The sequence below is a fragment of the Microbacterium sp. DT81.1 genome (assembly GCF_049844955.1).
GTDB lineage: Bacteria > Actinomycetota > Actinomycetes > Actinomycetales > Microbacteriaceae > Microbacterium.
In genome coordinates this window covers 4,932-61,673 of record NZ_JBNCMA010000006.1, presented here as the reverse complement: position 1 = coordinate 61,673, position 56,742 = coordinate 4,932, and the positions used below count along the sequence as shown (strand labels likewise).

The window sequence follows — 56,742 nt, the reverse complement described above, 5'->3', positions numbered from 1 at the left end:
CCGCCGGATTCGGCATCGTCAACACGCTGCTCATGAGCGTGCAGGAACGCACCCGCGAGATCGGGCTGATGAAGGCGATGGGGATGCGAGGCGGAAGCATCTACGCCCTGTTCAGCACAGAGGCCGTCTTCATCGGATTCCTCGGCAGTGTCCTCGGCGCGGCCGCTGCTATCGGGATAGGCAGCGCCGCCAACGGCCTCATCGTCGACAGGTTCCTCACCGACCTCGAGGGGCTGCAAGTGCTGCGCTTCGAGCTCGTGCCGGTCGCGTCCATCCTGCTCACCGTGATGCTCATCGCCTTCCTCGCCGGCACCCTGCCGGCTCGGCGGGCAGCCCGCCAGAACCCGATCGACGCCCTCCGGTACGAGTGATCACCATGAGGATCACCAGAAGTGCTGATGCCCCATCACCACATCGCTGCGTAGCTTGCAGTCATCGCCCCCCAGATGCTGCGGGCCATACCGATCAGGAGCACCGATGAGCCTCAAGACCTCCCAGTCCGCGCCCGGTGTCCGGCCCGCGCGCCGACGCGGTGCCGGCTGGCTGCTCCCCGCCGGGCTGATCACATTCGGGCTGGTCCCCATCCTCGCCAACGCGCTCCGACGAGTCGCCATGGCCGTCGCCCCAGCTACCCCTTCCTCCGGCGAGGGCGGCGGGATGTCGCTCCCGGTCATTCTGCACGTCGTCGGGGCGACCGTCTTCGTCGTCCTCGGCGCTCTCCAGTTCTCGGCAGGCTTTCGGCGACGCCGGCCGTCGTGGCACCGGATCGCCGGGCGACTGGCGACACTGGCAGCTCTGCTCGCCGCCGGCTCGGGCATATGGCTGGCATTCGCCACCCTGGCGGACTACTCTCCGCTGCTGTTCGTCTTCCGGCTTCTGGCCGCGGCCGGGCTGGCGCTGTGCATCATCCTCGGATTCCGTGCCATTCGACAGCGTCGACTCCCACGGCACCGCGCATGGATGATCCGCGCCTTCGCCATCGGGCTCGGCGCCGCCACCCAGGTGTTCACCCTTGGTTTCGGCGAGGGCATCTTCGGCGAGAGCGAGCTGAGCATCGCTCTGCTGAACGGCGCGGGCTGGGCGATCAATCTCGCTGTCGCCGAGTGGATCATCCGTCGGACACCCAGACGTGTCGTTCGCCCCGCCGCTGACCAGACCGGGGTCCCAGCATGAGCTCCGGGACGAGACGGGACGAACCCGGCGGGTATGAAGTGCGCGTCGGCCAGCACCTCGACGCTCGCTGGGGCGAGTGGTTCGGCGACCTGACGATGACCCGAGAGCCGGACGGGACGACGACGCTGCGGGGTCCCGTCGCCGACCAGGCCGCCTTGCACGGCATCCTGATCAAGATCCGCGATCTCGGAATGGTCCTCCTCGCGGTGCGTACGATCGACGACTGACCGTGGCCACTCAAGAGGGCGGTGTCCCCCCGCCCCGCCCGAGCTCACCCAGTTCCCGGGCGCGGACAACGGCCGCTCGTCGGCTGTTCACACCGAGCTTGGTGTAGATCCGCTGCGTGTGAGTGCGCACCGTGTTCAGTGACACGACGAGCAGACGGGCGATCTCAGGCCCGTTCATCTCGGTGGCGAGGAGCCGGAGGACCTCCCGCTCCCGTTCGCTCAGCGGCTCCGCGAGACCGGCCACTCGATCGCCACCCGGCATGGCAGCCTCTGGAGCGCCCAACAGCGTCAGCAGCCGTCGGGCATACGCCCGGACAGGATCGCGCGCCGCGATCGTCCCGAGGAGTTCGGCCATCGGGGCGCCCTCGTCCACGAACAGCCGGGCGTAACCCTCGGGCTCGGCGAGCAGCAGAGCCCGCTCCAGCGCGGCAGCGGCATCCGGAACGTTGCCGTGCTGGCGGTATGCGAGAGCCTGCAGCACGAGGATCTCCATGACGCTTCCGGTTCTTCCCCCGGCATCGGCTGCCTGGAGAAGACGCGCCAGGAGCGCCGAGGCGTCCCGAAGCGGTTGCTCTTCACGCTGTCGGCGATGCTGCGCGAGCAGTGTCCTCGCGAGTGTAATGTGCTCGTATTCCCGCAGATAGTTGAGGTCGTCTTCCGCGGACACTCCCGCCCCGCGGGCCCACGCCAGGGCTTCGGCGACCCTTCCCTGCTGCAGCCAGACGCGGGCCCTCGTCGCGGGAACGGGGCGGACCACAGGCCCCATGTCTGCAACGAAGAAGTGCTCTGCCTGATCCAGGAGTTCGACCGCGCCGGACAGGTCTCCCTGGGCTTCTCGCAGCTGGGCCATGGCCAGTCTCAAGCGATACCGGTACTTCGGCAATCCGGCGGCGTCGCCCAGTGCGGCGCCGAGCTCCAGGTGCTCGGTTGCTCCCTCGAGATCACCGCGCTCGTACAGGATCGTGCTCATCCCGATATGCATGTCCGGGATGCCGCGGCGGACCCGCGGCGTCTGACCGAGCGCCAATTGCAGTGCGGTTTCGTAGCTCGTCATCGCGTCGCCCAGGCGACCCTGTGTCAAGCGGATGTCGGCCAGGGTGACCGTGCAGCCAAGCACGTCAGCGACATGCCCCGAGCGTAGGAAGCTCGAGATGGACTCCGCGTAGCCGTTGTACGCGCCCTCTAAGTCGCCGCTTCCCCACAGCGCCAGGCCCTCAAGCGCCGCGGCCGCCCCCCGGAAATACGGGTCGTCTTCGTCGAGCAGGTCGAGCGCCCGCCGGGCATACGCCACGGTGGCTGTCGTATCTCCGCGGGCCAGCGCCTGCCCCGAACGGTAGATCGCTATGGTGCCGGGCAGGCGCCGGAACGCATCCGCATCGACCACCACGAGCTGATCCGGATCGGGTCCTCCGCCGTCCGACGCATCCGTCCATCGCTCTGCGTCGCGCAGTCGAGCCTCCACACCCGCCAGTTCACCAGTGGACAGCAGGGCGCCGGCAAAGCCCAGACTGAGGACGGGTCGTGTGCGGAAGATTTCGTCTGGGAGCGCCTCCATCCAGCCGCGCAGCGTCGCTTCCCGTCGATCCCGCGCCATCGCCGGCATGGCAGCCTCGATGAGCCGCGCAGCCAGCCCGTGGTCCGACGCAGCCACGGCGTGCTGGATCGCCGAGTCGAGTTCGCCGTGCTGCTCAAGCCACGCACTCGCCCGGCGGTGCAGCTCTGGCACGTCGTCCGGCTGCTCTTCAATCAGCCGCGCCCGCAGCACCTCTGCGAACAGGTGGTGGTAGCGATACCACCGACGGTGGTCGTCGAGAGGCACCAGGAACAGATTGGCCCGATCAAGCACATCGAGCATGGTTCTGCTGTCCCCGCGTCCCGTGACCCCATCGCCGAGTGGCGCATTCATGCGGCCGAGAATCGAGGTGTGCAGCAGGAAGGAGCGCACTTCCGGCGGCTGGTTCTGCAGCACCTCCTCGACCAGGTAGTCGACGATGTAACGGTCGTCCCCGGCGAAACCCGCGACGAAATCTCCGAGGTCGTCTCGACCACGCATCGACAGCGCCGCAAGCTGAAGTGCGGCGATCCACCCCTCCGTGCGATCGTCGAGGGTGCTGATCTGCTGCGACGTCAGCGGCAGGTCCATCACGCGGGTGAGATAGTCAGACGCCTCCTCCGCGGTGAACCGCAGGTCGGCAGCGCGAACCTCGACCAGATCACCGCGCGCCCGGAGCCGTGCGATGGGAAGCGGCGGGTCGGCCCGGCTCGCCAGCACCAGGTGGACGTTCGGCGGCATGTTGGCGATCAGGAACCCGAGACCCTCGTGCACCACCCGTGTCTCGATGACGTGGTAGTCGTCGATGACGAGAACGAGCTCACGCCCGACGCCGGCGAGGTCGTTGAGGAGGCCGGTGAGCAGTGCCTGCGGAGAGACAGGGCCGGGCGTCTGGACCATCGCAAGCGCCTCCGCCCCCACGTCCGGCGCGATCGACCGCAGTGATGCGATGACATACGTCCAGAACAGCGCCGGATCATTGTCACCTGAATCGAGCGACAGCCAGGACGCGGCGGGCTCACCCTCTCCATCTGCGGAAGCCTGCGCAAGCCAGACGGCAAGCAGGGTCGACTTGCCGAAACCCGCCGGCGCGGAGACGATCGTCAGGCTGGATGCAAGTCCCCGATCAAGCAGCTCCAGCAGTCGCGGGCGCGACACCGCCCCTTGCCGCGGCTTCGGTCGGTAGAGTTTCGTGTTCAGCAACGGACGCGATGACGCTGTGAGGGCCGGCTCACCCGCAGAGGAAACCGCCTCCGCGCGCGGTTCACCTCCGGATTTCGTCGCCAATGCGACCCGGAGCTGCTCTGCCGAGCGTGCGAGGTCGGCGGCCGAGCGCGGCCGCCCGCCAGGGTCCTTCGCCATGCACGAAAGAACTAGGTCGCGCACCCGGTCCGGCAGGTCGGGAGGCATCGTCGGCGGCGCGTCATTCACCTGCGCCAGAGCGATGGCCACTGGCGAGTCGCCGGTGAACGGACGCCGTCCCACCAATGCTTCGTAGGCGACCACGCCCAGCGAGTAGATGTCACTGGCCGCAGTGACCGGTCTGCCAGTTACCTGTTCCGGAGAGATGTACTGAACGGTCCCCATGACTTGGCCGGCGACGGTGAACGGGACCTGATCGGCGAGGCGTGCAATCCCGAAATCAGTGACCTTCAGCCGTCCGTCCGCAGTGAGCATGAGGTTCTCCGGCTTGATGTCCCGGTGCACGAGGCCCGCTGAGTGAGCGGCGTAGAGTGCGTGCGCCGTCTGCGCGACGATGTCCAGTACGCGATCCGGCGGCAGCCGTGCCTCCCGCCGTAGGACGGCCGAGAGCGGTTCACCCTTGACCAGCTCCATCACCAGGAATGCCGTCCCGCCCGCTTCGCCGTAGTCGTACACGCGTGCGATGCCCTCATGGTCCACCCGCGCCGCGTGCCGGCCTTCCGCGCGGAAACGCTCCAGGAAACCGGGCGCGTCGACGAGCTCGGCCTTGAGGATCTTGACCGCGACGGTGCGGCCGATCACGCGGTCCGATGCCTTCCACACCTCACCCATGCCGCCGACCGCGATCCGACTCGACAGCTCGTAGCGGTCAGCCAACGCCATCCCCGGTGCGACCGTCATCGATTGAGCCCCGTTGCGTCGATCGATGCATTCATGATGACCGATCCCTCCCGAAGGCCCGCTTCCGACTATCTCCGAACGCTCGTGCGCATCCGACAGTTGCGAACACCTGATCATCACGGGGGCGGGTTACCTGCCCTCAGCTTCCCATCTGTGCACCGACTGAGGTAGAGGGCGCCGCCGCCGTACAGCGACGATGGGATGCGAAGCCGAGGCGGCGACGGGACGGGCCGCGGATCGTGGGGAGCACGCTGAGCGTCACCATGCCAGTGGATCCGGGCGCGTGGACCGGCCGGCGTTGGGCAGGCGGAATGCGCTCTGCTCCAGCGCTCGGCGGGTTGCTCCGTAGGCGATGATTCGAGCGATCACCTCTTTGTGGCGAAGGTGCCGGGCGACGATGGCGTATACAGTGAGCCCGGCGAGCAGGGCGACGGAGAGCACCAAGCGGGAGACCATCGCCCCACCTAATCGATCTCGCCGAGGACGCGCAGGACGGCGTCTGCAGCGATCTGCGGTTGGTCGAGATGCACGTAGTGGCCGGCGCCCTGCACTTCGGACACGATTCCCGCGGGAGCCAGCCGGGCGAAGTCGGCTTGCCCCGCGATCCAGGCGTCCTCGACTTCGGCGTCCCACATCTGCTGGTCGCGATAGACGGCAGGGTCGTGCCGGAGGATCTCGAAGGGAATGTCGGGCCAGGCGGTGATCTTATCGACCTCGCGCGAGCTGACGGCGCCGTCCCAGCTGGGATAGAACTGGCTGAAGTGGTACCGCCAGGCGAAGGATGAGACGGTCGGATCGAACAGCACCACTCCTGCGACGTCGTCCGGATGCTGGCCGACGAAGAGGCGCGCGGTGAGGCCAGCAATGCTGTGCCCGACCAGGACGACCGGCTCGTCGATTCCGGCGGCGGCGAGGGTCGCGTTCAGCGACGCTGCCGCTACGCCCGCTGTCATGGGGGCGGTCCCGGTCGATTCGCCGACTCCGGGGTAATCCCAGGCGCAGGTTCTCACGTCGGGTCCGAGGGTGTTTCTGAACGGCTGCCAGGTGGTGAAGTCGTCGCCCATGCCTGCCATGAGGACGACAGTGGTGCTCCCGTCGCCTTGGCATTCGAGGTGTGCCTGGCCTCCCATGACCGCGTAGTTGTTGCCGGTTGCACATCCGGAGAGTGCGAGCATCGCGGCGAGGGCCGGGATCACGATCAGCCGGTTCATTTGCTTGCCTGTCTGGTGCTCGCGCGCAGGATGACGGCTGCAACGGCGAGGACGACTGTCACCAGGACGGTGGCTGCTTCGGCCGGCAGCAGCGCTACGTACACCTGTCGTTCCGGCCAGGCGAGGAATGCGATCAGACCGCCGATGGCGAGTGCAGTGATTATGCCGCGGACAGCAAACTGCCGGGAGGTGGTCCGTCCTGTCTGCCAGAGCCAGCGGCGGTTACCGCCCCGCGCCTGGACGGCGGTGACGATGATGAGGACCAGGACGCCGATGAAGACGACGGCCGCGCCACCGAGCAGGATCGTGCGGGACTCGTCGAGGTCACCGTCGGCGGCCTGCGTGGTGAATGTTTCCGATACACCCAGCCACTGCGTCCAGGCTCGAAGCGTCAGGCCGGTGCTTTCCGTGTCGCTGTTGGTGAGAATCACGATCCCTTCTCCCAGTTCGGGAATCATGACCATGTTCGCGATCCAGCCCTCCGTGTGACCGTTGTTGCCCGTCCCGGCGAGCCCGCCGTCGAGGTGCTCGGGCAGGTGGCCGAAGCTGACGACGCTGCCGTCGGGCATGTCTCGGCTCGCCATCATGGTCTGCACCGATTCGCTCGTCAGTACACCCCGTCCGGCGAGGCCGCCATCGGAGCTGGGCATGCTGGCGGCCAGGAGGAGGGCGAGGTCGTTGGCTGTCGTGTAGAGGCCACCGGCTGCCTGCTCGGTCAACCGGTAGTGCGGCAGAGGTACACCGTTGGGGTAATACCCCGTTGCCTGGGTGGACACCTGTTCGGGGTCGAACGTGCTGTCGGTCATCCCGAGCGGGTCGAGGACGACCTCCTGCATGTAGTCGGAGAATCGCTGTCCGGTCACCTCTTCGATCATCAGTTGGAGGAGGGTGTAGCCGGCGTTGGCGTAGTTGAACTGCTGGCCGGGTTCCATTTCGATTCGGAGGCTCTGCCCTCCGCCGTTGTTTCCGTCGAGGTGCTCCTCGAGTGAAGGCAGCGGCTGGTCACCGGGCAGGGGGTAACCGTCGACCCGGTTGAGTCCGGCGGTGTGGCTGAGCACTCGGGAGACCGTCACGCCGCTCGAATGGAACGCGGACGGCGGGAACGCCCACCTCGTGAGATACGACTCGATCGGGGCATCCAGTGAGACCTGCCCCGTCTCGACCAGGTGCATCACACCCCACGCCGTGAGGGTCTTGGAGATGGAACCCACCTGGAAGACGGTGTCCGCGCTCACTTTCGTCCCCTCTCGCACCGAGGCGAGCCCATAGCCGGTGGACCAAACGGTCTCTCCGTCGCGCACCACTGCAACCGCTGCACCGGGCACGTTCAAGGCGGCCATGATCAGCGGCTCCTCCCGATCGAGCCGATCAGACAGAGCGGCCAGGTCCGGGCGCCCGTCTGATTGAGCGTCGAACCGCACGAAGTCGGCGAGAGCAGGCGTCGACAGTGCGCCGAGAGCGACCACCGCCAGGAGCCGTGCGGCTGCGGAAATCTTGGTGGACATGAGGTCTCGTCTCTCTGGAGGGCTTATCCTCACGGTAGGGTTCGACCTCCGCACCCCCTAGGACACGTCGTTGACGATCTCGGCCACCCGCGCCCCAGCAGCCTTGCCAAGGGAGCGCCGTGACCGAACCACACATCGTCATCGTCGCCTTCCCGCTGGGCCAGATCCTCGACGTCAGCGGCCCGATGGAGGTCTTCTCCACCGCGTCCCGATTTCTCCCCATCCCCCCATACCGCACACAACTCGTCAGCACCCAGGGCGGAGCAGTGCTCTCCACCAGCGGCATGGAGTTTTCGACTACCGCGATCGCCGATGTGGCCGGCCCGATCGACACCCTCGTGGTCGCTGGCGGGCGCGACATCCACGAGGCCAGCGAAGACGAACACCTCGTGCACCAAATAGCTCGGCTCGCCGCCGACTCCCGCAGGGTGACCTCGGTGTGCTCCGGAGCGTTCCTCCTCGCCGCTGCCGGGCTGCTGGACGGCAGGCGCGCGACAACGCACTGGGCTGACTGCGCGTTGCTTGCCGGCGACTATCCGCTCGTGAGCGTCGAACCCGACGCCATCTACGTTCACGACGATGACGTCTGGACCTCGGCTGGCGTCACGGCCGGGATCGACCTCGCGCTCGCCCTGGTCGCAGACGACCACGGCCCACGAGCAGCAGGGGAGGTAGCGCGCCAACTGGTCGTCTACCTCCGGCGATCCGGTGGGCAGGCGCAATTCTCCGCGGTGCTCGCCGCCCAATCCAGCGACCACGAGCCGGTGCGCGACGTGCTCACCTGGCTCAACGACAATCTCACCGCGGACCTTTCGATCCCGGCACTCGCGTTGCACGCCCATCTCTCCGACCGTCAGTTCAGCCGAGTGTTCAAAGCCGAGGTGGGCATCACGCCGGCGGAGCACGTCGAAGCGGTACGGATGGAGTCCGCCTGCCGGCTCCTGGAGACCACCTCCAAGTCGATGGAACAGATCGCCGCAGATTGCGGATTCGGTGTCCCGGAAACGATGAACCGGACATTCAGAAGACGACTCAACACCACCCCCGGCGAGCACCGCCACCACTTCGGCACTGCCTAGAGACAGCCGCCGCCCGGCCGCGTGCGGTGCGCTTGGTCAGATAAACCGCAGGTGCGAAGCCACGTTGTCGACCGCGCGAAGAGAGATCCGACGACCACGTTGCCTGGGTCGCCGATCGGCGTCGTCGTGGCCGAGATCGTCAACGACCTGTCCTAGGTGGGTCGGCGAGCGAAACCTACCGTGAAGTCAACCCACAAACACGACTCCAGCCTGGGCTATCCCATCCATCACACCAACGGGAAAGAGCACATCATGACCACCGCCACCCCCATCGACACCCCCGCCACGGCTGCGACCGCCGCCCCCGCGCCCCGCCGGCGCCGGTGGCGGCGCATCGGGCGAGCAGCCGGAATCGGCCTGGGCGTCGTTGTGACCCTGACCCTCGTATCGACCATCGCGAACGCCGCCGCGACCGCAGCCGAGAAGGCCGAGCTCACACCGTACGGCGAGACAGTCACGCTCAGCGCGGGGGACATCAACGTCTCCCGCAACGGCGGATCCGGCCCGACCATGGTGCTGCTCAGCGGGTACGGTACCCCCGCCCCTGCGGTCGACTTCGCGCCGCTCATCCGCGAACTCGACGCATTCGACGTGATCGTCGTCGAAGGCTTCGGATACGGATACAGCGACCTAGACATCGCCAATCGCACCATCGAGAACATCACCTCCGAGTTGCACGAAGTACTGGCCAAGCTGCGCGTCGACGAGCCCGTCATCCTCGTCGGGCACTCGGTCGGCGGGCTCTACGCCCGGTACTACGCCAACACCTACCCTGACGAGGTCTCCGCAGTCATTGGCATCGACCCCATGGCAGCCACGACCTCCTCACTCGAGGTCGGCACCCCGTCGGTCACCGACTCTGTGGTCGCCGCACTCGGCCTGGTCCGCGTGATCAGCACGATCGCCCCCGACCTCATTCAGCCTCCGGGAACCGCGTATACGGCTGAGGAACGTCGCCGTGCAGCCGCGATGACGAACTGGAACTACGGCAACCCCTCCATCTCGGATGAGTGGAGCCAGATCGGTGCCAACTCGACGAAGGCCGCCGCTTTGCCGTTCGCCGCGGATCTTCCAGTGCTCGAGCTGCTCGCCACCGAAAGCGTTGACACCATGCCTGAGTGGCTGCCGAACCACGAGGCCGAACTCGAGGGCGTCACGACCCACCAGCTCCAGGTGCTCGACGGCGCCCACTACCTTCACTGGACGCAATCGCCCGCGATGGCGCGCATCATCACCGAGTTCGTGGCGGTGCACGTCAACCCGTAGCCTCGCCCACGCGTCGGACTTCACGGCCAAGAAAGCACTTGGCGGTGAAGTCCTCACGACGGCACGCAGATGAAGCCAATGTACGATCGCCCGGGTCACAGCAGCAGCGCGACGCCGGTGCCAACGAGCCAGAGTGACCAGACGATGTAGACGAATGGGGTGGCTACGGCGGCGGGCCTCCATCCTTTGGTCTCGAAGTGGCCGACGAACTCGAGGGAACAGAGCGCGAGGGCAATGCCGATGATGATCCCGGCCACGCCGACCCACCCGTTCACGTTGGAACTCTGCAGGATGGCGACACCGACCAGCGCCGTCCAGGTCCCGGTGAACAGGAAGCCTAGGTGCTCACCCACCGCCACGCCGAGGTAGCGGTTGAAGGACTGGAAGACGATGTCGATCGCTTCTCGACTCGCCGGGGTGGTGTCGGACTTCGCAGACTCACGTGCCAGGTACGGCACCAGGAACGGCCATCGGATCAGACCGAGGAACTGCACCACGCTGGCGACCACTCCGACCGCACCTGCGGCGAACAAGATCGCCGGTGCTGCGCCCTGCAGGGAGGCGGAGACCAGAATCGCGAGTGGCGTCAGTAGCGCCGCCGTCATCGCGAATCCCCACCAGAGCAGCACCAGGGCCGAACCGCCGGCACTGAATTTCGCCAGCACCTCCGCGGTGGGCTTGCGCAGGATGTTCGGGTAATCGAACTTCGCCGCAAGCGCGGCGAAGGCGGCGTTGAAGGCGATCGGCACCGCGATCAGCAGGATGCCGGCGATCACGGTCGAGGTGGTGTCGGTCCAGAAATTCATCGGTTCCGGCTCTCTGTCATGTACGTTGTACGCTATTTATAACGTACAACGTACACAAATGGAAGAGGACGCCCGAACGGAGGCGCGGTACTCCGGCGGGTCGCCGTGGCCATGGCCGTCGTGGATCCCGCGATGGCGGTGTCGCTGAGCGGCCGACGCGCGCGAGGCTGACCAGCGCCCCTGCAGGCAGCTGCGCACGAATGAGTGAGGGGAGTCCTCAGATCCGAGGGCTCCCCGACCCGCTACTTCGTGGCGGTCACGCCCACGCCTGCGATCAGCTGGCCGAGGGCGCCACTGTAGTGCCCGTCGCTTCCGTAGTTGCTGAGCTCGTCCGCGACGGAGAGAGTGAGCGGGAACCGGTCGGCGGGCAGCCTCGACAGGGAAGCGGCCAGTGCTGCCTCCGGATCCACGGACGTCCTGGTCGCGTCTCGGGTGGTGCTGAAGGCGAACCAGCCGTAGTTGAGCGCGAGGATGCCGCAGAAGGTGGCCACTGCGTCGGCGCCGCTGATACCCCCACGCGCCAGGATTTCCAGAGCTGTCTCACCGATCACGGTCGCGTTGGTGCCGGGGTTGGAGTGCGTGAACAGCGGGACGATCGCCCAGGGGTGATCGGAGAGCACCGCGCGATGAGCGGCGGCGAACGCGGTCAAGTCCGCCAGCCAGTCATCCGTCGCCGGCGCGAGGCTGATCCGACCCAGCACGCGATCCAGCATCGCGTCGATGAGCTCGTCCTTCGTCGCGAAGTACCGGTACAGCGCCATCGGCGACGCCCCCATTTGCGTCGCAACCGCGCGCATGGTCAGCGCGTCGAACCCGTCACGGGCGACGTGCTCCGCGGCCAGCAGGATCTCATCGGAGGTGACAGAGCTGCGCACCCGGCGCGGCCGGTCCTGGCTGGAAGGTCTGTTTTGTGACATCGCTTGACTCTCAGTTCGTTTACGGCGTACGTTATCCATCACGTACACAGTACACTAGCCGCTTGGAGCACCAGAAGATGTATACGACACCCGTCGCCCTGAAGACCACGTCCCGGACCAACACCGTCACCCGCGCTCCGTTCCTCCGCAACCTCCTGATATGGATGCTGAGCTTCCTGACAATCCCGATCGCCGGTTTCCTCGGCACAGCAATCGTGGGCCGGGTCGATAACCTCGTCTCCGCACTGGTGGGCGGAGCAGTCGTGGGTCTGATCGTCGGAGCGGTCCAAGCGCTGGTCTCCCGCCGACGCCTCCCGCTGCTCCGCTGGGTGACCGCGAGCACGATCGGAACCAGCCTTGGGCTCGCCGCCGGCACACTCGCCGTCGGCTACCAGACATCGTTGGGCTCGCTCGCCCTCGCCGGACTGATCACCGGCGTGATCGTCGGTCTGGCCCAGACCTTAGCGCTGCCTGCGACCATCCGGTTCCGTTGGCTCTGGCTGCCGGCCACCGCCGCGCTGTGGCCGCTGGGATGGACGGTCACCACCCTGGCCGGGATCAAAGTAGAGGAGCAGATCATCGTCTTCGGGGCCAGTGGCGCGTTCGTCTACACCCTGCTCGCCGGCCTCATGCTGCAGGTGCTGCTCCCGCAGCCGGTCGCAAAGACTTCCAAGCCGAGCCTTTCGGCGCGGCGGTGAGAGCGACCGAGCACGTCATCTTCGGCTCCGGCTCGATCGCCCCGGCCACTTACGACGCCCTGCGCGCTTGCGGCATAAACCCGCGGACCATCAGCCGATCCGGCACCGCGCGGGTCCCCGCCAACATCGAGCGCCTCCTCGGGGAGGAGTCGATGGTAATCCCGAGGTCGACGTCTCGAACCGGCTGCGATGGGTGCCTACCGATCATCGGCAGAGGCGGGCTTCCACGCCGCGATCAGGCGGTGGATCCGGCAGGGTGTCGTCCGAGCCACCCTTCGAGTCCGTCGAGGATGAGATCGAGGCCCAGCGGGAATTCGTCGCCATAGGAGTAGCCCGGTTGCAGCACGTGGTCCGCCGTCAGCTCGGCGAGGTAGGGGTATTCGCTGGCTGGCAGCTGGGCGAGCATGATGTGAGCCATCGCAGCCGTTTCCTCTTCCGTGTGAAACGGCAGACTCTTCTCCTGCATGGCGAAGCCGTAGATGTAGCTGTCCACGGCCGAGAATGCATGGGCCGCCATGGCGACGGAGAATCCCGCGTTGCGGAGCGTGCCGATCACGCGGTCGTGATGTCGCAGCGTGGCCGGCCCAGGATTGGTGCCGGAGTCCTTCAAACCCGTGGCCCAGGGGTGGCGTGAGAGGGCGGCGCGGAATGACACCGATCGCTTCCGCATCGCCGTCTTCCAGTCGTCACTGTGCGAGGGCAACTCGATCTCGTTGAACACGGCGTCGACCATCGCGGTGAGCAGGTCTTCTTTGTTGGCGACATGGGTGTACAGCGACATCGCTTCCACCCCGAGTTCTTCGCCGAGCCGGCGCATCGTAAGCATTTCGATGCCGGCGTCGTCGGCAAGTGCAATGGCCGTGCTCAGCACCTGGTCCCGATTCAAGCGGCGGCGTGCCGCAACACCGGTCTTATTCGATGCCCTTGCCATGGCGTCACCCTTCGGTCCATTGACAACCTTACCACGTAGGCGTACGGTGCTTACAACATAAGCATACAACGTAAGGAAATCCAATGACTCCTACAGCACTGGACACCGCTAAGCCGGATGTCTCGCAACGTTCGATCAACTTCACAACCTGGTCGCCCCGCACTGCGGCGATCGTCGCCGGAGTATCGCTCGCCGTGATGGCCGTGCTGGGCGGCTTCGGTAACTTCGGCGCGTTCGTGCCCCTGATCACTCCGGGCGACGCTGTGCAGACTGCCCACGACATCTCCGGCGCGCCGTTCTTGCTCTTCGCCGGTATCGTCAGCTTCTTCATTGTTGCCATCCTGGATGTCGTCGTGGCGGGAGCGCTGTACACACTGTTCCGGCCCGTGAGCCGTCGGATCTCCGCGGCAGCCGCCTGGACAAGGACCGTGTACGCGGTGCTGTTGGTGGTTGCGACCAGCCAGCTGGTGATCGGGTTCTCGCTGCTCGGCGATCCCGAGGCCGCACTACCCGTGCTGGAGTCGTTCAACAAAATCTGGGTCATCAGCCTGGGCCTCTTCGGTTTCTCGCTGCTACTCGTCGGGTACCTCGCCTTCCGGTCTGGTTTCGTCCCGAAGGTCTTCGGCATCCTGCTCGCCATCGCCGGCATCGGATACCTGGCGGATGCCGGCGGCATGCTCTTCATCCCCGACTTCAGCGCCCTTTTCGCTCAGTTCATGTTCGTTGGCGAAGTCGCGATCATCTTCTGGCTGCTCATCAAGGGCCGCCGTCTCCCCGCCAACTGAACAGCCGAGACAAGGGCAGACCAATGATCGATCACGTGCTCAACACCCCCAGCGTCCGCGGCCACGACACCATGCGGGCCCTCGTGTCCCGCCGCTATGGCGGACCCGACAAAGTGGAGGTCGAGGACATGGCCAAGCCCGCGCCGGAAGCAGGTGACCTGCTGATCCGAAACCACGCGTCAGTGGTCACCGCCGCAATCTGCGCCGCCCGCGCAGGTCTGGGTGCGGGCGAGTGCTGCCTTGGTGAGCGCCTCGGCGGAGTCGGACTGGACGTCGAGATCAATGCGCACAATCGCTTTTCCGGGGGAGTCAGCCACGACCAGAGAGTAGGTCCTGTGCGGGATGGGATGGCAGATCGGGGTAACGATCCGTGCGTACTCAGTGCGTACCGAGCCCTCGGATGATGCTGTGTTCTGTGTGTGGCACGAGTGCGAGGAGTGCATGGATTCGCGCCTGTAAGGCAAAGCGGGGCCCTGCTAAGGTGGAGACCCCGTAAGGGGTCCGAGGGTTCAAATCCCTCCGTCTCCGCACTTTCAGCCACATTCAGCGACGTTCGCGTACGTTGAGCGAGGGTGAGCTGCATTTGCGGGGTGACCTGGGCTATCCCGTCGACCTGCTCACTGACCGATCTGCTCTCGGCTGCCGGTCTTGACTGCGCACAGTGCTCAGCTGCGTCCCGTTTGCGTCCGTAAGACGGAGGGGCGTCGTCCCTCCGTACTTCTGGCGACTGCCGATGCCTCAAGCACTGCCCGGCGCGTCGCTGTGGTCGAGGCCCGTGGACAGATCGAGGTGGGCGTTTGCTTGGTCGATGAGCGTTTGACCCTTTCGTGTGATGCCCTGCACGGCGTCGGCACCGGCCACCCATCGTGCTGGCGCATCGTCCAGCTCGACGACCTTGAGGAGGTTCGCTGCCACTTTCTCGGGATCCCCGCTCTGATTGCCATTCATCGACTTCCAGGACTCGATGGTTGTCGCCGTGTCTGCGTAGTCGTCGATCGACAGATCCGACCACAGCGTGGACGAACCCTCCACGAGCAGTTCGGTCCGGAAGAACCCGGGTTCGACCGCCGTAACGCGGATACCGAACTGCTCCACTTCTTCGCGCAGGGACTCCGTCCATCCCTCGAGGGCGAACTTCGAGGCGCCGTACGCGCTGCCGAACCCGCCCGAGACGATGCCGGCGGTCGAGGTGATCGTGATGATGTGGGCCGAGCGCTGTCGACGCATGATGGGCAGCACCGCGCGAGTGACGTTGAGCGGCCCGAAGAAGTTCGTCTCGATCTGCGCTCGGAACCGGTCCGGGCTAATCTCCTCGAAGTATCCGGCCTGGAAGTTGCCCGCGTTGTTCACGAGCACGTCGATGCGGCCGAACCGCTCTATCGCCGCCTTCACCGCCGCGTCGATCGAGTCCGCGTCGGTGATGTCGAGCGAGGCGGCGAGCAGATCGGCATGGTCGCCGACTGCCGCAGCAACGTTCGCAGCGTCACGTGCTGTGGCCACGACTCGATCCCCGGTGGCCAGCGCGGCTCGTGCGATGTCGACACCCATACCGCGCCCCGCGCCGGTGATGAGCCAGACCTTGGTCTCCGTCATGTACGTCTCCAGTCTTCGCGATGCCTGCCCTGCGGTGCGGAGTCCTCGTCCGCGCAGTGCTCGGGCGACGACGACGTTACGCCGCGCCGCGATAGTCAGGGAGGCCCTGTCGGTACACCTCTCGATAGGACCTGGCTTCGGCACGAACCCGGGTACGGCATGGCGCAAGAGGAGGGACAGCGGCTTGGGGAGTGCCGTCGAAACCTTGATCCTCCTCTACGGGGAGTTGGAGAGCTCCACGGAACCGTCCCGTTGATGCGTCGCGAGCCACTCGTCGGTCTCACGGCGGACGTCTTCGATGGGGCGTGCCGTCCACCGTGCGATGGCGGAGTCGACGTGTCGCCGGACCATGGCCTCGAGGTCGAGCTCGTCCGTCTGCATCCACTGAATCTCGAGGCCATCGAAGGTCGCGATCATCAAGCGAGCCTCGGCATCCATGGTTTCGGGGCTCATCGGCTCGATCTGGCGCTGCTCCACGGCGAAGCGAAGATTCTCGACCATCACGGAGATGCCGGCGAGCTGTCGCTCGAGGATGAACGGGCGAGCGGGGTGATCATGCTGCGCGGCCTCGATGGACATGGTCAGGAAGAGCTCGATGAGTCCACGCCGCTTCGCGTGGTACCGCATCAAGAACGCGAAAGATCTGAAGTAATCCAGCCCGTGGAAGATGTCCGTCTCCGGGGCGGTCTCTTCTCGCCAATGCTCGAGCACCGCGACAAGGAGGCCCTCCTTGCTGCCGAAGTACGCGATCAATGTCGCGTTCGTGGTGCCGACCTGGTCCGCGATCTGGCGCAAGGACGCGCCGTGGTAGCCGTATTGCCCAAAGGCGAGGGCGGCGGCCATCACGATCTGGCGTCGACGGACTACGCCGTTGCGGTACGGGCCGCGCACCCCGCGCCCGCCCTGTGTCTCTGAACCCATCAGTCCTCCAGGTGACACTTTACGCCCCACTTGCCCGAAAGATGATCGATCGGTTATAGTCGGCTGAAACATGATCAATCGGTCATGATTGAATCTCGAAGGGGAGACCGGATGACCCAGTCCAGTGACCGCCATACCGCCCCCCGGCTGCGGGTGGGAATTCTTGGCGCGGGTCCGGTCACCCAGGCCATTCACCTGCCGACGCTTGCTCGGCTGAGCGACGACTTCGAGGTCCGCGTCGTCATGGATGTCGATGGTGCCACCGCCGAAGCGGTGGCAGGGAGGACTGGCGCGGCGTCTACGACGCGAGCGGAAGACGTCTTCGGTGACCCGAGCGTTGACGTCGTCGTCATCTGCAGTCCGTCGCAGTTCCACGCCGCTCAGGTCATCGCCGCGTGCCGAGCCGGCGCCAAGGCGATCCTTTGTGAGAAGCCCTTCGCGATGACGGCAGACGAGGCGAACGAGATCGCGAAGGTCTCGGAGCAGACGGGCGTGCCGATCATTGTCGGCGCGATGCACACGTTCGATCCGGCGTGGCTGGCCGCGGAGGCGGAATGGGGCTCGCTGATCGAAACGTCCCACACCATTCGCTCGACCGTCGTCATCCCGCCCAACTCCCAGTTCGAGGATCTCGCCACCGACATCGTCGCCCGGCCGTTATCGCCGGCATCGAACCAGACCGACCCGGAGGCCGCCGTCCGTGCCGTCACCGACGGCATCATGGGGCTGGCGATCCACGATCTGCCCCTGATCCGTCAGTTCCTGCCCACGTTCGCAGACCTGGATGTGCTGCGCGCCGAACTCGCGTCGCCGTGGGGTTACGTCATCTCGGGTACCGCGTCCGGCAAAGTCGTCCACCTGCAGGCCGGCAGCACAGATACGTCGGCGCCGAACTGGACGCTCGAGGTCATCGGCGACGAACTGTCGCTGCGAGCGGTCTTCACCCCTTCCTATGTACAGGGTGGCTCCGCCGTCGCGACGCTCTATTCGAGCGCCGCGAGCAAAACGTTCGGGCCGTACGCGTTCAGCGGGTACGAGGCGGAGTGGATGGCACTCGCCCGAGTCGCGCGAGGTCAGGAGGCGCCGCCGCCGCCCGTCGAGCTGATCGACGACCTTCGGTTCGCGATCGCACTCGCCGACCAATCATCCAGCCACGTCCGCAACAACCGGAAGTCCGTCGCGTGAACGCCATCAGAATCGCTGCAGATGCGGAGACCCGGGCGGGTGGGGCTCTCACATGGGTGGCCGCATCACTGCCCGCCACCCTCGAACTGGTTGCGGACAACGCCGACGTGCGCGCAGTCAGCGGCGCGGCAGGCTGGACTGACCGAGCGAATCAGGCACTGCTCGAGGGCGCACTCGGGGTCGTTGTCGTCGCACCGGAGGCGGAGCCGACCGATGAGCTCCGCAACACCGCCGCTGAACAGAACGCGTTCGTCATCCTCGACCAACGCTGGCGATCCAACCCCGCCCTGACCGATGCCCGCGAGGCGGTCAGCAGCATCGATGCTCCCATCTCCTTCATCGAGATCTCCGCGAACGTGTCGTCGCTCCAGGACGTCGACGGGGCCGTGCACGAATCCGTCCAGATCGCGCACCGTGTCGTCGGCGCCGTGCAGGATCTTCGAGTGCTTCACCGCCAGTCGCGCACTGTGCTGCTGAGCGGGAGCGTTGCAGGTGGTGCACCGCTGACCATCAGCATCGCCGTCGGGCCCGCCATCGAGCGTCCTTTCCACCTCCGCGTGTTCGCTCCATCCGGCGCCGTGCACCTGTCCGTACCGGATCCCGGAACGGCGGCACCCGCCATCGTCACTGTCCTGAGTGCCGACGGGTCGACCACGCTGCCCAACAACTGGGAGTCCGCCCACCGTGCGTCGTGGCGGCGCGTGATCGCCGCCTTCCAACGCGGCGATCGCCCAGAGGACCTGCACGAGTTTAACGCGGCGAGCCAGCTGCTCCTGAGCCAAGCCTCCATGTCATAGCCAACACCGATCCCCGCCGATCCGCACCTCGAGCCCATTCCCTCACCTCACAACCCGCACCCAAACACACCACAGAGAGCCGACCGCAAGGTCGGGTAGGAGTCCAATGATGAACACCTCAACACCATCCACCTTCACCCGTCGCGGCTTCCTCGGAATCGCCGCCGCGGCGGCCGCCGTTCCGCTGCTCGCAGCATGCACACCCGGAGGCGGCGGCGGCGCCACCGGAGGCGGCGACGGCACCCTGAAATTCTGGGACATGCCCTGGGGTCCGCAGACTTACGCTGACCAGGCGAAGGCCGTCGTCACCGGCTACTCGCCCGCCAGTGGCCTTCCGAAGGCGAGCTACCAGCAGATCCAGTGGAACAACTTCTACCAGACCTTCTCTTCGGCGATCGCGTCGAAGACCGGACCGGCGGTCAGCAGCGGTGCGGGCTTCCAGGCGTTCCAGTTCGCCGAACAGGGTGCGATCGCTTACGCCGACGACCTCATCGAGTCGCTCCGCAAGAGCGGCAAGCTGGACGACTTCCTTCCCGGCACGGTCGAGTCGATGAAGACCCCGGACGGCTACGCCGCTGTGCCGTGGCAGGCGGATTACCGTGTGCTCTGGTACCGGAAGTCGCTGCTCGAGCAGGCGGGCGTGGAGGTGCCCACCGACTGGGCGTCGTACATCGAGGCTTCGAAGGCTCTCGCGCAGAACGGGGTCTACGGATTTGGCATCGGCGCCGGGGCGGGTAACAGTGTCGGATCGCAGACCTTGATCTCCCTGATGATCAACAACGGTGGTGGCCTGTTCGACGAGGAACAGAAACCAGACGTCGTCATCGACGCGAACATCGAAGCGATGGACTTTGTGCGAGAGCTGATCGCGTTGGGCGCCGTGGCCCCGGGCGCAGCGAGCTACACCGCCGACAACGTCTTCGAGCAGTGGAGGAGCAAAGAGGTCGGGATGGGCTGGCACACCGCCGGCCTGCAGCACGTCATCGCTGATGAGGACATCGTGGTGGCCTCGCCGGTGACCGCTTACAGCGGCGACACGGGGACGCTCGGGTATGTGAACAACCTGATGATGTACACCAACACGCCTAGCCAGGAGGGCTCGCAGGCGTTCCTGACTGCCTACCTCGACGACATGAAGGTGTACTGGGACGACAAGCTGATCGAGTCGCTGCCGGTGCTGAAGTCGATCGTCGAATCCGACGCGTTCCAGTCCGACACCGAGTGGGTCAAGATCATCGGCGAGTGGCAGCCCGTCGGCAAGCCGCTGTCCTGGCGGTCACCCACCCTCTTCGCCGATCTCGCAGCGGTCGATGGCGGCCAGGGACTCCAGCAGTTCACGCAGACGATCCTTGGCGGGCAGACCGATTCGAAGTCCGCGCTGGAGACGCTCCAGGCCTCGCTGGAGTCCGAAACGTCGTAGTAGCGACGCCACTCAGGGAGCAACAGCATGACCACCTCACAGAATGCCGCCACAAGCTTGCAAAGGGCGAGATCCGGCGTCGGCGTCGGCGGTTCGGGTCGCCCGCGCCGCGGTCGCAACCCCGTCGCCACGCAGACCAGACGGACCTATTCCGTCCTGATCATCCCGTCCGTCGTCCTTCTCGTACTGATCAACGCGTATCCGCTGGTCATCGCCGCGTCCCAGTCGGTTCACGATGGGTCGCTGATCTCCGAGGGCGCGTACGTCGGCCTCGAGAACTACGTCACCGTCCTCACATCGGAGGCGTTCTGGAAGGCAACCCGCTTCACGCTCATCTTTACGATTGTCGGTGTCTTCGGGTCGTGGGCGCTGGGTCTCGTGTTCGCGCTGCTGCTGCGCACCCGAATCCCCGGCAACGGTGCGTTCAAGGTGCTGTTGTTGCTGCCCTGGGTGGTTCCCGTTGTGGTGTCGGCAACGGCCTGGAACTGGTTGGTCGCAACGCCACAGAGTCCCATCCCGAGCTTGTTGCGACTGTTCGGCATCGAGAACGTGCTGTTCCTGGCCGACCCGACACTCGCGGCGATCATGGTCTGCGTCTTCAAGGTATGGATCAGCTTCCCCTTCATGATGATGATGACCGGGGCCGCGCTGGCGGCGGTCGATCCCACCGTCTATGAGGCGTCCCAGATGGACGGCGCGAGCAAGTGGCAGCAGTTCCGGATGATCACCCTTCCGCTGATCGCCCGATCCACCTACATCAGCTGGATCCTCATGACGATCTTCTGCGTGAACGACTTCCCGACCATCTATCTCCTCACCGGGGGCGGTCCGGTCGACGCCACCACGACGCTGACCGTTCTGGCCTACCGGACCGTATTCCAGAACTTCCAACTCGGGCCCGGCGTGGCAATCGCCTTCCTCATGACCCTGGCTCTTGTCGTGGTCTCCGTCGTGCTGTACCGCCAGATCCGAAAGTCGAGCATCGAATGAGCACTGTCCTGCACACCCACGCCGAGGGTGACGAACCTCAGTCGGAGACCCGCGCGATCACGACCCGTCCCGGGCGCAAGCAATCCAAGCCACCGGTGACCGAGCAGGAGAAGCGCGGGCAGTGGGGACGGTTCTCCCTCATTACCGTACTGACCGTCGTCGTGTTGGTCCCGGTGGCCTCCGTGGTGCTGCTCGCGCTGACGCCGAGCGCGGCCAGCGGAAAGTCCGGGCTGACGCTGGACAACATCGTCTACGTGCTGACGAGCACCCTCACCCCGACGTGGCTGCTGAACAGCCTGCTGGTCGCCCTCGCGACAGTCGTGGTGTCTGTGATCGTCGCTGCGCCCGCGGGATACGTACTCTCACGTGGCCGCAGCCGGATGGTCTCCGGCTACGCGCTCCTGCTGTTCGTCATCCAGTCGCTGCCGGTGATCACCGCTGTCATTCCCCTGTTCATCCTGTTCGCGAACTTCGGACTGGTCGACACGCTGACCGGCCTGATCATCGTGTACGTCGGCGCCAGCATGTCCGTTGCCACCTGGATGATGGCCGCCTACATGGACAGCATTCCGGTCACGCTCGAGGAAGCCGCGTGGATCGACGGCGCATCCGTCTTCGGAAGCTTCATGCGAATCGTGTTGCGCAACAGCCTGCCCGGAATCCTCTCCACGGCGATCTTCACGTTCCTGCTGTCCTGGAACGACTACCTGGTCGCCGTGGTATTCCTGCGGACCGAAACAAGCTACACCATGCCCGTCGGTCTGCAGTCCTTCTTCCAGCAGAACATCACGGATTGGGGATCCGTCATGGCAGTCGCCGTGATCATGCTCCTCCCACCCGTACTCGTCTTCGCCGTCCTCAACCGCTACTTCAGCGTCGGCGGCATCGGCGGCTCCCTCGCCGGTCGCTGACCCCCGCGCCTCCACCACCCATAACAAAGGGGTTATCCATGTTCGCCAATATGTCTGGCTGGCACCTGCTCATCATCCTCGCCGTCGTCCTGCTGCTCTTCGGCGCCACCCGACTGCCCGCCCTCTCGCGCAGCGTCGGCCAGTCCGTCCGCATCTTCCGCTCCGAGACCAAGCACCTGAATGAGGAGAGCGACAGCACACCGACCGCAACCGAAGCCGGCGCATCCACAGCAGGGCGCGTGGACGGCGCGAGCACTCCAGTCGCGCCGCACGCTTCGCCCACCGGGGTGTAAGCCCGCATGTCGCGACAGGCGCGAGCCGGTCGAGACCCACACGGCGCCATGAGCCTCGGCGGCCACCTCAACGAACTGGCGAAGCGGGTCACCCGCGCCGCGCTGGCACTGGTGGTCGGAACAGTAGTCGGATTTGCTCTCTCCGGGTGGTTGCTTGAGGCGGTGCAGACGTTCATCACCGCCATCGAAGACGAGCAGGGACGGATGGCGTTACTGAACTTCGGTGAGATCACCGCTGCGTTCGACCTCCGGCTGCAGTTGGCCTTCACCGTCGGTGTCGTCTTGTCGTCACCGGTGTGGCTCTACCAGCTGTGGGCCTTCATCGTCCCGGCGTTGACGCGTCGGGAGAAGGGATACGCGCTCGGTTTCGTCGGCGCAGCCGTGCCGCTCTTCGCCGCAGGATGCGTAGCAGGCTGGCTGGTGCTGCCGCACATGATCTCCCTCCTCGTCGGCTTCGCGCCCAGCGGCTCCAGTTCGATCCTGAACGCGCGAAGCTACGTCGATTTCATCCTCCGCCTCATGCTCATCGTCGGTATCGCCTTCGTGCTGCCCCTCCTGCTGGTGCTGCTCAACGTCGTGGGCGTGATGAGCGCCTCCGCCATCATCGGCTCCTGGCGCTACGTCATCCTCGCGATCACGGTTTTCACCGCGTTCGCCACCCCGGCGGCGGACGTGCTGTCGATGTTCCTGCTGGCTGTGCCGATGGTCCTGCTCTACTTCGCCGCCGCAGGCTTCGCCTGGGCAAACGACAAGCGACGGGCAAAAGCGATCGCGGCATCCGACACCACTGCCTTGCCGCTCACCCGAATGGTGACTTGATGTTCGGAATAGACGCTACGAAGCTGTTCCTGCTCGCCATCCTGGCCGCGTTCCTGCTCGGGCCCTCCCGGATGACCGCTGCCGCGGCGTGGCTGGGTCGCGCTATCCGTCAGCTTCGCGACTTCACGGATGCCGCCAAGCAGCGTGCTCGCGACGAGATCGGTCCGGAATTCGACGACATCGAATGGAAGGCCCTGGACCCGCGTCAGTACGACCCCAGACGGATCATCGCAGAAGCGATGCTGGCTCCGCCCACACGTGCCCCGGGAACCGATGTCGCCACCAACCCCACCCGGAACGGATCACCGACGGAACCCGCACCGCCGCCTGACCGCGACCAATGAAGGAAGAACCCATGGCTCTGCCGCTCGCCTCGATCCAGCTCTACTCGCTGGCCGCTGAATTCTCCGCCGATCCCCACGGCTCACTCGACAAGCTGGCGGCACTCGGGCTGCAGAACGTCGAAGCGTTCGACTTCGTACGCCGCCCGAAGGAGGTCCGTGCTGCCCTGGATGCAGCCGGGCTCGAATCGCCCACCGGTCACGCGCCGCTCCTCTCGGACGAGCTGTGGACCCCCGACGGCTCCATCCCGACTCCCGCGCCCGAGGCGGTATTCGAGGCCGCAGCCACCATCGGAATCAAAACTGTCATCGACCCCTTCGTCGCCGTGGACCGCTGGCTGACCGAAGACGGCGTCGCCGACATCGCAGAGCGTCTCAACCGCGCCGCCGAGGTCGCAGACGGATACGGCCTTCGCGTCGGATACCACAATCACGCACAGGAGTTCATCGCCACCTTCGACGGGGACACCGCGTTCGAGCGATTCGTCGCGTCAACGGATCAAACCGTCGAGATCGAACTCGACCTGTTCTGGGCTCTCGCGGGGGGCCAGGACGTCCCGAAGCTCGTATCACGGCTCGGGTCACGGCTCGTCGCCGTGCATGTGAAGGACGGCGTGGTGCCGCCGAGCAACCCATTCGCGCCGGACGCGCCCGCCTTCGCCTCGAGCTCGCTCGATCAAAGGCACGCGGGCGAAGGGAAAGTCCCCCTCGGCGATTCACTCCGCGCGGGCGCCGGCGCCATCCGCTACGCGGTCGTCGAGTACGACAACCCACCCGGCAACGTCTTCGACGATGTGGCCGCGAGCCTCGCGTTCCTCCGCGAAGGCGGGTTCGTCCGATGAGCGCGGTCGGGGTCGGAGTGATCGGCAGCGGTGTCATCAGCGATACGTACTTGGAGAACCTCGGCTCCTTCCCGGACGTCGATGTCGTCGTCATCGGCGACCTGAACCCCGAGCGGGCTCGCGCCAAAGCCGAGATGCACGCCGTTCCAAGGTGGGGGACCGCCAAGGATGTGCTTGCGGACCCGGATGTGCAGGTCGTCGTGAACCTGACCATTCCCGCCGCGCACGTAGAGGTGTCGACCGCGGCGATCGCAGCGGGCAAACACGTATGGACGGAGAAACCGATCGGCCTGGAACGAGACGGGGTCGACGCGTTGCTGAGGAAGGCGGATGCCGCCGGCCTCCGGGTCGGTTCCGCTCCCGACACGGTCCTCGGCCCGGGGTTTCAGACCGCGAAGCGCGCGATCGAGAGCGGCGTGATCGGCGCCCCGCTGTTCGCGCACACCTCGTTCCAAACCCAGGGTCCTGACCTGTGGCACCCCAACCCGCAGTTCCTCTTCGCCCGCGGTGCCGGTCCGCTCCTGGACATGGGCCCCTACTACTTCACCGCACTGGTCAGTCTGCTCGGTCCAGTCGACCGCGTCGCGGCCACAGGCATGAAGGCGCAGACAGAGCGCGAGATACGGACCGGACCGAGCGCCGGCACCCGGTTCCCCGTGGAGGTGCCCACCACCCTGCAGGTGCTCACGGTGTTCGAGGGAGGGCAGCAAGCCCACAGCCTGGTGAGCTTCGACTCGGCGCTGGAGCGGCACGGTGTCGTGGAGATTCACGGCACCGACGGCTCCATCGTCATCCCCGACCCGAACAGGTTCGCCGGCCGCACCGCCTACGTGAAGCCCCTCACCGAGACCCGCGACGGCGAAGACATCGAGCAGCCGTGGATCGACATCCCGCAAAAAGGAGTGGTCGTCGGCCGGGGCCTCGGGTTACTCGAGATGGTCCGCGCCATCGTGGACGACCGTCCTCATATCGCCTCCGGCCAGCTATCGCGGCACGTCCTGGACATCATGCTCTCGGCGGAAGAGTCCGCCGAGACCGACCGATTCGTGACCATCGACAGCTCCGTCCCGGCCGTGCCAAGCCTGCCCGAGGACTTCGACCCCTTCGCCCAGACGCTCTAATCCCGATTTCTCCGTTGCCAAATCATGAGCAAGTGGTTATATTTAGCTAAACCGAAGCGATCGGTTACTTTTAGGTCTGCGTAACGCACTGCAGCGATGCGGGTGTTCGGACCGGACGCGTAGGCGCACGATTTCCCCGGCGTCGAGGCGCTTCGGCTGACCTTGAAGGGAAACAGCGTCAGTGCCGACCGAAAGTGAGCCGTCAACCGATGAATAAGCCAATCCCGTTCCAGAGCCACAGGCGACGTAGGCGCTTCACCGCCGCTGCTGTCGCAATCACCATCGCCGCTACGGCGGTCCTGCCGGCGTTCGCTGCTCCGCCGGCGGCCTCCGCCGCACCACCGGCACGCCTTGCTGCCTTGCTCGAAGCCGCATACCAGCGGCCTCTCGGGGTCATCGGAAGCACTCCATGCAGCTCATACGATTGGCAGTTCTGCGCAGGCGACACCTCCGCACCCAACACCTCGCCGTACCAGCTGGGCAACCCCATGGCTCAGCCCGGCCTCGGCATTCCGCTCGGCGGGCTCGGAGCGGGCTCGTTCATGATCAACCAGGCCGGCACCTTCGGCCCGTGGAACATGGGCGGCTCGTTGAACACGAACTACGAGAAGCGCATCCTCTCGCAAGCCGCCATCCATGTCCGCGAACAGCAGCCGGGCCAGTCAGCGACGACCAAGACGCTCGCCGTCAACACCTCCGAGTTCGGATCCGTTCTCCCTGCCTGGTCGACCTTGGAAGCGGGAAGCGGGACTTACAGCGCGCTTTACCCATTCGGTCGTATCGACTACGCCGACCCCGTGCCCTCAACGTCCGTGTCCACGACATTCTGGACACCCATCGTGGCGGGCAACGACGAGTCCTCCTCGCAGCCCGTGGCCTACTTCGATGTGGAACTTACGAACAAGACAGACAAGCCGACGAAGGTCTCGACCATGTTCACCTTCCCCAACGCTCCAGCACACGTGGGAAGCACCGTGCAGAACACCCCCAGCGTCGTGCCAAGCGTGCGCACGGGATACACCAGTCACAAGTCGGTGGACAAACGAAACAAGATCACCGGTATCACGCTGGGAGCCGACAGCCCCACCAACACCGCAGACTCGCAGAACAGCGAATGGACCACCGCTGTGCAAGACAAACCCGGGCAGCGAGTTACATACGCGACATCCTGGAACGCCGACGGTGACGGGTCTGACATCTACTCCCCCTTCACTAAGACCGGTCGCCTCCCCAACGCCGCCCTCGACGGCAGCAACTCCGCCGGCGCGCTCGCGGTCGACATGAACCTGCGAGCCCATCAGAAGAAGATCGTCCGCTTCGTCCTGGCCTGGGACTTCCCGCAGATCACCTTCGGTACCGAGGGTGAAACGTCCTGGATGCGTCGCTACACCTCCTTCTACGGAGCCCGCGAAGACGCGCAGAACAACTACATCGCAGGCAGCTACCCCGGCAACCAGGGTTTCGCCATCGCTTCGCGAAACCTCGCACGCGCCAACAAGGCAGCGGTACAAGTGGCGCGCTGGTGGGCTCCGGTGGCGTCCGATGTCTCGGTGTCTCCCGCCATCCGGATGGCGGCCCTGAACGAACTCGGCCAGCTCTCTTTCAACGGCTCGTTCTGGGAATCGGGCCTTATCTCCTCTCCCTACAAGACCGATGTGCCCCGAGCGGGCTCGGCGGTTCCCGGAACCCACCTGTTCCACACCCTCACGGGGGGCGGCTGGGCCGACGCAGGGGAGACGGACGTTCAGGGACAGATGGCGATCGCCCTGCGTGAACTGTTCCCCTCCATCGAAGCTGATTGGGTACGGGCGACCTCCGAGATGATCGCTCAAGATCCGAATGGGCGAGTGCCCGGCAGCCCGGGTTACAACCCCCCAGTGGACGGCTACATCTGGTGGCAACTGGTCGCGCCGTGGCTGCTGTGGGAGACCTCCACCGGCCCGGCATCGCCGGAGGCGACGTTCTTCGACCGTCCGATCAAGTACCTCATCCGCGCCTACGGCGCGTACAACAGCTCCGGTGACGACGCGCTGTTGCGCGACGCGTACCCGGCCATGCTGCGCCTCTGGAAGCAGGACGTTCTCCCTCGGATACCGCAGGGAGACACGCTTCCCACGGAGGCGGCAGTCTTTGCCAGCACCTACGACATCATGGGGCAGTCCGGTGGGGTGCACGGGGTTTACAACTCCGGCCTGTACATCCTGGGGGCAGAGATCATGGCAGCCGCTACTGAGGACGCCCGACGGCTCGGGATTCCCGAAGCGTTGACGGTGAACGTGGATGCCCTGAAGCAGACAGCAGACGCTTCGCGGGCTGCCTACGAGTCGGCCTTCTGGACGGGGAGCTACTACAAGTTCACCGATGCAGGCGAGAGGTCCACTGACGTCTTCGTCGACGTGTTGTGGCCTCAGCATGTGGCCGAGCAGCTCGGGCTTGCCGACATCAATCCCCGCGAGCGCGTGGCCGCTCACCTGACGAACACCTTCGACCAGCTCACGCAGCTGAAGGACCCGACAGGGCACATGCTGGGAGCGCCGAACCTCGTGCCGAACGGGGGCACGCCCTACCCGGTACTGCCCAACCGGCCCAGGGAGCTCGGTTTCCAGGCCGCGGAGGTGTGGACTGGCACGAACTTCGAGTTCGCTGGAACGCTCATCCGGGAAGGCAAACGGCTCGGACGACCGGACCTGGTCGCTGATGGCAACGAGCTCGCGAAGGGTGTGGTGCATCAGATCTACAGCCCCGAGGCGGCTGCCGGGGGCGCCTTCGCCTTCAACACCCCCGAGGCGTGGAACGGCTACGACCCCACCACGTACCGAGCGGCCTACTACGCGCGAGCCCTAGCCGCGTGGGATTTGTACGCATCTGCCCGCCGCCAGTGACAGCGCAGACCTAGCGCGTTCACGAACTGAGGACGCAGGGGCACACCGTGCCCTTGCGTCCTCAGCACGTCCGTGAGGCTGACGTTTCGCCCCGCCGGATGCGGTGGTGCCCCACCGTGCAACTGGCAGAGCTGAAGGGTCACTCGATGCCTCAGCTCGACGTATCCGAAACGAACGCGCGCATACTGGTTCAGCGGAGTTCTTCGATCTGGGGCGCCGTCGTGCCTTCGCGGGAGGGTGTCGGCTTGCGTCTCGATCGCGTCCGGATGAATGACTCTCAACATCGCTGAACGTCATCCGCCGCGACCCCCAACCGCGTCGAATCAACTCGATTGAACACGAAGCGCGGTGGACAACATCACAGCGACCGGGTTCAAATCCCTCCGTCTCCGCCGAATAAATCCCAGATGAGATGAAATTTCCTCCGTAATGCGGACCCGGCGATGCAGATCGAAACGCTGCTACCTGCGGGCCAAGTGTCCCCCAAGTGACCCCCGAGGTGCATCACCCCACGCAGGCATTTTCAGGTGGTGACCCGCGCTCGAAATACCCCTGCGACCAGGCCTGCTTCGTCAGGCCAAGTGACCCCCAGGTCACCCCAGCCGTTCGGGTCTGCCGACGTTGGGGCTCTGGAAGGGGCAAGATTCGCTGTTTGCACCGCCTCAGGCCGACTCACCCGACTTGCTCCTTGGGACGATCCGCCGGCCGCGGGGCGCGTCGGTCCGGGCAGTTCACTGATCGTCGCCGTCCAACTTGACCCCTCGTAAAAGGAGCAGAGTCGTTCCTAGCAGCACGCCGATAGTGACGAGAACCGCGCCTGCGCCGAGCCCCACTGCGACAGCACCGACGGCCGCAGGGATTGCAACCTGGCCGAGTCGATTGCCGGCCAAGCGTAACGACAGTGCCCTGCCCCGCCGACCTCGCGGCGTCTGCTCGATGAGCCACGACATGGTCAGTGGCTGGCCGACGCCGAGACCGAGGCCGAGCAGCGCCACGACGATGAAGAGTGCCCACGGCGGGAGCGGGATTGCTAGTGCGACCAGTGTGATCGCGGAGAGCGCGATGCTCACGCTGATGAGGCGACCGCGGCCGATCCTCGCCGAAACGCGCCCGAGAAACAGGCGCGAGATCATCGAGAACACTGCCCGGATCGCCAGCACGATTCCCACGGTTGCCGCGGTGAGCCCTCGCTCCGCGCCGAGAGCAGGGATGTAGACGAGCGTCAGATCGACCGCCGCGACGATCACGGCGCTGGTCGTGATCGCCCGCGCGACACCCGGCACTTTGAGGATGGCGAGCGCTGAGTCCTTTGGCGCGGCTGACGCAGGTGCGGGTTGCCGTGGAACACGAGCGATGCCGAAGGTCGTGATGAGCAGCACGAGGCTCAATGCAGCTCCCACGGCGAACAGGATGGTGGTGTTCGGGTTGACGACGGCACCGCCCGCCAGCGGGATGAGGAGTGGTCCGATCGCTTGGCCGAGCGAGGCGCTGAATGTGTAGTAGCCGAACATCGTGTCGAGGCGGCTGCCATGCGAGGTGTTGGCCACCACGGTCTGTTGGCCGACGATGCAGCCGAGGTGCCCTGCGCCGAGGAGTGCGGTACCGGCGATGAGACCCGCGAGTGTGGTTCCCGCCAGTAGGAGGACCACAGTCGCGAGGATGACGGTGGCTGATCCGACCAGCATGAGCAGGCGCTCACCGAATCGGTCGACCCAGCCGCCGGCGGGCACCGCGAGGGCGAGGGGGACCAGGGCGAACGTCGCAGCCAAGGCGCCGAGCGCGAATATCGGTACGTCCAGCGCGATTGCTTGGTAGGTCATGGACGGTCGGACGAGGAAGACAATCGTCTGGATCAGTGCGGAATGCGCCAGGAGCGCCGTGACTGATCCTCGTCCGAACGGTCTACTCATTTGTGGAGGTCGACACTCCCGATAGCCCGAAGCGCCTCATCCCGCGCACCGATCACGTGGTCGAACGCCCGTTGCGATGCTTCCGCGGAATCGCGGGCTCGGATCGACTCCACGAGTCTCCGGTGCTGCTCCAGAGCCACATGCCGGCGGGCCGGACTGTTGTTCGTGTATCGACGGTACCGCTCCATCTGACTCGTCACCTGATCGTGCAGGCGAAGAGCCCAAGCGTTCGCAGCGATCTCGGCGATAGCAGTGTGGAGCGCCTTGCCGAAGCGCATGGCTTCGTCAGGGAAATCGACCAATGCGGCGTTGCGGGCGACGATCCCGTCGAGCTCAGTGATGTCATCCTCCGTTGCGATCAATGCTGCTTCGCCGGTCATGAGTCCCTCGAGCGCTGCACGGCAGTCGTACAGCTCCCAAATCTCGCGGGAATCCAATACCGGCACCGCAAGACCGCCGGTGGGTTGCCTCTCCAGCAGCCTCTCGGAGACGAGCTGTCGGAGCGCTTCTCGGAGTGGAGTCCGACTGACGCCGAGCGAGGCGGCGAGCGACTCCTCGAACAGCCTTGTGCCGGGCTTCAAATCCATGTCCAGGATTCGTCGCCGTACTTCCGTGTACGCGAACTGGCTGCCCGACCCCCGCATGTTGCTGTCCGTCATCCGTCCTCCTCATTCCAGCATACTTGTATACAAGTGCACATGAGTGCTAGCTTGCCATTGTCACGGTATCGCGCAGCAGCCGCAAAGTAGCGGCACGCCCCGTGCCCCAAGAGTGGAGATCGATGAAAATGAACATTCGCAGACGACGCGGCTTCGTCGCTGCAGCGGCTTCGGTGCTCGTTGTGGGCTTGGCGATCACGGGATGCTCCGGAAGTGCCGGCGGTGGTGGCTCTACAGGCGACGCTGCCTCGGACATCCTCCGTCGCGGAGCCAGCATCGACGCGCCGTCCGGGCCGGGCAGCGGGTATGACCAGACAGCGCGGGCGATCGAGCAGACACTCACCTCTGAAGAGCTTGTCTCACGTGTCCAGGTCACCAATGTCGAAGGCGCAGGTGGCACGGTCGCACTCGCCGACTTCGTCACGAAGACCGACCCGTCCGAGTGGATGATCGGCGGACTGTCACTCGTCGGCGCGAGCATCACCAACGACGCTCCGAACACCCTGAGCGAGCTCACTCCGGTCGCCCGATTGATCGGGGAGTACGACGTGATCGTGGTCCCCGAGTCGAGCCCGCACGAGACACTGCAGGACTTCCTCGATGCCCTGGCTGAGGATCCCGGCAGCAATCCGATCGCGATCGGCAACCAGGGCGGCTACGACCACATGTGGGGCGGCCTGCTGGCTCAGGACGCCGGCCTCGAAGCGACGGATGTGAACTTCGTCACCTTCGACGGGGGCGGCGAGGCGCTGATCGCCCTGCTCGGCAATCAGGTTGCAGCCGGAATCTCCGGATACGGCGAGTTCGCGGATTCCATCGAGAACGGCGACCTCCGCGTCCTGGCGACAGCTTCGGCTGAGCCTCTTGCTGTCGCCCCCGATGCTCCGACCATCGCGGACGCCGGATACCCCGAGTCGGCCATGGTGAACTGGCGCGGCGTGTTCGCGCCTCCGGGCATCAGCGAGGCAGACCTCGCCACGCTCGAGAAGCTTTTCGCCGACATGGTCGCATCGGCGAGCTGGAAGGAGATCCTCGAGACGAACGGCTGGTCGGATGAGTTCCTCGACAGCGAGGGATTCAAGGCGGCACTCGAGGAATCCGAGACGCAGACGCAGCAACTTCTTGAGGATCTCGGCCTGGTATGAAGCTCGCAATTCAGAGCAAGGGGGAGCTCGCATTCACCGGGCTTCTCCTTGCCCTCGGCATCTTCGTCCTCATCGAGACAGCGGCAATCCCGATCCCCGTCGCCTCGAGCAATGTCGGTCCGCGGTTCATGCCGTACTTCGCCGGCGCCCTGTTGACCGGCGCCGCGGCCTGGACTGTCGTCGACATCCTCCGCGGCCGGACGGTCGCCCCCGAAGATTCCGAGCTTGCCGACCCTACGCAGCGGTTCCACTGGGGCCGCGTCGGGCTCCTCGTCGCCTCGGTGATCGCTTTCGCCGCTCTGCTGGACGTCGTCGGATATCTGATCGCGGCGCCGATCTCGGTCTTCGGGCTGCTCATCACGTTCGGCGCCCGGCGCTGGTGGGTGATGGCCATCGTGGCCGTTGTGCTCCCGCTTCTCATCTTCCTGCTGTTCACCCAAGTGCTCGGCATCTACCTCCCACTCGGTCCCTTCGAGGACCTGTTCTAAGGGTTCAACCATGGAAGGCATCCAAGGCCTCATCGAGGGGTTCGCCGTCGCGCTGACACCCGAGAACCTGCTCTTCGCATTCATCGGCGTTGTCGCGGGCACTTTCGTCGGCGTGCTACCCGGCATCGGACCCGCGCTGACGATCGCACTGCTCCTGCCACTGACGTACACCGTTGCGCCCGAAGCCGCATTCATCATGTTCGCCGGCATCTACTACGGCGCCATGTACGGAGGGTCCACGACCTCGATTCTGCTCAATACGCCGGGCGAATCTGGCTCGATGATGACCGCGGTCGAAGGCAACAAGATGGCGAGAGCCGGCCGAGCGGCTGCCGCGCTCGCCACCGCAGCCATCGGATCATTCATCGCCGGCACGATCGCGACGCTCCTTCTCGCCTTCGTCGCCCCCTACGTCGTAAACGTGGCTATCCTGCTCGGGCCGGCCGACTACCTGGCGCTCATCGTGGTCGCCTTCATGACCGTCGGTGCGCTGCTGGGCGCGTCGCCTGCCCGGGGATTCGTCAGCGTCGGCCTGGGCCTGGTGATCGGGTTGATCGGGTTCGACGCGCAGAGCGGTGTCGCACGCTTCACCTTCGGGATCCCTCGCCTGCTTGACGGTGTCAACACCGTGGTCATCATCGTGGCGCTTTTCGCCATGGGGGAGGCCATCTACCTGGCCGCCCGCATGCGCAAGGGCAAGCCGCAGATCATGGCGATCAATAAAGGTCGTCACTGGATGACCCGCGAGGACTGGAAGCGGTCGTGGCCGGCGTGGCTGCGCGGCACGCTCATCGGCTGGCCGCTGGGTGCCGTTCCCGTCGGCGGCTCCGAGGTCCCCACCTTCCTCTCCTATGCGGCGGAGAAGAAGCTGAGCAAGCACAAGGACGAGTTCGGCCACGGCGCCATCGAAGGCGTCGCCGGTCCTGAGGCCGCGAACAACGCGAATGCCGCCGGTGCCCTGATGCCGCTCCTCGCCCTGGGTCTGCCGACGACGGCGACGGCCGCCGTGATCCTCGTCGCTTTCCAGCAGTACGGTATCCAGCCCGGGCCGCGCCTCCTGGAGACGCAGCCGGAACTCGTCTGGGGCCTGGTCGCCGCGTTGCTGATCGGCAACTTCATGCTGCTGATCATCAACCTGCCTTTGGTGGGCGTCTGGGCGAAGGTGCTGCGGATCCCCACTCCCTACCTGTACGCGGGGATCATCACTTTCGCCCTCCTCGGGGCGTACAGCATCAACGGCTCGACATTCGATGTATACGTTCTGCTGGTCGTCGGTGTGCTCGGCTACTTCATGCGTCAATACGGGTTCCCGATCGCGCCGCTCATCATCGGCGTCATCCTCGGCCCCGTCGCAGAGCAGCAGCTGCGCCGAGCCCTGGCGATCTCCGACGGAGATGCGTTGGCGCTCATCAGCTCGCCCTTCACCATCGCCTGCTACATCCTGGTCGTCCTGGTCGCGATCGTGCCGCGATTCCTGAAGCGCTGGGAACGGCGGACCGCCGAGGAAGTGGGAATGGAAGACTTCGACCCCGGGTTCGCGACGGCGACCCTTCGCACGGTCGACAAGCGCACAGCGCGCCGGGAAGCGAAGGCAGCGGCGAACGCGGCCAAGACCGACACCGACCATGACGTCACCACTGGCCGCAAAGGCGGTACCAAGTGACCGGCCCGATTCCGAGAGACCAGCTCGAGCGGTTCGCGACGGAGATCCTCAGCCGAGCGGGCGCCGCCCACGAAGCAGCAGAGCTCACCGCGGCAAGCCTCGTGCAGGCTGACCTCTGGGGTCACCAGTCTCATGGGGTCATGCGGCTGCCATGGTACATCGCCCGCATCCGCACCGGTGCGATGACAGTGGATGCCGCACCGAAGGTTCTAGTGGACACCGGAGCACTCGTGCTGCTCGACGCCGAAGACGGTATCGGGCAGGTCGCCACCGACGCCGCTCGCGCCCTGGCCGTGGAGCGCGCCCAGCGTCACGGGATCGGTGCCGTCGGCGTCCGCAACTCGAACCACTTCGGTACCGCGATGTTCTACACCCGACGTGCCGCCGCCGATGGATGCGTCGCCATCCTGACCACGAATGCCTCACCGGCCATGGCACCCTGGGGCGGTCGCGAAAAGCGGCTCGGCACCAACCCCTGGTCTATCGCGGCGCCGTGGCGCGACCGTGTCATCGCGCTCGACATCGCCAACACCGCCGTGGCGCGCGGCAAGATTTACCTGGCCAAGCAGCGCGGCGAGGCGATCCCGGACTACTGGGCTCTGACCGACGAAGGCGAAGCGACTACGGACGCAGAGGCGGCGATCGCCGGCACCATCCTGCCGATGGCAGGCCACAAGGGATACGCCATCAGCTTCATGATGGACATCCTCTCCGGGGCGCTCACCGGCAGCGCGGTCGGCACCTCGGTCGTGGGTCCCTACGAGCCCCAGGGGACGAGCGGGGCCGGCCACCTCTTCATCGCCATCGACGTGGCAACTCTCGGCGGCACCGCGGAGTACAACCTGCGCGTGGACACGATCGTCGAGGAGGCGAAGTCCACCCCGCTCGCACAGGGCCACGACCGCATCTACCACCCCGGCGAGATCGAGGACAGGACGGAGGCCGCCGCACTCGCCGCGGGCGGATTGTCCTTGCCGCCCGCCACGATCGCCGATCTCGTCTCACTCGCTGAAGAGGCCGGTGTCACGACGCCGGGGTGGGCGTCCACCGCGCCCGCCGAAGCACCGGCATGATTTCGCTCACCGTTACCCTCGACGTTCATGAGCAGCATCTCGACGCCTTCCGCGCCGCCATCGCCGAGAACGCGCTGCGCAGCTTCTCCGACGAACCCGGATGCGTGCGTTTCGACGTGAATCAGGTCGTCTACACCCCCACGCGCTTCGTCTTCTACGAGCTCTACGCCGACCTCGCCGCGCTCGACGCGCACCGCGCAGCACCCCACTTCGCCACATGGCGACGAGCGGCCGATGCGTTCGTCGTCGCGGGGTCTCAGATCAACACGATTTCCGAACTGCTCATCACACACGACTCGAACGCTCCGAAAGGACCATCATGAAGATCCTCGTCTTGCCAGGTGACGGCATCGGACCCGAGATCACCGACGCGACCCTCCGCGTGCTTGAGATCGCCGACCGGGACTTCCAACTGGGGCTCGAGTTCGAGTTCGCCGACATCGGCCTCAAGAGTCTCGCGGAGCAGGGAACCACCTTGCCGACCGCGGTCCTCGCACGCATCCCCGAGGTCGACGGCGTGATCCTCGGACCGGTCTCGCACTATGACTACCCCGCAAAGCAAGAGGGCGGGTTCAATCCGTCCGCGGAACTGCGGGTGCAGTTCGAGTTGTTCGCGAACGTCCGTCCCTGCCGCTCCCGTGCCGGGCTCAGCATCCTGCGGACCCCGATGGATCTCATCATCGTCCGTGAGAACACGGAAGGCTTTTACTCCGATAGGAACATGTTCGCCGGCACGGGCGAATTCATGCCTGATGAGAACAGTGCGTTCAGCATCCGCAAGGTCACCGCTCGAGCCTCCGAGCGTGTCTCACGCGTCGCCTTCGAGCTTGCCCGTGGCCGCCGCAACAAGGTGACCGCTGTCCACAAAGCCAATGTCGTCAAACTGTCCGACGGGCTGTTCCTGCGTGAGGTTCGCAAGGTCGCGTCGGAATACCCCGACGTCGAACTGCAAGAACTCATCGTCGACGCCACTGCGGCACTCCTCGTCAAACGGCCGGAGCAGTTCGACGTGATCGTGACCACGAACATGTTCGGCGACATTCTCTCCGACGAGGCCTCCGAACTCTCCGGCAGCCTCGGCCTCGGCGGCTCGCTCAACCTTGGTGAGGAGATCGCCGTCGCTCAGGCCCAGCACGGCTCCGCGCCGGACATCGCCGGACGCGGCGTAGCCAACCCGTCATCGCTCATCCTTTCGGCAGCGATGCTCGTGGATTGGCGTGGTCGGCGAGACGGCGACCAGCGGTTGATCGATGCGGCGGCAGCGATCGAGGCAGCCGTGGAACAGGCCATCGACAACCCGGAGACCCGCACCCGCGACATCGGCGGCACCCTCGGCACCGAGGAGTTCGCCGCGCACGTGCTCAGCCACCTCGGCCAGAACCTGACCGCCGGCACCACGTCCTGACACGAAGAGGATCAACACGATGCCCCAGACCATCAACCCCGCGACCGGCGACACCCTCGGCGAATTCTTGCTGCACACCCCGGAACAGGTCGACGCAGCCCTCACCGCGGCCGTCGACGCTCAACGCGAATGGCGAACCCGACCCGTCGCCGAACGAGCCGGCCTGCTCACCGCGATGGCTGCAGAGCTGCGCGCCGACAGCGACCGATACGCGCGCGCCATCACCTTGGAGATGGGCAAGCCCATCAAGGAGTCGCGCGCCGAGATCGAGAAATGCGCCGTCACGCTCGACTATTACGCTGCCAACGCCGAGCGGTTCCTCACGTTCGAGAGCATCCCCTCGAACGCGTCCGAAAGCGGCGTGCGATTCGATCCGCTTGGCGTCGTGCTCGCGATCATGCCGTGGAACTACCCGTTCTGGCAGTTCTTCCGATTCGCCGCACCCGCGTTCGCGGCCGGAAACGGCGCCATCCTCAAGCACGCGAACAACGTGCCCGAGTGCGCACGGATGGTCGAGGAGATCTTCCGTAAGTCCGGAGGCCCGACCGGTCTTTTCGCATCGCTTCTCATCGACGCGAAGGATGTCGCCGGCCTGATCGCCGACGACCGGATCGCGGCCGTCACGCTGACCGGATCCACTGAGGTCGGTGCCATCGTCGCGGCCCAGGCGGGCGCGGCGCTCAAGAAGCAGGTGCTGGAACTCGGTGGCTCCGACCCGTTCATCGTGCTCGCGGATGCCGATCTCGAAGCCGCCTCGACGGTCGCCGTGAACGCGCGCTACACCGCCGGCGGTCAAAGCTGCGTGAACGCGAAACGGTTCCTCGTCGAGGAAGCCGTCGCGGACGAGTTCGTGCGGCTCTTCGTCGAGAAGACCGCACGTCTGGTGCAGGGCGACCCGCTTGACGAAGCCACCCAGATCGGACCGCTGGCGCGAGACAACCTCCGCGCCACGCTCCACGATCAGGTGCGGCGCACCATCGCCGGGGGAGCCACAGTGGCTCTCGGCGCGGAGCTGCCAGATGGGCCAGGCTTCTTCTACCCGCCGACGATTCTGGACAACGTGTCGCCCGACGGAGTCGCGTTCACCGAGGAGACGTTCGGGCCGGTCGCCAGCGTCAGCCGAGTCAGGGACGCCGACGAGGCAGTCCGGCTCGCCAATGAGACCGAGTTCGGTCTCGGGGCCGCGCTTTGGACATCCGACCTCGGCCGCGCCCGCGAACTCGCCGCAAGAATCGACGCCGGCGCCGTGTTCGTCAACGGCCAGGTCGCCTCGGACGCGCGCCTGCCGTTCGGCGGCATCAAGAAGTCCGGCTATGGCCGCGAGTTGGGAGAGTTCGGCATTCGCGAGTTCGTGAATGTCAAGACCGTGTGGATCGGACCCGCGCGATGACCGGGCACTCCCGCGCGATCGCGCAGCAGCCATCCGTGTTCCGCCCGGACGAACTGCCGTCGAAGAGCCGCGGCGGAGGTGCACGCACCATTCCGCTGGTCACGGCGGCGCGAGGTGCAACGACCTACCTCAACGGCATCACGATCTTCGAGCCGGGCGCCGCCATCGGCCACCACGTCCACAACGTGGCGGAGTCGGTGATGGTGATCCAAGGTCACGCGATCGTCGACATCGAGGGCACGCGCACCGAGCTGCGCACCTTCGACACCACGTTCGTCCCCGCGAACATCCCGCATCATTTCGAGAACCCCTCCGACGAGGACGAGATGCGGATCTTCTGGACCTACGGCTCGCTCGACGCGACTCGAACGCTGCTCGCGAGCGGGGAGCACGGCCGCGTCGATGGGGAAGGGACGCCGGAGATGACCGGCGATACCCCTCGAATCGTCAGAGAGCTCGCTGTCATCGATGTCAAGCCCGGCCACGAGGCCGACTTCGAAGCCGCGGTCGCGACCGCCGCTCCACTGTTCCAGGCCGCCAAAGGGGCCCGCACATTTTCGCTGGACAGATCCGACGAGATCCCCACGCGGTACCGACTGACGGTCGCCTGGGAGACCATCGACGACCACCTCGTCGGTTTCCGCGGATCCGAAGCCTTCACGCATTGGCGAGAACTCATCGCCGATCACATCGCATCAACGCCCACCGTCGAACACACCACCAACGTGCTCACCGCATTTTGAACGGGTAGACCACCCAAGGGCTCTTCGGAAGCGCGGTCGCTCAACGCTGTGACAGCGGAGAGTGCGACAGTGATTCCGTCATCGCGGCGACGCTCAGCGGTAGGTCGGTCGCCGTGGGCATCTTGCCAAGGGGGTCACCGGAGCTTGAAGCTGATGCAAGTAGCAGAGGAGAAGAGACCATGACCACCGCAGCAACGACCACGAGCGTTCCCGAGTGGGTTGAGCACCGCGGGCTTATCGCCTGGGTGGAAGCGATGGCCGAACTGTGCACCCCGGCCAACGTCCACTGGTGCGATGGCTCGGACGCCGAATACGACGGGCTGTGCGAGCAACTCGTGGAGGGTGGCACCTTCATCCGGCTCGATCCGGTGAAGCGGCCGCGCAGCTTCCTTGCGCGCAGTGATGCGAGCGATGTCGCCCGGGTGGAGGAGCGCACGTTCATCTGCGCGCGCAGCGAAGAGGATGCCGGCCCCACCAACAACTGGATGGAGCCGAAGGACATGAGGCGGATCCTGCGCGGCCTGTTCGCCGGGTCGATGGTGGGCAGAACGATGTACGTGGTGCCGTTCAGCATGGGCCCGTTAGGCTCACCGATCGCCCAACTGGGGGTGCAGATCACGGACTCGCCATACGCGGTCGTGAGCATGAAGATCATGACCCGGATGGGTCGTGCTGCCGCTGAGGTGCTCGGTGCGAACGGCGAGTTCGTGCCGTGCATGCACAGCGTCGGAGCCCCCCTGGGGGAAGGTGAGGAGGATGCCGCCTGGCCGTGCAATCCGACTGAGAAGTACATCGTGCACTTCCCGGAGACCCTGGAGATCTGGTCGTACGGGTCCGGATACGGCGGCAACGCCCTGCTGGGCAAGAAGTGCCTCGCCCTGCGGATCGCGTCCACGATGGCACGCGACGACGGGTGGCTCGCCGAACACATGCTCATCCTGGGCGTGACGGATCCCCACGGGGAGAAGACGTACGTGGCGGCGGCGTTCCCGTCAGCGTGCGGCAAGACCAACTTCGCGATGCTTGTCCCGCCGCCGGCGTTCGCGGACCAGGGGTGGAAGGTGACCACCGTCGGCGACGACATCGCCTGGATCAAGCCCGGCGAGGACGGCACCCTGTTCGCGATCAACCCGGAGGCGGGTTACTTCGGGGTCGCGCCGGGCACGTCGTATGCCACGAACCCGAACGGGATGGAATCGATCCGTTCCGACACGATCTTCACCAATGTCGCCCTCACTGACGATGGGGATGTGTGGTGGGAGGGGATGGACGGCCCGAAGCCGGCGCACGCGATCGACTGGCAGGGCAACGACTGGACTCCGGAGTCCGGAACGAAGGCGGCGCATCCGAACTCGCGATTCACGTCGCCGGCGACCTTGAACCCGGCGCTCGACGAGTCATGGGACGACCCGCAAGGGGTGCCGATCCGCGCATTCGTCTTCGGCGGCCGCCGCGCGGGAACCATTCCATTGGTGGCCCAGAGCTTCAACTGGGCGTTCGGGGTGTACATGGCTGCGACCATGGGCTCGGAGACCACCGCCGCCGCATTCGGGGAGCAGGGTGTGGTCCGCCGCGACCCGTTCGCGATGCTGCCGTTCTCCGGTTACCACTTGGGCGACTACATCAATCACTGGCTCTCCCTCGGCCGGCGGGTGCGCAATGCGCCCCGCATCTTCCAGGTGAACTGGTTCCGGCGTGACCAGGACGGGAACTTCCTGTGGCCCGGATTCGGCGAGAACATGCGCGTGCTGGAGTGGATAGTCGCACGTTCCCGGGGACGCGCGCTCGCTATCGAGAGCCCGTTGGGCTGGATGCCGCGCTACGAAGATCTCACCTGGGACGGCCTCGACTTCTCCGAGGAGGACTTCTTTGCCTGCATGGCGATCAACCGTCGTGATTGGACGTCCGAACTCCTCGACGTCGAAGAGCTTTTCATGAAGCTCTACAACCGGCTGCCGAAAGAGATGGAGATGATTCGCTCTCTCACCACCAGCGCACTCTGGCGCTCACCCAAACAATGGGAGATGAACGCCGACCCCACCTGACCGGTCACGGACGGGAGCGACCGGCCACGTCAGGATGCCGACGCTGCCCCTGTGGTCTTGGCGAGCGCGCGAAGCCGACGGCATCTCGTACGTCATCCACCGCGAGAGTGCGGATCGACTCGGCCTTCCTACAACCTCGCAGCGTGGATCACGTTGACCGTCCACTCAGCGCTGGCGAGTGGCCGATGCCTGATCCGCCATGGACGACTCGTGTTCTGGGCGCATCAGCGGGCGGGTCATGCGGGCATCGACTTGGTGCCGCGACGCGACATCGCGGTTACACCCGTCTCAGCGCGCAGTAGGTCCGATTCGAGGCAGCGGCGCCCGCGGTCATGAGTCAGATGCTTCGCGGAGGAACGCGAGAGCAGCGAGCACGCGGCGATGCGAATGCGCATCGTCGGTGAGTTTCAGCTTGCCGAAGACATTCGCGACGTGAGACTCCACTGTTCTGTCGCTGATGAAGAGCTTGCGGGCGATCCCTTCGTTGGTCAGCCCCTCGGCCACCCCGGCAAGCACATCTCTCTCGCGCTGCGTCAGATCGTCGAGCCCTCCGCTGACGCGGGGCCGATGCATGAGCCGCGCCACGATCGTCGGATCGACCACGGTTTCCCCATCGGTGAGGCGTCGCAATGCGTCGACCAGCACGCTGAGGTCATTCACGCGTTCCTTGAGCAGGTAGCCAGACCGCTCCGGGTAGTCTCTGAGCATCTTCAACGCGTAGGCCGGTTCGAGGTGCTGAGAGAGGATCAGGACCGCCGTAGCGGGGTAGTAGCGGCGGATGTCTCGTGCGGCGACGATCCCTTCGTCGCGGAAGGTCGGCGGCATCCGGATGTCGACGATCGCGACGTCTGGACGATGGGCGGCGACCAGTCGCATCAAGCCAGACGCATCCGGTGCCGCGCCGAGGACGTCCACCCCCGCATCGGTGAGAAGGAGCGCCAGACCCTCCCGAGTGATCAGCGTGTCGTCGGCGATCACTGCACGCACGGCACCACCGCCGTGATGGTGTCGCCGTCACGGTCGATGTGTCCACCAAGCACCGCGATCTCGTCGGCGATGACCGCTGGCGTGGACGATTGCATCCCAGACACGACGACTCTGGCCTCGCCGTCGACCACGATCTCGATGTTGAGCGGGGTACCGTCGTCACCGGCAGCGCGGACGAGGCGGTAGAGCGCGTGCTCGACGGGAGTCGGCGCCCGCTCATCCCCCCCGATCACCGAGAGCGGGCGCGACATCGCCAACTCACGGAGCGCCTCGGTCAGTCCAACCCCGTCGAGCAGGGCCGGATACACTCCATGGGCGAGTTCCCGAGCACGAGCATGGGCGCGGATGAGCGCTCGTTCGACACGGTCCGCCTCGGCCGAGCCCCCGTGAGCGGCGCGCAACCGAGCCAACTCGAAGATTGCGGCGACCAGGCCGGCCTGCGCACCGTCGTGAAGACCGCGCTCGATCGCGTGACGCTGATTTGACGACCTGTCGACGATCTCGCGCCGTGTCTTCGCGGTCTCCCGGGTCCGGAACGCCGTTTCTGCCAACCGTCGCTCATTGTCGATTGCGAGGCGTGCAGTGGCGCCGATCGATCTCACGCTGGCCCGCACCTCGTCTGCGCGCCGGCTCGTCGCGATGACCGCGAGCGGGCGGCCGCGGCGCGATATCCGAATGCGCGTCGCGTCCCCGGCCGGCTCCACGGTCTGGCCGTCGCGATCGACGAATGCTGCTGTCTCAGGAATCCAGAATCCCAGCGACAGGGACTTATCGTCCAGGATCGCCGCAAGCCGATCCTGGAGCTGGCCCGGCTCGGTCTCGTGTCCGATGCGCCGGGTCAGCTCGCGGACGACCAGCAGATGCTTCGCCGCGACCAGACCCGAGATGAGCACCGCGAGCCCGAGGATGCCGTATGCGAGAAGCCGCAGAGCGTCGAATGCGGCAAGGTCTATGGTTGCGCGGCCGTACATCAAGAAGGTGCGAACCGCCTCCCCGACCAGTACAAGAAGGGCGGCAGCGAGCACGGTCAGCCCGGTCCATGCCCGGCGCGCACCAACGCTTACACGACGACACGCCGTCAGGAGCAGCACCGTCATGAGGCCGGCACCGACGGCGACCGCTGCCACGTACCAAGTCTCGAGCGCAGCCGCGGCGCGAGGAGCAGGAAACGCCACCCAGGTCTCCAGTCCGCAGTCGAATCTGCAGGACAGATCAAGGAGGGGCACCCTGAACAGGGTGATCATGACGGCGAGCAATACGATCGCGCCGGCGGCGGCCATCGCCAAGGCGCGGACGGTCTCACGCGTACGGCCACGACCGGACCCCGAGGTCGCCGGCGGCTCATCTGAGACGGCCGCTGCGAGGAGGAGAACGAGAGCGGGAGCGGCGAGGCCGAGGACGGTGAAGCCTGCTCGCGCTCCCAAGAGCGACTGCGGTGCGTTGCCGATGAGCTCCGCCTGGAGCATCAGAGCGGTGAGTGCGATGAGTACCACCCACGTGGGCCGGATACCGATCACCGTGAGAAGTATTCCGGCTCCGACGAGCGATACGCTCGCCGTGACGTGGATGGCGAACACAACTTCGGTGGCGGTCGATGATGCACGGGGGGCCGAGGTCACGCCGACCCACACGCCCGCGGCGACAGAGAGAAGCGCGAGGAAGACCACGATCGCGCCGCACATCCGTGAGTGCCGTCGCATGGTCCGATTCTGGGAGCGCCCCACGGGTTCGTCAACGACCCTGCGCGAGATTCCGTGCCAGCACGGAGGCGGAGCACGTTAAGAGGGGTGCTTACACTGCGGATCCCGGAGGTGCCCAACCGTAGCGTCGCTCCATAGGACAGAATCAATCCTGGAAGGAGCCCACGATGGCCGCTCGGACCGTCACCGCTTTGAGTTCATTGGCTGTCGTCGCGATCGCGTGCGCAGGGTGCACCGCAGATCCGTCCGCGACGGCCACCCCGCCCGAACCCGTCACGCTTTCCGTCGGAACCGACGACGCGCCGGGCGTGCCGGCCGCCGAACAGATCAGCGCGCTCGCGAAGGAAGTGCAGAGGTCAGGCGAAATCCTGCTCGAGCCGGTGTGGCACGCGGCAGGAGACGCTGCCGATTGGGACCAGGCGATCGCCGAGATGGTCGTGGACGGCGAGCTCGATCTCGCCGTCGTTCCGTCCCGCGCCTGGGCAAGTCTCGGCGTGAGCACCCTGGATCCGCTGACGACACCGTTCCTCATTCAGAGTGATGAGGCACTGGACGCCGTGCTCTCGGACGAAAACCTCATGGCCCCGATGCTCGAGGGGCTGACCGACATCGGTGTGGTCGGCATCGCCGCGATGCCGGAAGGGCTGAGACGGCCCTTCGGCTACCACGGAGCGCTCCTCCAGCCGAGCGACTACGCAGGGGGGACTGTCCGGACGGCAACAGCAGAGGTGAATGGAGCGCTCTACCGAGCGCTCGGGGCCTCGGTGACGGATGACCCACCCGACTACGACAAACACCTCGGCACTGACTCGGCCTACCTACTCGGCCCGTATGGCACAGCCACGGGAAATGTCGTGTTCTACCCGAAGGTGAATGTCCTCGTCGCCAACTCGGACGCCTGGGCCGCGCTCAGCGAGGAAGCCCGTGCCGCGATCGCGGCCGCCGCTTCGGCTACACAGGACTGGGTCGGTGAGAACCAGCCGAAGGATTCGACCGCAGCGCAGACGTGGTGCGAAGGCGGGGGATCGATCGTGGCGGCGAGCGCAGAGCAGCTCGCGTCCCTCAAGCTGGCCGCACAGCCGGTGGTCGATATGATCGCCGCCGAAGGAGAGAACGCCGATGTGATCGCCGGGATCACGAGCGTCATCGAGAGAGTAGAGGCTCCCGACCCCGTAACCGCATGCGACGCCGTAGGCGCGGAATCGGAATCCGACGTGTCGATCGCGGGCACCTACCGCTATGAGATCACAGAGCAGGTCATCACGTCAGCGGGAGCTTCCGCCGAGGAGTGGTGCCCCGAGATCTGCGGTATATACACCTGGACGCTGGCCCCGGACGGCACGTGGCAGTTCCGTCACGATGCTTCGAACGGCAGAGTCGGGTCTGCCCATGGCACCTGGTCGTTCGACGAAGAGAAGCTGACTATCGAGGACCCCGGGTACCAGACCCGGGTGATGGTGGTCGAACCGGATGCGGACGGCAACCTGACAATGACGCCGTCCGGCGACTTCCCGGAGATCAGTGTTCTGGCGGAGACGACGACACCATGGATGAAGGTGGAATGAGCAGGTCGATGGTCGGCACGAGAACCGCCTGTCTGCTGGCGGTCCTCGTGCCGACCCTCGTGTTGGCCCCAGGATGCACCTCGGACGCCGTCTACGACGGGACCAAGGCGGGAAGCGCGCCGCTTGGCATCGTCAAGAGGCTGGCAGTGCCAGAGGCTGCGGGAAGCCCCACGGGGCGGCTCGCCAAGCTGATCGTCGAGGAGTTGGACGCCCGGAACGCGGCAGTGACGTTCGAGCCGGCATGGGACGATCGGGGGCCTGATCCGAGGCGCGAGGCAGACCTTGCAGCGTCCGTCGCCGATGGCTCCTTCGCGTTCGGACTGATCGCCGCCCGGGCATTCGATCGTTGGCCCGAGGCGTCGCTTCCCGCACTGTCGGCCCCTTTCCAACTGCACTCAATGGCACAGGCGACGGCGGTCGCCACCGATCCGGCCGTTTTGGACTACTTGATGCGGCTGGAAGGACTGGGACTCGTCGGGATCGCCGTCATCCCCGAAGAGATCCGCCACCCTGCCGCGTTGACGCCGCTCCTCGAACCGGAGCAGTTCCAGGGTCTTCGCATCCGGACCGCCCAGACCGACGTGACCTTCGAAGCAGATGTCCTCGCGGCGCTCGGCGCGACCGCAGTCGGCGACGCGCCACCAGGCTCTGTCCTCCTCGGCGTCGTCGATGCATCCGAGACGAGCTTCGGGTGGCTGCCGACCCTGCCCGGGGACCTCACGATCACCGGCGACCTCGATCTGTGGGTGAAGTTCGACGTTCTCGTCGCCGACCACGAGGCGTGGGACTCCCTGAGCGAAACCCAGCGACACGCGATCCAGGTCGCTGCGGCGCGCGTCGCGGCCGCACCCATTGACCCAGCGGACGCTGCGACTCGTGCCTGTCTGCTGGGCTACCGCTTAGCCGTCGCCGGCAGCGCAACACGACACGCGCTGGAAGGCAAGGCCGAGCCGCTCGTTCGCAGCCTTCTCGCCGACTCGGCGCACGCCCCCGTCGTGCAGGCGATGAAGGAGGCGGTCACGGAGCATCCTGCTCCCGAGTACGAGCCCCCCGCCGCCTGTCGTCCGCCGACCGGCGATTCCGCGCGACCCGACGACTGAACCCGGGGAGCTCGATCGACACGCGCGTTCCCCCGCCCGGTGGAGAGGTGACCTGGATGCGGGCTCCCACCTGCTGCGCGCGCTCAGAGATGCCTCGAAGGCCAGTCCCGCTGCGCGCTGCTCCCCGGCCTCGACCGTCATCCGCGATATCGATCACCCAGCGCCCCATCGTGCGGCGCCCACGGATCTCGATCAACGACGCACCCGAGTGCTTCACCGCGTTGAGGATCGCCTCTGAGCACATGTATCGCACCGCCTCCGCGAGGGCCGCCGGAAGGCTTCGTGGAAGGCCGCGAACTTTGACAGGGATCGGACTTCGCGACCCCAGCTCGATGATCTCCGACGCCAGCGGGGCATCGCCAGTCGGTGCGAGGAGGCCGGCGCGGAGCGAATCGATCTCGGCTGCGGACTCGGCGACTCGATGACGCATGCGCTCCGCACCGGCCGAAGGTGGGAGCGCGGCAAGTGCAGCACGCACATCCTCATAGAGAGGGTCGAGTTCCTCACCAAGGAGCCTCAGTATCCGCGCGCGCTCCTGAGTCTCGGCCGCGGCAAGTCGATCTCGCGACTCGATGAGTGCACGGAGACGACTGTTCGCCTCTCGCTCGAGTTCGGCGCCGGTCGTCGTGAGGCGATCCGCCGTCGTGAGCGCTTCCAAAAGCGCGGGGTCATCGATGTCCCTCAGTGCTCGCTGCAGCATCGCCCCACCTACCTCTCGTGTCGGGCGACGCCGTCTGAGGTCGAGCAGTACATCCGTCGGGTCCAGACTCGTCGGTCGACCCGCGAATATCGCCAAGGTGAGTGCGATCCCGGCCACCCCCGCTTCGTAGACGAGAAGCCCGGAGTAGACACCGCTCCCGCCCGGGGCGCCGGCCTGTATCGCGTGCGCACCGCTGACCCCCACCCCGAACGAGATGGAGACCATGAGCGGGAGGGATCCGCCGCGGCGAGTGACCGAACGAACCGCTCCGACAGCGATCAGCACAGCTGCGAACGCGATCGAGACGTCCGGCCTCCCTGCAATACCCGGCACCAGATTGAGCGCGTACGCGCTGACGACCGCAACAATCGCTCCTGCCCGTCTCGGTCGAACCAATGACCAGGCGAGCACGAGCTGGGCGATCGCACCGCGATGCCACAGGCTTGCGACCGGCAGAACACTTCCTGCGAACCAGAGACACCCGATGAGCACGCCGTAGGCCGTGGCGACTCTGAAGGATCGATAAGCCCAGCCGGCCGCGGCGAAGAACAGCCAGCCAACCAAGAAGTCGGGGAACCACGAGAAATACGAAGAGGCGGTCGCGCTCGCCAAGGTCGTCGGAAGGCCCACTGCGACGCCCACGACCGGAATACCGACGCTGATAGCCGTCGTCCTGGAGGACGCCCGAAAACCAGAGGCAACGGTCACGCAGGTATCTTCCCACTCGCACACACCGGGCGACAGCGACCACGGCCGGGTTAACGGGTGTCGGCATATGGTCCGGGCTGGCGCGGTACATCGAGGCGGGCAGTCGCTCGATGCGGACGAGCGCCTGGAGGCGGCTCACAAGCTTCGGCGCAGCGTCGACCGCGACACCGAGACGGATCGGGCCGAGATCGATGCTGCGCGGGATCAAGTCGTCGACCGTCTGTGGAGCAGGTCGTCAACGGCCGGCCGCACCTTGTCGACGGACCGGTGGCGCACGGCTCGTGCACTGATCCCCAGGGTCCCCCAAGGGTCCCCGAGCATCCCGAGGACCCTGATTCTGGGCAATGCTGGAGTGCATGGAGTGTGTCGAGCGCGAGCCGCCCGACTGGTTACTTGGGCTGTGCGGCGAAGAGTTCCTCCCCGCGCCAGGCCTGAGGGCCACGCGCCACGATCAAGGCCCCGACGTCACACGTGTGCCGTGGGCCGACCAGCTCGGCCAGAACTGCGGCGGCTTCTACACGTAGGCACCGACCCTGGGAAGGCGCGGGCACCGCCTGGATTCCAACGCGCGTAGGCTCGTCGGATGGCCTTCGATGCGAACCACGTGGACACCGGCATCGATGGAATCCGCCGCGAGATCCTCGTTTGGGATCAGTTCGGCGATGCGGCACCATCGCCCGCCGTCGCAGCTGGGGATGATGCCGCGTGAGCGTGCACCTCATCGGCGGCGGGGCGACCACGGGTGCGGATGCCCCCCTCTACGCGCCGTTCGTCGCCGAAGCGGCGCTGCGAGCGCGCCTCGAAGGCCGCACGCGGCCGCGCGTCGCCGTGATCTCACTGCACCCCGAGGCCGAGGAGAAGGCGGCGGCGCTTGGCGAGCTTCTGGCCGAGGCCGGATCGGGACCCGGAATCGAGGTACACCTGACCGCGGGGCGGCCCGGCGAGCCGATCGGGCTCGGCGCGATCGCCGATGTGGACGGCATCGCGGTGGGGGGCGGCGTCGTCGAGGACGTGCGCGCCGGGCTGGAGCCGGTGTTCGGCGAGTTGCGCCGGCTGGTTGCAGACGGTGTGCCCTATCTCGGCGTCTCGGCCGGCGCGATGATCGCGGCGGAGGGCTCGCTCGGAAGCGGCTCGCGCATCGGCGGCGTGGTCGTCTCACCTGAGGACCCGGGCGAAGCGGGCGACGAGCTGGAGATCGAGGCCGGCATTGGCCTCGTCGACGTGGCCATCGAGGTGCACGTGGCCGAGCGCGGCATGCTGTCCCGACTGGTCGCCGCCGTGGAGTCGGGGCTGGTCGCGGGCGGCCTCGGCGTCGACGAGCGCACGGCCCTGATCGTGGGCGATGGGGCGCTCAGGGTCGAGGGCAAGGGCAGCGTCTGGCGGGTGGTGCCGACCGAGGGCGGCGTGCTGGTCTCGACGATCGGCACTTGAGGGTGTCCGCGGCCGGATCTCTAGCGTTGGTACGGGCGCCGTTCTATGTCGGGCTTCTTGTGCCCGGTACTAGTCGAGGGTGATGTCGACGTAGAGTGCGGCGTGGTCGGATGCGGCCTCATGGTCGGCTTCGATGGTTTCGAAGTGGGGGAAGAGAGTGCCGTTGACGCCGCCCCACACGCCCTTGCGGAAGATGCCGGCGCCGGTGGCCCGGGCAAGCAGACTGGGTGAGAGCAGCAGATAGTCGATCTTGCTGGACTTGGTGCCGTTGCCGAACGTGCCGGGCCGGTCCTCGTCCGGATCGCCATCGTCGAACGGTCGCACGGACGCGATGTCGGTCAGGTCGGTGTCCGCGAGCAGCGGCTGCAGTGCTTCGCTATCGGGCGTGTCGTTGAGGTCCCCGAGGACGACGACATGGTCGACGCCCGCGGCGCGCAGATCGTCGTAGATGTCGGCCACCTGTTTCGCCTGTCGCTTGCGCCTTGCGATGCTCGCGGGATCATTGCCGCCGAACTTGCTCTTGAAGTGGTTGACGAGCACGACAAGCCGCTGCCCGGCCAGCGCGGACCCGGCCGGGAAGGTGAACCAGTATTCCGGGCAATCCCGGCTGAACACTCGATCACCGAACGGGCCGTCGGTGGTGTGCGACCGCATCACACCGAGCGGGTAGGCGCCGGCCGAGAGGATGCCGACATCGATGCCACGAGGATCGTTCCCGTCGATCAGCATGACGTTCGGGTAGAGCGGTTCTGACTCGACCGGATGCAACAAGAGCGAGTCGGTGAACCGCGCGAGGGTGATGCGGTCTTCAGCCTCGATGATTCCCACGATGTCCGCCCCCACCTCGCGGATGACACGGGCTGTATTGCTGATCGCCTTCTCCTCGATGCGGTCTGTGATCAGGTCCACCCAACCGGTCCAAGCGCCCCGCCCGCTCGCGACCACGGTGACCTCAGACCCGTCTGGATCGTTCTGGGGCCGTCGGAGCAGCCGCCCTCGGATGCGTCGGAGGATCGCGAACGTTGACCTTCGGGTCACGTCGCCGTCGTCACGGAGCAGCTTCAGCTCTTTCAGCAGCACCAGGATCTCGGCCTTCACATCGGGCGTGTATACCTCTCGCTCGAAGAGCTCGTTCACACGCGCATGGGCCCGCAACACCTTTCCGGCGACGTCCTCGGGCTGATTCATCGCGCGTGGCCGGGAGAACAGATTCTCCACGTTGTACGATGCAATCCGGATGCTCTGCTGCACCATGACTACCTCCTCGAATCCCCGTGCACCGACAGGTAGGGCAAGAGTGCCCTCCTCGTAGAAGAACGCAATCTGGCCAAGCTGATACACCTCCCCGGGGACGGCGCGGCGCCGACCACTTGATTCGCGGAGTGATCGGGTGGACCATCAAGGGGACGAGTCGGAATACCACGGGGCCAATCGAGCCTCCCGAGACTCGCAGGAGGCTGAGCAGTGTACTCGGCGGAAGTGGCGGCAGTCGGTGCAGCCAACCTGGCTGCGTCCGCCATCCTCAGCAGGTCCGTGTCGGGGAGCGGTCCGACCGGATGCCGGCGCCCGAACCGGCAGGAGAGTCGCGTCGCGGTTCCTCGTCGCCGGCAACGTCTGTAGAACGGGGACACCACCCACCGGCTTGCGATTGCAGCACGAGGAATAGAAGAGGAGTAGATCGATGATGAGTTCTCCTGAAGCGATGAGCAGCGATACAAGCGCCGAACCGCCGCCCGATTTCGGTCGCCACAACATGTTCGCGTTCGGACGGGACACGGTATTCCTCTCCCACCTTCCGATGTTCATGCTGCCGCACGACGCGCAACTCCTGCTCGAGGTGACCTTGGAAAGGGACGGAAGCAGTCTCACCGAGGCCTGGTCGAGGGAGCGTGCGGACCACCCAGACGAGCACCTCTACACGGTGATGCCTGAGCTGTTCGCGCTGGCCACTCTGTACGCGACGGATCCGCCAGAGCGGGACTCCTTTCGTGCGAGATTTTTCCGCGGCCACCTCGAGCGGGGTGGCGTACCCATCCCGGAGCTGTCTGATGTGAACGTCCGCATCACCGACATTGTCTATGCCCGCAAATTCGACAAGCGTGGCAGGCCGGATGACCTCACATATCTGCTGGTCGGACGAAACCGCGAAATGTTCCTCGCTCACGTGATCAGCGAGCCTCCTGACTTCGACCAGATCCTGTCGGTCGAGCTGGCAGGTCCGCACCCGGACGATGAAGACCTGGAGGCCGGTATCCAGGTCGCGTTCATGGGTCGTGCCAACACGGCGGAGGCGAGACTGAGGACCGGGGAGAGGGCAACGGCCCGTGGGCACGTCACGGGCGCGCACCAGTTCCTCACCCTCGAGTTCGGCCAGATACGTGAGCTCTATTTCGAGGAAGGCGAGCTCGCGACATCGAGGGGGGCGTTCGAACCCACGCCGCTTGAAACCGAGGCCGGGTTCGGCGACTAGAAGCCGGGCCGAGATCCGCCAGTGAGTGCGGGAGACCCATCCGCTTGTGCGTCTCGGGCTGTCGCGGTTAGAGATCCCGCAGCGTGCGGCTCGATGGTCGACCTGCCAGCATGGATGTCGTGGGGGGATTCCAAGGACTCGATCGCGACGCCGTCTCGTTCTACGCCGAGGTCCGCGCCGCCAACACGAAGACGTGGTGGACGGCCAACAAGGCTCGCTACAACTCGGCCGTTCGCGAACCGTTCGAGGCGCTCGGTGCGGAACTGGAGCCCGAGTTCGGCGCGGTCAAGATCTTCCGCCCGTATCGCGACGTCCGCTTCAGCGCCGACAAGACGCCCTACAAGCTGCACATCGGCATGGTCACGCAGACCACCGTGAAGCACTATCTACAGCTGAGCGAGGACGGTCTGATGTTGGGTGGCGGGATGTATGAGCTGCCGCCCGCGGCGCTGGCGCGCTTCCGCGAAGCTGTCGACGATCCGCGCAGGGCCGAGGACCTGGACGAGCTGCTCGCGGAGCTCGGCAGCGCCGGCTTTGAGCTCCTCCGCGACGATGTACTCAAGACTGCGCCTCGCGGGTACCGCGCCGACCACCCGCGCCTGCCGCTGCTGCAGCTCAAACGGCTGGCGGTCGGCAGGCGAGAGCCTCCAGCCGATTGGATGTGGACGCCCGACGCGTACGACGTCATCGCTGACCACTGGCGCACTGTCTCGACGTGGTGCGACTGGCTCACCGAGACGCTCGCCGCCGAGCTGCTCGACGCCGCCCAACCGTCCGGGCGGGGACGCAGCGACCCGATGTGACAACCTCTTCTCGCGCGCGTCCTGGCAGGCTTTCCGCGACGCAGCCGTCGTGCATCCACGCCATCAGGAGTGACACGCGGATTGCGGCCCGGGATGCGCCGAAGGGAACCCTAGACCGGTGCTGGGCGATTCACGGCAATGCCCGCCCTCGACGGTGAGGGAAAGGCGTAGGGTCCGCGACCGCCAATCGGATGAGTCGCCACGTTGACGGCGAGCGCTGTGCCGAAGCTCGTTGCGGTATTGACATGGCGACCGGCAGAGGCTAATACGTACCCAGGGGTCATGCGCAGTGAGGTGGCTGCGGCTCCGTGTGCATCACCCGCGGGTCTCGCGACTGTCGTGACCCGCCAATAGAAGGAGACTGATCATGCAATCATCAACAACTGTTGCGCCGGCCCTGTTCGCGCTCCAACCAGTCACAGAGAGCGGCGAGTCAAATCCCAAAGTTGACGCTTACGAAGCGGACCTCGCGGCGCAGTTCGGTATCGAACTCGGCGATGTGCAACTCCGCACGGCCGGGACAACAACGAAGGACGGCGATAGCGGCGAAGACTAGAGGCGCCTGAGCCCTCGGCAGTTTCTCGCGCTCTATTCAGTGATGTCTGCATCGCCAGTACTCATCGTTACGGGCTCAAGCGACCTTCACGGGCGAGCAGTGCAGCGCGAGGTCGAGAAACGGGGGCAGCGTGCATACTTGCTGCCGTCCGATGAAATCTCGAACACGCGACTGACGAGCCTTCTTTCTGGAGACGCGCACTTCTGCATCGGTGACGAGCGAGTCGTTGTAGACGAGATATCAACCATTTGGTGGCGTCGGCCGTCCCTGGCGCAAACAGTTCTTCAAGAGCGCCACGGTGACGTGCAGGATGACTACATCAACTCCAACTCGAAGGTGACTCTGCGCTCGACGCTTGTCAACCATTTCAACGGCAGATGGATATCCGCGCCTGACGCTACCGAACGCGCATCAGACAAATTGTTCCAGCTCAGATGCGCATCGCAATGCGGTTTGCGTGTCCCGGACACTCTCATTTCCTGCGATCCAGTCGCCGTTCAGCGTTTCTACGACTTTCACGATCGGAACGTCATCGTCAAAGCGCCCCATAACACTGGTCGCAGATTTCTTGCCACTCGCGAGTTCCATGTTGAGGACGTCACGAACGAGCAACTAGCTGTCGTTCCGAGCATGTATCAGGAGCGTATTCCGGGAACACGTCATCTACGGGTGAATTGCTTCGGCACAGACATTCGCACCGCTTCCATAGATACAGAGGAGCTGGATTGGCGGCCGAACATCAACGTCCCGGTGACGCCTTACAACTTAGGACCTGATGTGCAGAAGCAGCTCCTGTTGCTGCTTGAAACGCTGGGCCTGGCAATGGGCATCATGGACCTCAAGATCACCCCGGACGGCGAACTGGTGTGGTTCGAGGTCAACCCACAAGGCCAATTTCTCTTCCTCGAGCCACTGACACACCAGGGACTCTTGGATCTGTTCACAACATTCCTCCTCAGCGAATGACGAGGCGTTACACGTAGAGCGACCAACGCTGATGGGGCCTCAACCACATTGATGAACCCTCGCACCCGAGGGGTGCACCGACCGGAGTGAATGCGGGGACGACTTTCGTACCCGTCGGGAGTGAGCGGCTCTATGGCCTCCTGGGTCAGGTTGCGCGTGAATGCCTCTTGTACACCGCTGTTTCGTGGGTAGTGACGGCCGGCGCGAGGGGCTGCCGCAGCCGGCAGTCGCGACGCCGCAAATCAGGCATGGTCAACCGCCCTTGGTAGCTGATTACCGATGCTCTGGGTCTACTCCTCGAGCGAAATGATCGCAATACCTCTTCGTGCGCTCATCTGTCTCGTCGCAGTCCTCGGGCGGGAGCGGTTTGGGCTGCTGGGTCCGAGCAGGCACCTTGGCACACAATATTGACAGGGCGTATCGCTCATGGAATGATCCGTCACGAGGCCGGACCCTGCTCGATTGGGGGATCGACGGAAAGCGAGTGTGCCTGACCTCATAGCACGTCGCTCGACTGTTTCTGATGCAGGTTCCAGGGCAGCCGAGCTCGCATCTCGTCGGCGAGAGGAACGGCTATGACCTGGCTCGAGTGGGAACGCCTTCGAGGCGTCATTGCCAGTGCGCAGTCGCCGGCGAGGAGCGTGCGCGGCCCGATGCCTGGGGAAAGCCCTCCTCGCTAGCTCGCCATCCACAAGGCAAGTGCGTCCCGGATTCTCGAGGGCTGTTCGGCGTCGCCCAAAAGGGATCAAGAACGCCTGCCTCTTCGGGGCACGAGGCCACTTTTGAACTGAGCACGGACGGACGCCCGGCTCACTGTTAGGTCAGCAAATTCCGTCAGAATCCGGAGGCACCACTAATGGCAAGCTACCCCGACTCCATCGCGCACCCCTCAGGAGCTCAGCTCGCTCTCGTTCCGGAGATGGTGCTCGTCAAGGTCGTCCCAGGACGGGCGGCGTCCACGAGCGACGTCCTCGACGAAGCGGGGCTTGTTCCCCTTCAGTCGGGTCCGACCGCAGATTCTTCTGCTCGGTCGGTTCCCGGCACGGACCTGCCTCATGCCGTCGTGAACGAAAGCGCGGATCTCCGCTTCGCCAGTGCTCGCGACGGCAGGAGTGTCGACCGCGATGTGGTCGCAGCGAGCTCCGGCGTGGAGTGGACCGCCCCTGTCTATCGCGCCGAGGTCCGCGGTCACGAGGAGATGCTGGCTCCCTTGGCCAACAGCCTCATCATTCCGTCGGCTGTCGCTGAGGATCAGAGCGCGAAGCCGGTGCTCGAAGAGTACGGCCTCGTCCGCAATGACGCCCGCAGCGCCCTGCTGGGCCCCTTCGACGTCTACGAGATCTCGTCCGAGAATCCTGCGGCCTACGACATCCGTGACGAGCTGTCCGCACGGCTCGGCGCGGAAGTCCGGCTGGAGTTCGTGCCCCTCGTCACACCAGTGGCGTTCCAGCCTGATGACCCCTTGTTCGCGCAACAGTGGGACATGGTGCAGATCGGCGCCGGTGGAGGAGGGACCACCGCGTGGGATGTGCAGCAGGGTTCAGCCACCATCACAGTGGCGGTTCTGGACGAGGGCGTGGATCTCGGCCACCCCGACCTCGTGGGCGCGTTCCTCAATAACGGCATCAACCTCGGCAGCATGTCGGGCACCGGCGCTCCGACAGGCAACCATGGGACGCCGTGTGCCGGCATCGCCAGCGCGCCTCTCAACAACTCCACCGGTACGGCCGGTGTGGGCGGAGGAGCATTGATCCTCCCCCTCGCCTTCCAGAATTGGACCGACGTAGAGGTGGCAGCAGGAATCCGGCACGCCACAGGTCAGGGCGCACGCGTGATCTCGATGAGCTTCGGCTGGGATCTCTGGGACCATGCGGTGATCGATCCCGCCATCACCGAGGCCCACGACGCCGGATTGGTCATGTGCGTCGCGACGCACAACCACAACACGGAGAACGGCGTGACGTATCCGGCGACCAACCCGCTCGTCATGGCCATCGGAGCCAGCGATCAAGCGGACAATCGAAAGTCCCCGTCGAGCCCCGACGGGGAAGGGTGGGGGTCCAACTGGGGGCCGGAGGTGTCCGTCGTGGCACCGGGAGTGCTGTGCCCGGCTCCGGATCGCTCTGGTTCCGATGGCTACACCGGCGACGACTACACCATGACGTTCAACGGCACATCAGCCGCCACGCCTCATGTGGCGGGTCTGGCGGCCCTGATTCTGTCCAGGAACCCCTCTCTCACCAACACCGAGGTGCGCGCCATCATCGAGACCACGGCTGCACGAGTCGGGACTGTTCCGTATGCCGAGACACCCGGCCACGCCAACGGCACCTGGAATGCTGAAATGGGACACGGGCGGATCGACGCCAATGCCGCGATCCTCGCCACTCCCGCCGTGGTGGCTCACGCCCAGGACAACGCCATCGCGCTGGTGCGTCAGACGCCGGGCTGGGGGACGATCCCGGTGGCATTCGCCCGCGGCGACGGGAACTGGGACATCACCAACGGTGCTGCCGCGACGTTCATCGGGTCCTGGGCGAACACTCCGGGTGTGCAGGTGGTGACCGGTGACTTCAACGGGAACGGTCTGACCGATATCGCGCTGGTGCGTCAGTTGGCGGGCTGGGGGACGATCCCGGTGGCGTTCGCGCGCGGCGACGGGAACTGGGACATCACGAACGGCGGTGCTCCGAACTTCATCGGTGCCTGGGCGAACACTCCGGGTGTGCGGGTGGTGACCGGTGACTTCAACGGGAACGGTCTGACCGATATCGCGCTGGTGCGTCAGCAGGCGGGCTGGGGGACGATCCCGGTGGCGTTCGCGCGCGGCGACGGGAACTGGGACATCACGAACGGCGGTGCTCCGA

At 65.8% G+C, this 56,742-nt stretch carries 52 protein-coding genes and 1 pseudogene (1 of these 53 cut by a window edge); 36 read left to right on the top strand and 17 right to left on the bottom strand.

Annotated elements, in window-relative coordinates; genetic code table 11:
• The 3 genes from ACLQ2Q_RS16200 to ACLQ2Q_RS16190 all read left to right on the top strand — a co-directional run.
• Nucleotides 1-371, top strand: partial view of an ABC transporter permease gene (locus ACLQ2Q_RS16200; protein ID WP_425821725.1) — the final stretch only. It extends 916 nt beyond the left edge of the window; 371 of the gene's 1,287 nt are visible here — the last part of the coding sequence; its start codon lies off the left edge, out of view; it ends in the stop codon at nt 369-371.
• 106 nt (nt 372-477) lie between these two features.
• A complete protein-coding gene (locus ACLQ2Q_RS16195) occupies nt 478-1,173 on the top strand; it encodes a DUF2306 domain-containing protein (protein ID WP_425821723.1) in 696 nt (231 codons plus the stop codon).
• Complete coding sequence (locus ACLQ2Q_RS16190) at nt 1,170-1,400, top strand: hypothetical protein (RefSeq protein WP_425821721.1); 231 nt, start codon at nt 1,170-1,172, stop codon at nt 1,398-1,400. The genes ACLQ2Q_RS16195 and ACLQ2Q_RS16190 overlap by 4 nt, the downstream gene beginning before the upstream one ends.
• 10 nt (nt 1,401-1,410) lie before the next feature.
• Here the strand turns inward: ACLQ2Q_RS16190 and ACLQ2Q_RS16185 are convergent, their stop codons facing one another.
• The 5 genes and pseudogenes from ACLQ2Q_RS16185 to ACLQ2Q_RS16165 all read right to left on the bottom strand — a co-directional run bounded on the left by ACLQ2Q_RS16185 (nt 1,411) and on the right by ACLQ2Q_RS16165 (nt 7,771).
• Nucleotides 1,411-4,110 carry a LuxR C-terminal-related transcriptional regulator gene (locus ACLQ2Q_RS16185; RefSeq protein ID WP_425822324.1) on the bottom strand — a complete coding sequence of 900 codons (2,700 nt, stop codon included), beginning with the start codon at nt 4,108-4,110 and terminating at the stop codon, nt 1,411-1,413.
• A 135-nt stretch (nt 4,111-4,245) separates the two neighbouring features.
• Nucleotides 4,246-5,055, bottom strand: a pseudogene (locus tag ACLQ2Q_RS16180) (serine/threonine-protein kinase); the annotation flags it as partial.
• Between the two features lie 258 nt (nt 5,056-5,313).
• Nucleotides 5,314-5,511: a hypothetical protein gene (locus ACLQ2Q_RS16175; protein ID WP_425821719.1), complete on the bottom strand. Its 198-nt coding sequence runs from the start codon at nt 5,509-5,511 to the stop codon at nt 5,314-5,316.
• A gap of 8 nt (nt 5,512-5,519) precedes the next feature.
• On the bottom strand, nt 5,520-6,266 hold the full coding sequence (locus ACLQ2Q_RS16170) for an alpha/beta fold hydrolase (RefSeq protein WP_425821717.1): 747 nt from the start codon (nt 6,264-6,266) through the stop codon (nt 5,520-5,522).
• Nucleotides 6,263-7,771 carry a serine hydrolase domain-containing protein gene (locus tag ACLQ2Q_RS16165; RefSeq protein WP_425821715.1) on the bottom strand — a complete coding sequence of 503 codons (1,509 nt, stop codon included), beginning with the start codon at nt 7,769-7,771 and terminating at the stop codon, nt 6,263-6,265. Before ACLQ2Q_RS16165 ends, ACLQ2Q_RS16170 begins: the two co-directional genes overlap by 4 nt.
• 119 nt (nt 7,772-7,890) lie before the next feature.
• On the opposite strand from ACLQ2Q_RS16165, the gene ACLQ2Q_RS16160 reads away from it, so the two are divergent.
• Both ACLQ2Q_RS16160 and ACLQ2Q_RS16155 read left to right on the top strand, forming a co-directional pair.
• The gene (locus ACLQ2Q_RS16160; RefSeq protein WP_425821713.1) at nt 7,891-8,850 is read left to right on the top strand and encodes a GlxA family transcriptional regulator; all 960 of its coding nucleotides are present in this window, start codon (nt 7,891-7,893) and stop codon (nt 8,848-8,850) included.
• Nucleotides 8,851-9,102: 252 nt separating this feature from the next.
• Complete coding sequence (locus ACLQ2Q_RS16155; RefSeq protein WP_425821711.1) at nt 9,103-10,116, top strand: alpha/beta fold hydrolase; 1,014 nt, start codon at nt 9,103-9,105, stop codon at nt 10,114-10,116.
• Between the two features lie 95 nt (nt 10,117-10,211).
• Here the strand turns inward: ACLQ2Q_RS16155 and ACLQ2Q_RS16150 are convergent, their stop codons facing one another.
• Complete coding sequence (locus ACLQ2Q_RS16150; protein ID WP_425821709.1) at nt 10,212-10,922, bottom strand: DUF4386 domain-containing protein; 711 nt, start codon at nt 10,920-10,922, stop codon at nt 10,212-10,214.
• Between the two features lie 242 nt (nt 10,923-11,164).
• Nucleotides 11,165-11,839, bottom strand: a complete 675-nt coding sequence (locus ACLQ2Q_RS16145) for a TetR/AcrR family transcriptional regulator (protein WP_425821707.1) — start codon at nt 11,837-11,839, stop codon at nt 11,165-11,167.
• A 62-nt stretch (nt 11,840-11,901) separates the two neighbouring features.
• Here ACLQ2Q_RS16145 and ACLQ2Q_RS16140 point away from each other — a divergent pair, with 62 nt between their 5' ends.
• Nucleotides 11,902-12,537 (top strand): hypothetical protein, encoded by a 636-nt coding sequence (locus tag ACLQ2Q_RS16140; protein ID WP_425821705.1) that lies wholly within the window; start codon nt 11,902-11,904, stop codon nt 12,535-12,537.
• A gap of 235 nt (nt 12,538-12,772) precedes the next feature.
• Here ACLQ2Q_RS16140 and ACLQ2Q_RS16135 read toward each other — a convergent pair whose 3' ends face one another.
• Nucleotides 12,773-13,468, bottom strand: coding sequence for a TetR/AcrR family transcriptional regulator C-terminal domain-containing protein (locus tag ACLQ2Q_RS16135; RefSeq protein ID WP_425821703.1), 696 nt, complete (start codon nt 13,466-13,468; stop codon nt 12,773-12,775).
• A gap of 83 nt (nt 13,469-13,551) precedes the next feature.
• Here ACLQ2Q_RS16135 and ACLQ2Q_RS16130 point away from each other — a divergent pair, with 83 nt between their 5' ends.
• Complete coding sequence (locus ACLQ2Q_RS16130; protein ID WP_425821701.1) at nt 13,552-14,253, top strand: DUF4386 domain-containing protein; 702 nt, start codon at nt 13,552-13,554, stop codon at nt 14,251-14,253.
• A gap of 179 nt (nt 14,254-14,432) precedes the next feature.
• Here the strand turns inward: ACLQ2Q_RS16130 and ACLQ2Q_RS16125 are convergent, their stop codons facing one another.
• The 3 genes from ACLQ2Q_RS16125 to ACLQ2Q_RS16115 form a co-directional block, all read right to left on the bottom strand.
• Entirely contained in the window at nt 14,433-14,570 is a 138-nt protein-coding gene (locus ACLQ2Q_RS16125) for a hypothetical protein (RefSeq protein WP_425821699.1), read from the bottom strand.
• Between the two features lie 421 nt (nt 14,571-14,991).
• Nucleotides 14,992-15,846 (bottom strand): SDR family oxidoreductase, encoded by an 855-nt coding sequence (locus ACLQ2Q_RS16120; RefSeq protein WP_425821697.1) that lies wholly within the window; start codon nt 15,844-15,846, stop codon nt 14,992-14,994.
• 216 nt (nt 15,847-16,062) lie between these two features.
• Nucleotides 16,063-16,767, bottom strand: a complete 705-nt coding sequence (locus ACLQ2Q_RS16115; protein WP_425821695.1) for a TetR/AcrR family transcriptional regulator — start codon at nt 16,765-16,767, stop codon at nt 16,063-16,065.
• 111 nt (nt 16,768-16,878) lie between these two features.
• On the opposite strand from ACLQ2Q_RS16115, the gene ACLQ2Q_RS16110 reads away from it, so the two are divergent.
• From ACLQ2Q_RS16110 to ACLQ2Q_RS16060, 11 genes are all read left to right on the top strand, one after another.
• Nucleotides 16,879-17,952: a Gfo/Idh/MocA family protein gene (locus ACLQ2Q_RS16110; RefSeq protein ID WP_425821693.1), complete on the top strand. Its 1,074-nt coding sequence runs from the start codon at nt 16,879-16,881 to the stop codon at nt 17,950-17,952.
• Nucleotides 17,953-18,008: 56 nt separating this feature from the next.
• The gene (locus ACLQ2Q_RS16105; RefSeq protein ID WP_425821691.1) at nt 18,009-18,749 is read left to right on the top strand and encodes a hypothetical protein; all 741 of its coding nucleotides are present in this window, start codon (nt 18,009-18,011) and stop codon (nt 18,747-18,749) included.
• Nucleotides 18,750-18,858: 109 nt separating this feature from the next.
• Nucleotides 18,859-20,169 carry an ABC transporter substrate-binding protein gene (locus ACLQ2Q_RS16100; RefSeq protein ID WP_425821689.1) on the top strand — a complete coding sequence of 437 codons (1,311 nt, stop codon included), beginning with the start codon at nt 18,859-18,861 and terminating at the stop codon, nt 20,167-20,169.
• A gap of 27 nt (nt 20,170-20,196) precedes the next feature.
• Nucleotides 20,197-21,159: a carbohydrate ABC transporter permease gene (locus ACLQ2Q_RS16095; protein ID WP_425821687.1), complete on the top strand. Its 963-nt coding sequence runs from the start codon at nt 20,197-20,199 to the stop codon at nt 21,157-21,159.
• Nucleotides 21,156-22,070 carry a carbohydrate ABC transporter permease gene (locus tag ACLQ2Q_RS16090; RefSeq protein ID WP_425821685.1) on the top strand — a complete coding sequence of 305 codons (915 nt, stop codon included), beginning with the start codon at nt 21,156-21,158 and terminating at the stop codon, nt 22,068-22,070. The genes ACLQ2Q_RS16095 and ACLQ2Q_RS16090 overlap by 4 nt, the downstream gene beginning before the upstream one ends.
• A gap of 38 nt (nt 22,071-22,108) precedes the next feature.
• Complete coding sequence (gene tatA / locus ACLQ2Q_RS16085) at nt 22,109-22,363, top strand: twin-arginine translocase TatA/TatE family subunit (RefSeq protein ID WP_425821683.1); 255 nt, start codon at nt 22,109-22,111, stop codon at nt 22,361-22,363.
• Nucleotides 22,364-22,411: 48 nt separating this feature from the next.
• The gene (gene tatC, locus ACLQ2Q_RS16080; RefSeq protein WP_425821681.1) at nt 22,412-23,182 is read left to right on the top strand and encodes a twin-arginine translocase subunit TatC; all 771 of its coding nucleotides are present in this window, start codon (nt 22,412-22,414) and stop codon (nt 23,180-23,182) included.
• Nucleotides 23,182-23,526 (top strand): Sec-independent protein translocase TatB, encoded by a 345-nt coding sequence (locus ACLQ2Q_RS16075; protein WP_425821679.1) that lies wholly within the window; start codon nt 23,182-23,184, stop codon nt 23,524-23,526. Before tatC ends, ACLQ2Q_RS16075 begins: the two co-directional genes overlap by 1 nt.
• Before the next feature lie 11 nt (nt 23,527-23,537).
• A complete protein-coding gene (locus ACLQ2Q_RS16070; RefSeq protein WP_425821677.1) occupies nt 23,538-24,365 on the top strand; it encodes a sugar phosphate isomerase/epimerase family protein in 828 nt (275 codons plus the stop codon).
• The gene (locus ACLQ2Q_RS16065) at nt 24,362-25,486 is read left to right on the top strand and encodes a Gfo/Idh/MocA family protein (RefSeq protein ID WP_425821675.1); all 1,125 of its coding nucleotides are present in this window, start codon (nt 24,362-24,364) and stop codon (nt 25,484-25,486) included. Before ACLQ2Q_RS16070 ends, ACLQ2Q_RS16065 begins: the two co-directional genes overlap by 4 nt.
• A gap of 488 nt (nt 25,487-25,974) precedes the next feature.
• The gene (locus ACLQ2Q_RS16060) at nt 25,975-28,368 is read left to right on the top strand and encodes a GH116 family glycosyl-hydrolase (protein WP_425821673.1); all 2,394 of its coding nucleotides are present in this window, start codon (nt 25,975-25,977) and stop codon (nt 28,366-28,368) included.
• Nucleotides 28,369-29,099: 731 nt separating this feature from the next.
• Here the strand turns inward: ACLQ2Q_RS16060 and ACLQ2Q_RS16055 are convergent.
• Nucleotides 29,100-30,278: an MFS transporter gene (locus ACLQ2Q_RS16055; RefSeq protein ID WP_425821671.1), complete on the bottom strand. Its 1,179-nt coding sequence runs from the start codon at nt 30,276-30,278 to the stop codon at nt 29,100-29,102.
• Complete coding sequence (locus ACLQ2Q_RS16050; RefSeq protein WP_425821669.1) at nt 30,275-30,937, bottom strand: GntR family transcriptional regulator; 663 nt, start codon at nt 30,935-30,937, stop codon at nt 30,275-30,277. The genes ACLQ2Q_RS16055 and ACLQ2Q_RS16050 overlap by 4 nt, the downstream gene beginning before the upstream one ends.
• A 122-nt stretch (nt 30,938-31,059) precedes the next feature.
• Here ACLQ2Q_RS16050 and ACLQ2Q_RS16045 point away from each other — a divergent pair, with 122 nt between their 5' ends.
• The 9 genes from ACLQ2Q_RS16045 to ACLQ2Q_RS16005 all read left to right on the top strand — a co-directional run bounded on the left by ACLQ2Q_RS16045 (nt 31,060) and on the right by ACLQ2Q_RS16005 (nt 40,889).
• Nucleotides 31,060-32,082, top strand: coding sequence for a Bug family tripartite tricarboxylate transporter substrate binding protein (locus ACLQ2Q_RS16045; protein WP_425821667.1), 1,023 nt, complete (start codon nt 31,060-31,062; stop codon nt 32,080-32,082).
• Entirely contained in the window at nt 32,079-32,570 is a 492-nt protein-coding gene (locus ACLQ2Q_RS16040) for a tripartite tricarboxylate transporter TctB family protein (protein ID WP_425821665.1), read from the top strand. The genes ACLQ2Q_RS16045 and ACLQ2Q_RS16040 overlap by 4 nt, the downstream gene beginning before the upstream one ends.
• A gap of 10 nt (nt 32,571-32,580) precedes the next feature.
• Complete coding sequence (locus tag ACLQ2Q_RS16035) at nt 32,581-34,233, top strand: tripartite tricarboxylate transporter permease (protein ID WP_425821663.1); 1,653 nt, start codon at nt 32,581-32,583, stop codon at nt 34,231-34,233.
• Entirely contained in the window at nt 34,230-35,306 is a 1,077-nt protein-coding gene (locus ACLQ2Q_RS16030; protein WP_425821661.1) for an Ldh family oxidoreductase, read from the top strand. The genes ACLQ2Q_RS16035 and ACLQ2Q_RS16030 overlap by 4 nt, the downstream gene beginning before the upstream one ends.
• The gene (locus ACLQ2Q_RS16025) at nt 35,303-35,629 is read left to right on the top strand and encodes a putative quinol monooxygenase (protein ID WP_425821659.1); all 327 of its coding nucleotides are present in this window, start codon (nt 35,303-35,305) and stop codon (nt 35,627-35,629) included. Before ACLQ2Q_RS16030 ends, ACLQ2Q_RS16025 begins: the two co-directional genes overlap by 4 nt.
• Entirely contained in the window at nt 35,626-36,711 is a 1,086-nt protein-coding gene (locus ACLQ2Q_RS16020; protein ID WP_425821657.1) for an isocitrate/isopropylmalate dehydrogenase family protein, read from the top strand. The genes ACLQ2Q_RS16025 and ACLQ2Q_RS16020 overlap by 4 nt, the downstream gene beginning before the upstream one ends.
• Nucleotides 36,712-36,730: 19 nt before the next feature.
• Nucleotides 36,731-38,101, top strand: a complete 1,371-nt coding sequence (locus ACLQ2Q_RS16015) for an NAD-dependent succinate-semialdehyde dehydrogenase (protein WP_425821655.1) — start codon at nt 36,731-36,733, stop codon at nt 38,099-38,101.
• A complete protein-coding gene (locus ACLQ2Q_RS16010) occupies nt 38,098-38,844 on the top strand; it encodes a cupin domain-containing protein (RefSeq protein ID WP_425821653.1) in 747 nt (248 codons plus the stop codon). Before ACLQ2Q_RS16015 ends, ACLQ2Q_RS16010 begins: the two co-directional genes overlap by 4 nt.
• 179 nt (nt 38,845-39,023) lie before the next feature.
• Nucleotides 39,024-40,889 carry a phosphoenolpyruvate carboxykinase (GTP) gene (locus tag ACLQ2Q_RS16005; RefSeq protein WP_425821651.1) on the top strand — a complete coding sequence of 622 codons (1,866 nt, stop codon included), beginning with the start codon at nt 39,024-39,026 and terminating at the stop codon, nt 40,887-40,889.
• Nucleotides 40,890-41,219: 330 nt separating this feature from the next.
• On the opposite strand, the gene ACLQ2Q_RS16000 is transcribed toward ACLQ2Q_RS16005, so the two are convergent.
• A complete protein-coding gene (locus tag ACLQ2Q_RS16000; RefSeq protein WP_425822322.1) occupies nt 41,220-41,867 on the bottom strand; it encodes a LuxR C-terminal-related transcriptional regulator in 648 nt (215 codons plus the stop codon).
• On the bottom strand, nt 41,864-43,576 hold the full coding sequence (locus tag ACLQ2Q_RS15995; RefSeq protein WP_425821649.1) for a hypothetical protein: 1,713 nt from the start codon (nt 43,574-43,576) through the stop codon (nt 41,864-41,866). Before ACLQ2Q_RS15995 ends, ACLQ2Q_RS16000 begins: the two co-directional genes overlap by 4 nt.
• 167 nt (nt 43,577-43,743) lie before the next feature.
• Between ACLQ2Q_RS15995 and ACLQ2Q_RS15990 the strand changes: the two genes are divergently transcribed.
• Nucleotides 43,744-45,141, top strand: a complete 1,398-nt coding sequence (locus tag ACLQ2Q_RS15990) for a hypothetical protein (RefSeq protein WP_425821648.1) — start codon at nt 43,744-43,746, stop codon at nt 45,139-45,141.
• Between the two features lie 8 nt (nt 45,142-45,149).
• Nucleotides 45,150-46,241, top strand: a complete 1,092-nt coding sequence (locus ACLQ2Q_RS15985; RefSeq protein ID WP_425821647.1) for a hypothetical protein — start codon at nt 45,150-45,152, stop codon at nt 46,239-46,241.
• Here the strand turns inward: ACLQ2Q_RS15985 and ACLQ2Q_RS15980 are convergent.
• Nucleotides 46,159-47,583: an ATP-binding protein gene (locus ACLQ2Q_RS15980; RefSeq protein ID WP_425821646.1), complete on the bottom strand. Its 1,425-nt coding sequence runs from the start codon at nt 47,581-47,583 to the stop codon at nt 46,159-46,161. The genes ACLQ2Q_RS15985 and ACLQ2Q_RS15980 overlap by 83 nt on opposite strands.
• Nucleotides 47,584-48,232: 649 nt before the next feature.
• Between ACLQ2Q_RS15980 and ACLQ2Q_RS15975 the strand changes: the two genes are divergently transcribed.
• Nucleotides 48,233-48,358, top strand: coding sequence for a hypothetical protein (locus ACLQ2Q_RS15975; protein WP_425821645.1), 126 nt, complete (start codon nt 48,233-48,235; stop codon nt 48,356-48,358).
• Entirely contained in the window at nt 48,355-49,080 is a 726-nt protein-coding gene (locus ACLQ2Q_RS15970; RefSeq protein ID WP_425821644.1) for a Type 1 glutamine amidotransferase-like domain-containing protein, read from the top strand. Before ACLQ2Q_RS15975 ends, ACLQ2Q_RS15970 begins: the two co-directional genes overlap by 4 nt.
• A gap of 69 nt (nt 49,081-49,149) precedes the next feature.
• On the opposite strand, the gene ACLQ2Q_RS15965 is transcribed toward ACLQ2Q_RS15970, so the two are convergent.
• Nucleotides 49,150-50,334, bottom strand: a complete 1,185-nt coding sequence (locus ACLQ2Q_RS15965) for an endonuclease/exonuclease/phosphatase family protein (RefSeq protein WP_425821643.1) — start codon at nt 50,332-50,334, stop codon at nt 49,150-49,152.
• A 544-nt stretch (nt 50,335-50,878) separates the two neighbouring features.
• Here ACLQ2Q_RS15965 and ACLQ2Q_RS15960 point away from each other — a divergent pair.
• From ACLQ2Q_RS15960 to ACLQ2Q_RS15940, 5 genes are all read left to right on the top strand, one after another.
• A complete protein-coding gene (locus ACLQ2Q_RS15960) occupies nt 50,879-51,550 on the top strand; it encodes a hypothetical protein (protein WP_425821642.1) in 672 nt (223 codons plus the stop codon).
• 110 nt (nt 51,551-51,660) lie between these two features.
• Complete coding sequence (locus ACLQ2Q_RS15955; protein ID WP_425821641.1) at nt 51,661-52,353, top strand: DUF2461 domain-containing protein; 693 nt, start codon at nt 51,661-51,663, stop codon at nt 52,351-52,353.
• Nucleotides 52,354-52,720: 367 nt separating this feature from the next.
• Nucleotides 52,721-52,909 carry a hypothetical protein gene (locus tag ACLQ2Q_RS15950; RefSeq protein ID WP_425821639.1) on the top strand — a complete coding sequence of 63 codons (189 nt, stop codon included), beginning with the start codon at nt 52,721-52,723 and terminating at the stop codon, nt 52,907-52,909.
• Between the two features lie 99 nt (nt 52,910-53,008).
• Entirely contained in the window at nt 53,009-53,875 is an 867-nt protein-coding gene (locus ACLQ2Q_RS15945) for a hypothetical protein (RefSeq protein WP_425821637.1), read from the top strand.
• 856 nt (nt 53,876-54,731) lie between these two features.
• The coding region (locus ACLQ2Q_RS15940) for a S8 family serine peptidase (protein WP_425821635.1) at nt 54,732-56,742 on the top strand (2,011 nt) is incomplete at its 3' end.

Coding starts and splice junctions, on each gene's coding strand:
- ACLQ2Q_RS16195 (WP_425821723.1), top strand. CDS start 478: ATGAGCCTCAAGACCTCCCAGTCCGCGCCCGGTGTCCGGCCCGCGCGC.
- ACLQ2Q_RS16190 (WP_425821721.1), top strand. CDS start 1,170: ATGAGCTCCGGGACGAGACGGGACGAACCCGGCGGGTATGAAGTGCGC.
- ACLQ2Q_RS16175 (WP_425821719.1), bottom strand. CDS start 5,511: ATGGTCTCCCGCTTGGTGCTCTCCGTCGCCCTGCTCGCCGGGCTCACT.
- ACLQ2Q_RS16170 (WP_425821717.1), bottom strand. CDS start 6,266: ATGAACCGGCTGATCGTGATCCCGGCCCTCGCCGCGATGCTCGCACTC.
- ACLQ2Q_RS16165 (WP_425821715.1), bottom strand. CDS start 7,771: ATGTCCACCAAGATTTCCGCAGCCGCACGGCTCCTGGCGGTGGTCGCT.
- ACLQ2Q_RS16155 (WP_425821711.1), top strand. CDS start 9,103: ATGACCACCGCCACCCCCATCGACACCCCCGCCACGGCTGCGACCGCC.
- ACLQ2Q_RS16150 (WP_425821709.1), bottom strand. CDS start 10,922: ATGAATTTCTGGACCGACACCACCTCGACCGTGATCGCCGGCATCCTG.
- ACLQ2Q_RS16145 (WP_425821707.1), bottom strand. CDS start 11,839: ATGTCACAAAACAGACCTTCCAGCCAGGACCGGCCGCGCCGGGTGCGC.
- ACLQ2Q_RS16135 (WP_425821703.1), bottom strand. CDS start 13,468: ATGGCAAGGGCATCGAATAAGACCGGTGTTGCGGCACGCCGCCGCTTG.
- ACLQ2Q_RS16130 (WP_425821701.1), top strand. CDS start 13,552: ATGACTCCTACAGCACTGGACACCGCTAAGCCGGATGTCTCGCAACGT.
- ACLQ2Q_RS16120 (WP_425821697.1), bottom strand. CDS start 15,846: ATGACGGAGACCAAGGTCTGGCTCATCACCGGCGCGGGGCGCGGTATG.
- ACLQ2Q_RS16115 (WP_425821695.1), bottom strand. CDS start 16,767: ATGGGTTCAGAGACACAGGGCGGGCGCGGGGTGCGCGGCCCGTACCGC.
- ACLQ2Q_RS16110 (WP_425821693.1), top strand. CDS start 16,879: ATGACCCAGTCCAGTGACCGCCATACCGCCCCCCGGCTGCGGGTGGGA.
- ACLQ2Q_RS16100 (WP_425821689.1), top strand. CDS start 18,859: ATGAACACCTCAACACCATCCACCTTCACCCGTCGCGGCTTCCTCGGA.
- ACLQ2Q_RS16095 (WP_425821687.1), top strand. CDS start 20,197: ATGACCACCTCACAGAATGCCGCCACAAGCTTGCAAAGGGCGAGATCC.
- ACLQ2Q_RS16090 (WP_425821685.1), top strand. CDS start 21,156: ATGAGCACTGTCCTGCACACCCACGCCGAGGGTGACGAACCTCAGTCG.
- tatA (WP_425821683.1), top strand. CDS start 22,109: ATGTTCGCCAATATGTCTGGCTGGCACCTGCTCATCATCCTCGCCGTC.
- tatC (WP_425821681.1), top strand. CDS start 22,412: ATGAGCCTCGGCGGCCACCTCAACGAACTGGCGAAGCGGGTCACCCGC.
- ACLQ2Q_RS16075 (WP_425821679.1), top strand. CDS start 23,182: ATGTTCGGAATAGACGCTACGAAGCTGTTCCTGCTCGCCATCCTGGCC.
- ACLQ2Q_RS16070 (WP_425821677.1), top strand. CDS start 23,538: ATGGCTCTGCCGCTCGCCTCGATCCAGCTCTACTCGCTGGCCGCTGAA.
- ACLQ2Q_RS16065 (WP_425821675.1), top strand. CDS start 24,362: ATGAGCGCGGTCGGGGTCGGAGTGATCGGCAGCGGTGTCATCAGCGAT.
- ACLQ2Q_RS16060 (WP_425821673.1), top strand. CDS start 25,975: ATGGCTCAGCCCGGCCTCGGCATTCCGCTCGGCGGGCTCGGAGCGGGC.
- ACLQ2Q_RS16055 (WP_425821671.1), bottom strand. CDS start 30,278: ATGAGTAGACCGTTCGGACGAGGATCAGTCACGGCGCTCCTGGCGCAT.
- ACLQ2Q_RS16050 (WP_425821669.1), bottom strand. CDS start 30,937: ATGACGGACAGCAACATGCGGGGGTCGGGCAGCCAGTTCGCGTACACG.
- ACLQ2Q_RS16045 (WP_425821667.1), top strand. CDS start 31,060: ATGAAAATGAACATTCGCAGACGACGCGGCTTCGTCGCTGCAGCGGCT.
- ACLQ2Q_RS16040 (WP_425821665.1), top strand. CDS start 32,079: ATGAAGCTCGCAATTCAGAGCAAGGGGGAGCTCGCATTCACCGGGCTT.
- ACLQ2Q_RS16035 (WP_425821663.1), top strand. CDS start 32,581: ATGGAAGGCATCCAAGGCCTCATCGAGGGGTTCGCCGTCGCGCTGACA.
- ACLQ2Q_RS16025 (WP_425821659.1), top strand. CDS start 35,303: ATGATTTCGCTCACCGTTACCCTCGACGTTCATGAGCAGCATCTCGAC.
- ACLQ2Q_RS16020 (WP_425821657.1), top strand. CDS start 35,626: ATGAAGATCCTCGTCTTGCCAGGTGACGGCATCGGACCCGAGATCACC.
- ACLQ2Q_RS16015 (WP_425821655.1), top strand. CDS start 36,731: ATGCCCCAGACCATCAACCCCGCGACCGGCGACACCCTCGGCGAATTC.
- ACLQ2Q_RS16010 (WP_425821653.1), top strand. CDS start 38,098: ATGACCGGGCACTCCCGCGCGATCGCGCAGCAGCCATCCGTGTTCCGC.
- ACLQ2Q_RS16005 (WP_425821651.1), top strand. CDS start 39,024: ATGACCACCGCAGCAACGACCACGAGCGTTCCCGAGTGGGTTGAGCAC.
- ACLQ2Q_RS15995 (WP_425821649.1), bottom strand. CDS start 43,576: ATGCGACGGCACTCACGGATGTGCGGCGCGATCGTGGTCTTCCTCGCG.
- ACLQ2Q_RS15990 (WP_425821648.1), top strand. CDS start 43,744: ATGGCCGCTCGGACCGTCACCGCTTTGAGTTCATTGGCTGTCGTCGCG.
- ACLQ2Q_RS15985 (WP_425821647.1), top strand. CDS start 45,150: ATGGTCGGCACGAGAACCGCCTGTCTGCTGGCGGTCCTCGTGCCGACC.
- ACLQ2Q_RS15975 (WP_425821645.1), top strand. CDS start 48,233: ATGGCCTTCGATGCGAACCACGTGGACACCGGCATCGATGGAATCCGC.
- ACLQ2Q_RS15965 (WP_425821643.1), bottom strand. CDS start 50,334: ATGGTGCAGCAGAGCATCCGGATTGCATCGTACAACGTGGAGAATCTG.
- ACLQ2Q_RS15960 (WP_425821642.1), top strand. CDS start 50,879: ATGTTCATGCTGCCGCACGACGCGCAACTCCTGCTCGAGGTGACCTTG.
- ACLQ2Q_RS15955 (WP_425821641.1), top strand. CDS start 51,661: ATGGATGTCGTGGGGGGATTCCAAGGACTCGATCGCGACGCCGTCTCG.
- ACLQ2Q_RS15950 (WP_425821639.1), top strand. CDS start 52,721: ATGCAATCATCAACAACTGTTGCGCCGGCCCTGTTCGCGCTCCAACCA.